Origin of the sequence: Psychrobacter sp. NG25 (genome assembly GCF_015234355.1) — a bacterium.
Lineage (GTDB): Bacteria > Pseudomonadota > Gammaproteobacteria > Pseudomonadales > Moraxellaceae > Psychrobacter.
In genome coordinates this window covers 57,672-115,342 of record NZ_JADGMV010000005.1, presented here as the reverse complement: position 1 = coordinate 115,342, position 57,671 = coordinate 57,672, and the positions used below count along the sequence as shown (strand labels likewise).

The 57,671-nt window shown below is 42.4% G+C and carries 46 protein-coding genes (2 of these 46 cut by a window edge); 18 read left to right on the top strand and 28 right to left on the bottom strand.

Going from position 1 to position 57,671, the window contains the following annotated elements:
• Together IPZ60_RS08970 and IPZ60_RS08965 are read right to left on the bottom strand one after the other, a co-directional pair.
• A protein-coding gene (locus tag IPZ60_RS08970) for a glycine betaine ABC transporter substrate-binding protein (protein ID WP_194197465.1) crosses the window boundary here: on the bottom strand, positions 1 to 1,139 show its 5' portion. It extends 817 nt beyond the left edge of the window; 1,139 of the gene's 1,956 nt are visible here — the first part of the coding sequence; the start codon lies at positions 1,137 to 1,139; its stop codon lies off the left edge, out of view.
• Positions 1,140 to 1,431: 292 nt separating this feature from the next.
• A complete protein-coding gene (locus tag IPZ60_RS08965; RefSeq protein WP_194197464.1) occupies positions 1,432 to 2,916 on the bottom strand; it encodes a coniferyl aldehyde dehydrogenase in 1,485 nt (494 codons plus the stop codon).
• Positions 2,917 to 3,332: 416 nt separating this feature from the next.
• Between IPZ60_RS08965 and lipB the strand changes: the two genes are divergently transcribed.
• The 3 genes from lipB (at position 3,333) to IPZ60_RS08950 (ending at position 5,522) form a co-directional block, all read left to right on the top strand.
• On the top strand, positions 3,333 to 4,166 hold the full coding sequence (lipB, locus tag IPZ60_RS08960) for a lipoyl(octanoyl) transferase LipB (protein WP_194197463.1): 834 nt from the start codon (positions 3,333 to 3,335) through the stop codon (positions 4,164 to 4,166).
• Between the two features lie 198 nt (positions 4,167 to 4,364).
• Positions 4,365 to 4,895: an inorganic diphosphatase gene (locus IPZ60_RS08955; RefSeq protein ID WP_110923013.1), complete on the top strand. Its 531-nt coding sequence runs from the start codon at positions 4,365 to 4,367 to the stop codon at positions 4,893 to 4,895.
• 159 nt (positions 4,896 to 5,054) lie between these two features.
• Positions 5,055 to 5,522: a hypothetical protein gene (locus tag IPZ60_RS08950; RefSeq protein ID WP_194197462.1), complete on the top strand. Its 468-nt coding sequence runs from the start codon at positions 5,055 to 5,057 to the stop codon at positions 5,520 to 5,522.
• Positions 5,523 to 5,825: 303 nt separating this feature from the next.
• Here IPZ60_RS08950 and IPZ60_RS08945 read toward each other — a convergent pair whose 3' ends face one another.
• From IPZ60_RS08945 to IPZ60_RS08935, 3 genes are all read right to left on the bottom strand, one after another.
• Positions 5,826 to 6,407 carry an Imm42 family immunity protein gene (locus tag IPZ60_RS08945; protein ID WP_194197461.1) on the bottom strand — a complete coding sequence of 194 codons (582 nt, stop codon included), beginning with the start codon at positions 6,405 to 6,407 and terminating at the stop codon, positions 5,826 to 5,828.
• Positions 6,408 to 6,531: 124 nt separating this feature from the next.
• The gene (locus IPZ60_RS08940) at positions 6,532 to 6,954 is read right to left on the bottom strand and encodes a hypothetical protein (protein ID WP_194197460.1); all 423 of its coding nucleotides are present in this window, start codon (positions 6,952 to 6,954) and stop codon (positions 6,532 to 6,534) included.
• A 216-nt stretch (positions 6,955 to 7,170) separates the two neighbouring features.
• Positions 7,171 to 7,764: a hypothetical protein gene (locus IPZ60_RS08935; RefSeq protein ID WP_194197459.1), complete on the bottom strand. Its 594-nt coding sequence runs from the start codon at positions 7,762 to 7,764 to the stop codon at positions 7,171 to 7,173.
• Positions 7,765 to 8,082: 318 nt separating this feature from the next.
• On the opposite strand from IPZ60_RS08935, the gene IPZ60_RS08930 reads away from it, so the two are divergent.
• On the top strand, positions 8,083 to 8,301 hold the full coding sequence (locus IPZ60_RS08930) for a DUF4926 domain-containing protein (RefSeq protein ID WP_194197458.1): 219 nt from the start codon (positions 8,083 to 8,085) through the stop codon (positions 8,299 to 8,301).
• Between the two features lie 111 nt (positions 8,302 to 8,412).
• Here IPZ60_RS08930 and truC read toward each other — a convergent pair whose 3' ends face one another.
• The 3 genes from truC to IPZ60_RS08915 form a co-directional block, all read right to left on the bottom strand.
• Positions 8,413 to 9,192: a tRNA pseudouridine(65) synthase TruC gene (gene truC, locus IPZ60_RS08925; RefSeq protein WP_194197609.1), complete on the bottom strand. Its 780-nt coding sequence runs from the start codon at positions 9,190 to 9,192 to the stop codon at positions 8,413 to 8,415.
• 146 nt (positions 9,193 to 9,338) lie between these two features.
• Positions 9,339 to 9,704, bottom strand: a complete 366-nt coding sequence (locus IPZ60_RS08920) for a glutaredoxin domain-containing protein (protein ID WP_194197457.1) — start codon at positions 9,702 to 9,704, stop codon at positions 9,339 to 9,341.
• Positions 9,705 to 10,097: 393 nt separating this feature from the next.
• The gene (locus IPZ60_RS08915; RefSeq protein WP_194197456.1) at positions 10,098 to 10,985 is read right to left on the bottom strand and encodes an SDR family NAD(P)-dependent oxidoreductase; all 888 of its coding nucleotides are present in this window, start codon (positions 10,983 to 10,985) and stop codon (positions 10,098 to 10,100) included.
• 186 nt (positions 10,986 to 11,171) lie between these two features.
• Here IPZ60_RS08915 and IPZ60_RS08910 point away from each other — a divergent pair, with 186 nt between their 5' ends.
• Complete coding sequence (locus IPZ60_RS08910) at positions 11,172 to 11,561, top strand: DUF1622 domain-containing protein (RefSeq protein WP_227669308.1); 390 nt, start codon at positions 11,172 to 11,174, stop codon at positions 11,559 to 11,561.
• A 52-nt stretch (positions 11,562 to 11,613) separates the two neighbouring features.
• Here the strand turns inward: IPZ60_RS08910 and dusB are convergent, their stop codons facing one another.
• From dusB to IPZ60_RS08895, 3 genes are all read right to left on the bottom strand, one after another.
• A complete protein-coding gene (gene dusB / locus IPZ60_RS08905; protein ID WP_194197455.1) occupies positions 11,614 to 12,645 on the bottom strand; it encodes a tRNA dihydrouridine synthase DusB in 1,032 nt (343 codons plus the stop codon).
• A gap of 117 nt (positions 12,646 to 12,762) precedes the next feature.
• On the bottom strand, positions 12,763 to 14,808 hold the full coding sequence (locus IPZ60_RS08900) for a BCCT family transporter (protein WP_194197454.1): 2,046 nt from the start codon (positions 14,806 to 14,808) through the stop codon (positions 12,763 to 12,765).
• A 417-nt stretch (positions 14,809 to 15,225) separates the two neighbouring features.
• A complete protein-coding gene (locus IPZ60_RS08895; protein ID WP_194197453.1) occupies positions 15,226 to 15,669 on the bottom strand; it encodes an HIT family protein in 444 nt (147 codons plus the stop codon).
• 231 nt (positions 15,670 to 15,900) lie between these two features.
• Here IPZ60_RS08895 and IPZ60_RS08890 point away from each other — a divergent pair, with 231 nt between their 5' ends.
• From IPZ60_RS08890 to IPZ60_RS08880, 3 genes are all read left to right on the top strand, one after another.
• On the top strand, positions 15,901 to 16,677 hold the full coding sequence (locus tag IPZ60_RS08890; RefSeq protein ID WP_227669307.1) for a hypothetical protein: 777 nt from the start codon (positions 15,901 to 15,903) through the stop codon (positions 16,675 to 16,677).
• Positions 16,678 to 16,857: 180 nt separating this feature from the next.
• Positions 16,858 to 18,744: a dihydroxy-acid dehydratase gene (ilvD, locus tag IPZ60_RS08885; protein WP_194197452.1), complete on the top strand. Its 1,887-nt coding sequence runs from the start codon at positions 16,858 to 16,860 to the stop codon at positions 18,742 to 18,744.
• 217 nt (positions 18,745 to 18,961) lie between these two features.
• Entirely contained in the window at positions 18,962 to 20,209 is a 1,248-nt protein-coding gene (locus IPZ60_RS08880) for a sodium:proton antiporter (protein WP_194197451.1), read from the top strand.
• A 17-nt stretch (positions 20,210 to 20,226) separates the two neighbouring features.
• Here the strand turns inward: IPZ60_RS08880 and IPZ60_RS08875 are convergent, their stop codons facing one another.
• From IPZ60_RS08875 to IPZ60_RS08860, 4 genes are all read right to left on the bottom strand, one after another.
• Positions 20,227 to 21,624 carry a serine hydrolase gene (locus IPZ60_RS08875; protein ID WP_194197450.1) on the bottom strand — a complete coding sequence of 466 codons (1,398 nt, stop codon included), beginning with the start codon at positions 21,622 to 21,624 and terminating at the stop codon, positions 20,227 to 20,229.
• Positions 21,625 to 21,789: 165 nt separating this feature from the next.
• A complete protein-coding gene (locus IPZ60_RS08870; protein WP_194197449.1) occupies positions 21,790 to 22,389 on the bottom strand; it encodes a beta-lactamase hydrolase domain-containing protein in 600 nt (199 codons plus the stop codon).
• Between the two features lie 86 nt (positions 22,390 to 22,475).
• Positions 22,476 to 23,390 carry a MaoC family dehydratase gene (locus tag IPZ60_RS08865; protein ID WP_194197448.1) on the bottom strand — a complete coding sequence of 305 codons (915 nt, stop codon included), beginning with the start codon at positions 23,388 to 23,390 and terminating at the stop codon, positions 22,476 to 22,478.
• A gap of 347 nt (positions 23,391 to 23,737) precedes the next feature.
• Positions 23,738 to 25,141, bottom strand: coding sequence for a 3-oxoacyl-ACP reductase (locus tag IPZ60_RS08860; protein ID WP_194197447.1), 1,404 nt, complete (start codon positions 25,139 to 25,141; stop codon positions 23,738 to 23,740).
• A gap of 570 nt (positions 25,142 to 25,711) precedes the next feature.
• Here IPZ60_RS08860 and IPZ60_RS08855 point away from each other — a divergent pair.
• Together IPZ60_RS08855 and ppk2 are read left to right on the top strand one after the other, a co-directional pair.
• Positions 25,712 to 27,256 carry an acetyl-CoA C-acetyltransferase gene (locus tag IPZ60_RS08855; protein WP_194197446.1) on the top strand — a complete coding sequence of 515 codons (1,545 nt, stop codon included), beginning with the start codon at positions 25,712 to 25,714 and terminating at the stop codon, positions 27,254 to 27,256.
• A gap of 184 nt (positions 27,257 to 27,440) precedes the next feature.
• Entirely contained in the window at positions 27,441 to 28,520 is a 1,080-nt protein-coding gene (gene ppk2 / locus IPZ60_RS08850; protein ID WP_265087454.1) for a polyphosphate kinase 2, read from the top strand.
• A gap of 136 nt (positions 28,521 to 28,656) precedes the next feature.
• On the opposite strand, the gene IPZ60_RS08845 is transcribed toward ppk2, so the two are convergent.
• From IPZ60_RS08845 to rsmG, 10 genes are all read right to left on the bottom strand, one after another.
• Positions 28,657 to 29,004, bottom strand: coding sequence for a PilZ domain-containing protein (locus tag IPZ60_RS08845; protein WP_110923035.1), 348 nt, complete (start codon positions 29,002 to 29,004; stop codon positions 28,657 to 28,659).
• Positions 29,005 to 29,117: 113 nt separating this feature from the next.
• Positions 29,118 to 30,251, bottom strand: a complete 1,134-nt coding sequence (locus tag IPZ60_RS08840) for a DNA polymerase III subunit delta' (RefSeq protein ID WP_194197445.1) — start codon at positions 30,249 to 30,251, stop codon at positions 29,118 to 29,120.
• A gap of 94 nt (positions 30,252 to 30,345) precedes the next feature.
• Positions 30,346 to 31,164 (bottom strand): 3-deoxy-manno-octulosonate cytidylyltransferase, encoded by an 819-nt coding sequence (gene kdsB, locus IPZ60_RS08835; RefSeq protein ID WP_194197444.1) that lies wholly within the window; start codon positions 31,162 to 31,164, stop codon positions 30,346 to 30,348.
• A 51-nt stretch (positions 31,165 to 31,215) separates the two neighbouring features.
• Positions 31,216 to 32,343, bottom strand: coding sequence for a tetraacyldisaccharide 4'-kinase (lpxK, locus tag IPZ60_RS08830; protein ID WP_194197443.1), 1,128 nt, complete (start codon positions 32,341 to 32,343; stop codon positions 31,216 to 31,218).
• A 75-nt stretch (positions 32,344 to 32,418) separates the two neighbouring features.
• Positions 32,419 to 34,206, bottom strand: coding sequence for a lipid A export permease/ATP-binding protein MsbA (gene msbA / locus IPZ60_RS08825; RefSeq protein ID WP_227669306.1), 1,788 nt, complete (start codon positions 34,204 to 34,206; stop codon positions 32,419 to 32,421).
• Between the two features lie 90 nt (positions 34,207 to 34,296).
• Positions 34,297 to 34,728: a biopolymer transporter ExbD gene (locus tag IPZ60_RS08820; RefSeq protein ID WP_110923039.1), complete on the bottom strand. Its 432-nt coding sequence runs from the start codon at positions 34,726 to 34,728 to the stop codon at positions 34,297 to 34,299.
• Positions 34,729 to 34,846: 118 nt separating this feature from the next.
• The gene (locus tag IPZ60_RS08815; protein ID WP_194197442.1) at positions 34,847 to 35,569 is read right to left on the bottom strand and encodes a MotA/TolQ/ExbB proton channel family protein; all 723 of its coding nucleotides are present in this window, start codon (positions 35,567 to 35,569) and stop codon (positions 34,847 to 34,849) included.
• A gap of 85 nt (positions 35,570 to 35,654) precedes the next feature.
• Entirely contained in the window at positions 35,655 to 36,803 is a 1,149-nt protein-coding gene (locus tag IPZ60_RS08810; protein WP_194197441.1) for a ParB/RepB/Spo0J family partition protein, read from the bottom strand.
• Positions 36,804 to 36,944: 141 nt separating this feature from the next.
• Positions 36,945 to 37,724 carry a ParA family protein gene (locus IPZ60_RS08805; protein WP_194197440.1) on the bottom strand — a complete coding sequence of 260 codons (780 nt, stop codon included), beginning with the start codon at positions 37,722 to 37,724 and terminating at the stop codon, positions 36,945 to 36,947.
• 215 nt (positions 37,725 to 37,939) lie between these two features.
• Positions 37,940 to 38,656, bottom strand: a complete 717-nt coding sequence (gene rsmG / locus IPZ60_RS08800; protein WP_194197439.1) for a 16S rRNA (guanine(527)-N(7))-methyltransferase RsmG — start codon at positions 38,654 to 38,656, stop codon at positions 37,940 to 37,942.
• Positions 38,657 to 39,032: 376 nt separating this feature from the next.
• Here rsmG and IPZ60_RS08795 point away from each other — a divergent pair, with 376 nt between their 5' ends.
• From IPZ60_RS08795 to IPZ60_RS08785, 3 genes are all read left to right on the top strand, one after another.
• The gene (locus tag IPZ60_RS08795; RefSeq protein ID WP_194197438.1) at positions 39,033 to 41,861 is read left to right on the top strand and encodes an ATP-binding protein; all 2,829 of its coding nucleotides are present in this window, start codon (positions 39,033 to 39,035) and stop codon (positions 41,859 to 41,861) included.
• Positions 41,862 to 42,028: 167 nt separating this feature from the next.
• Positions 42,029 to 43,147 (top strand): YafY family protein, encoded by a 1,119-nt coding sequence (locus IPZ60_RS08790; protein ID WP_194197437.1) that lies wholly within the window; start codon positions 42,029 to 42,031, stop codon positions 43,145 to 43,147.
• Between the two features lie 107 nt (positions 43,148 to 43,254).
• Positions 43,255 to 43,899: a TerD family protein gene (locus IPZ60_RS08785; protein ID WP_194197436.1), complete on the top strand. Its 645-nt coding sequence runs from the start codon at positions 43,255 to 43,257 to the stop codon at positions 43,897 to 43,899.
• Positions 43,900 to 44,002: 103 nt separating this feature from the next.
• Here the strand turns inward: IPZ60_RS08785 and IPZ60_RS08780 are convergent, their stop codons facing one another.
• On the bottom strand, positions 44,003 to 44,986 hold the full coding sequence (locus IPZ60_RS08780) for an ion transporter (RefSeq protein ID WP_194197435.1): 984 nt from the start codon (positions 44,984 to 44,986) through the stop codon (positions 44,003 to 44,005).
• A 714-nt stretch (positions 44,987 to 45,700) separates the two neighbouring features.
• On the opposite strand from IPZ60_RS08780, the gene IPZ60_RS08775 reads away from it, so the two are divergent.
• Positions 45,701 to 46,339, top strand: a complete 639-nt coding sequence (locus IPZ60_RS08775) for an OmpW family protein (protein ID WP_194197434.1) — start codon at positions 45,701 to 45,703, stop codon at positions 46,337 to 46,339.
• Positions 46,340 to 46,578: 239 nt separating this feature from the next.
• Here the strand turns inward: IPZ60_RS08775 and IPZ60_RS08770 are convergent, their stop codons facing one another.
• Together IPZ60_RS08770 and aceE are read right to left on the bottom strand one after the other, a co-directional pair.
• Positions 46,579 to 48,321 carry a 2-oxo acid dehydrogenase subunit E2 gene (locus IPZ60_RS08770; RefSeq protein ID WP_194197433.1) on the bottom strand — a complete coding sequence of 581 codons (1,743 nt, stop codon included), beginning with the start codon at positions 48,319 to 48,321 and terminating at the stop codon, positions 46,579 to 46,581.
• Between the two features lie 25 nt (positions 48,322 to 48,346).
• Positions 48,347 to 51,160 (bottom strand): pyruvate dehydrogenase (acetyl-transferring), homodimeric type, encoded by a 2,814-nt coding sequence (gene aceE / locus IPZ60_RS08765; protein WP_194197432.1) that lies wholly within the window; start codon positions 51,158 to 51,160, stop codon positions 48,347 to 48,349.
• Between the two features lie 614 nt (positions 51,161 to 51,774).
• Between aceE and IPZ60_RS08760 the strand changes: the two genes are divergently transcribed.
• From IPZ60_RS08760 to IPZ60_RS08745, 4 genes are all read left to right on the top strand, one after another.
• Positions 51,775 to 53,430, top strand: a complete 1,656-nt coding sequence (locus tag IPZ60_RS08760) for a hypothetical protein (protein WP_194197431.1) — start codon at positions 51,775 to 51,777, stop codon at positions 53,428 to 53,430.
• A gap of 251 nt (positions 53,431 to 53,681) precedes the next feature.
• Complete coding sequence (locus IPZ60_RS08755) at positions 53,682 to 54,146, top strand: hypothetical protein (protein WP_194197430.1); 465 nt, start codon at positions 53,682 to 53,684, stop codon at positions 54,144 to 54,146.
• A gap of 84 nt (positions 54,147 to 54,230) precedes the next feature.
• The gene (locus IPZ60_RS08750; RefSeq protein WP_194197429.1) at positions 54,231 to 56,276 is read left to right on the top strand and encodes a hypothetical protein; all 2,046 of its coding nucleotides are present in this window, start codon (positions 54,231 to 54,233) and stop codon (positions 56,274 to 56,276) included.
• Positions 56,277 to 56,424: 148 nt separating this feature from the next.
• On the top strand, positions 56,425 to 57,671 hold the 5' portion of the coding sequence (locus IPZ60_RS08745; RefSeq protein ID WP_194197428.1) for an SdrD B-like domain-containing protein. Its footprint extends 4,081 nt past the window's final position; only the first 1,247 of its 5,328 coding nucleotides appear in the window; it begins with the start codon at positions 56,425 to 56,427; its stop codon lies off the right edge, out of view.

Genomic DNA, 57,671 nt, shown 5'->3' with positions numbered 1-57,671 from the left:
TGAACAACGCTTGCCAATGTGTTATTGAGCGGTGTCTCAAGTGACCATGAGGGGAAGCTTGATGCGAGGCCGAGCTGGTTATCACTGGCAAAGTTATCATTGGCAGAGTTATTATTAACAGCCGTATTGTCGATAGCATCGCCTGTTAAGCTGATACCTAACTTCGCCGCAAGATTGGTAGCAGCCTCGTCAGATAACCATTTTTGCCAAACGTTTGGGTTTTCACGCAAAAACAGCAATGCTTGCTCCTCTCCGCTACGTTTGCTTTCACTCATCTCTAAGATAGCGCCATTGAGCTCATCAGAAGTAAACTGTATTTTTTTGAAGACATCCGCCAGCTCTGGATTAGACTCAATAAATGGTGTAGAGACTGCAATACCTAAAGGCGATACAGGGAATCCAGAGACACAATCCATAGTGCCATCTGCTAGTAACAAATCCTGCCAACAGGCATCGTTATGGGCAGGAAAACCCAATGGCGCAAAATCATACTTTGCCATCAGGCCCGTAGGCTGCCAGTAGTAAAATAAGAGTGGCTTATGCTGCTCAAAAGCCGATGAAATCTCGGCATCAAGTGCAGCCCCTGTGCCAGGATGAACGTTATTAAAAACACGGTCTAAACCTGTGGTTTTGAGCAATCGTGTATTGAATATCTCGCACGTCCAACCAGTTGGACAGTTCATAAAGCGTGATTGACTAGGATCTTCAGGATCTTTAAACAGCTCAGTGTATTTAGGCAGATCCTGATAACTGCGTAAACCTGGGTTTTCTTCTAATACATATTTAGGAACATACCAACCTTGGGTTGCACCGCCCTTGAGCGTATCACCAATGATTGCCACCTTATTCTGCTCAATGGCCTGCTCCATGATTGGTGAGCGGCCAACCCACTGCTCCCCGATGACTTGAATATCGTTCTGTGACAGCGCAGTATCAAGCGCAGGACCCGCGCCCGGTACTTCTTCGACTGTACAACCGTAACCCTTTTCAGCGATGTACTTGAGCACCCCTGAGGTAAACTGACCACTTTCCCATGTCAGCGCGCCAAATTTAATCGGCGACTCGCAAGCTGCTGACGCCGATATCGGCAGTAACAGCACGCTCATACAGAGTAAACTTAACGCAATCCATTGGCGCATGGGGTGTCCTATTGATAATTAATGCGGCATTAAATCGATGACACGATACTGCTGTCTAGACTTACTACAAAGTGTAGCGACTTATCAGACTGATGACAAATGCTTATTTTTCGGTTATTCAAAACCATTATCATTCTGCCAAACCTATCGAAAAACTGTCATTACAATTGAGTAAATCACCTTCGTCTTTAATAAAATTTTGACAAAAAAATAGCACCTACTTAAGTAGATGCTTTTTTACTATCATTAATAAATAGCCAATAGCTCTTGCAAGACTGTTGCTTTAAAAACACTATTTCAAAAACAGTGCCATGGCCTTTTTGAACAAGCCACCATAAGGTGGTAGTAATAGATTCAGACCGTTTAGTTTAGATTGTACAAACACTGGTTTCATATGGCTTAAACGCTCAAATCCTGCCTTGCCATGGTAAACACCCGTACCTGATTCACCGACACCGCCAAACGGCAAATCATGCTGAGCCACATGTATCAAAACCTCATTAATACATAGACCACCAGAAACCGTGTTGTTACGCACTTTTTCGATACCACCGTAGTTATCACCAAAAATGTATAAGGCTAATGGTCGTGGACGTGCATTCACAAACGCAATCGCATCATCAAGCGTCTCATAATGCATCAATGGTAGTATCGGTGCAAAAATTTCATTTTGCATGACCGTACTATCAGCCGCAGGCTCACTCACAATCACTGGCGGCATTAGACGCGTTTCAATATTGGCTTCAATAGCAGTAAGCGGATGTATCTCGTTACCTGACAACGAATCCAGATAGCCTTTCACTCGTTTAAACTGGTCACCATTGATGATGCGAGAATAATCTGGATTGTTTTCAATATTAGGATAGTGTTTTTCCATCCATGCTTTTGCCAAACTGATGAACTGCTCATGGTGTTGACGCTGAATCAACACATAGTCAGGTGCAATACAGGTTTGACCCGCATTCAATGTCTTGCCCATCATCACGCGATTAACCACAGACTCCAGATTGGCATCATCCAACACAATCACGGGAGACTTACCACCAAGCTCAAGTGTGACTGGTGTCAAATTAGGCGCCGCCGCTGCCATGACTTTTTTGCCCACTGCCGTTGACCCTGTATACAGCAGGTGATCAAACGGTAACGAGCTAAATGCAGCAGCGATATCGACCTCGCCTAGTACCACACAAACCATGTCTGGAGAAAAATAGCGCGCAACCGCATCCGCAAATGCTTGGGCAAATTGTGGCGCCGCTTCGCTCATCTTAATCATCACCCGATTGCCCGCCGTCAGCGCATCAATCAACGGCCCTACTGCCAAAAACAATGGGTAGTTCCAAGGCACCATAATACCGACGACACCTAATGGCTGCGGCTGAATTTCGTTATGAGCAGGCATATACAAGGCTGAAATAGAAGCTCGCTGAGTTTTCATCCATTTTTTGCCGTGTTTTTTGGCATGGCTAATACCCGTAAAGCTCGGAAACAGCTCGGCAAACTGCGTCTCTGACTCACTACGATAACCAAAATCTGCGTTGATTGCCTTAGCAAAGCTAACTTGATTATCACTGAGCATGATCTCTAAGTTGTCGAGTTGGGTCTCACGAGTTGCCCAATCGTTGATTGGCTTCGTCCGGCTTAGTGCTTGCAGATGTGCAAACTGTGCGTGCATCTCATCAATAGTATTGGCAGTACTAAGCATTTTAGGCGCTCCTTGTTTGACTAGACTGGCATCGGTTGCAGTCTGCTCGCTGGTATTCTGGTTGTTATCTGTCATTTAGCTTCCTTGTTATATGTCTTGGCGTCACTATACTATTATGTTGGGTTATAGCTTTTATATTGGGTTAAAGACTCTATATTTCTAGTCAAGGGATTGCGGCAATGGCAACCTCTAAACGATAAATAATCGTGAGCTTCCATTCATTACATTCTAATGTAGCGTATCAATTGATCAATGAACAGCAGATTAAACTGACTCCTGCGTTTGTATAGCCTGACTACTATAAAACCGCTACCTGCCTGATGATTTTTCATTATTAGTATGTATAGGCGTTACAGAGTGACGAAATAGTGACAAAATATAGTTTTGGGTGCCAATCTTAAAAACTGCTACACTTCATATCAAGAAATGACACATTCAAAATATTAATAATTTAAACTCTTAAACCAGACAACAATAAGACTGTTACCCTCATGGAAAATACCACGCAACCGCTTAATGAAACATTTATCACTAAATATCTATCAGCAGCCGACTATAATCCGACCCATGATGCGATGCTACAACGTACATTAGACCGTATTACTCTAAAAAAAGAACAAGGTCTGCGAACGCCTGATGAATTATGGATTGTCGATCATAATGACGTCTATACTTTAGGGCAGGCAGGTAAAGAAGAGCACATCTTACAACATACCAATACGCCCATCATCAAGACTGACCGCGGTGGTCAAGTCACTTGGCACGGCCATGGACAACTGGTTGTTTATTGGTTATTCGACTTGCACAGCTTGGGCTGGAGTGTGCGCAACTTGGTCTCACATGCAGAACAAGCTATCGAAGATGTGATTAATGAATGCTTACAAGAGTCGGATGCCTCGAAGAGTGAAAATATCAGCGCCCACGCACGTCGCGATGCACCCGGTGTTTACTTATATGCGGATATGCCTGAACCAGATAGCCATACCGATACGCAAACCAACGACACACCTGATGATGATAAAATCATGCTTGGAAAAATGGCCTCGCTGGGCTTTAAGATTAAACACGGCTTTAGCTACCATGGCATCGCTGTCAATTTAAATTGTGATTTGTCAGCATTCAACGCTATCAATCCTTGTGGTTATGCAGGTATGCAAATGCTGCGTCTGTCTGATTTTGTGGCCATGCAAAAAGCGCCAAGTGCACAAGATACTCAACAGATAAGCAACGCTTTAAGCTATGAGCAAGTGACTCAGAAGCTGATTGATAATATTGCCAAACGTCATGCTGGAATGATTGAGCTACGAGCACTCGCACCCAAATAAATACTTTGAGTCCATTTTTGCATAATCTTTTTTTGCATAATCTCTTGCACCCTTAGACTTAAGCAATATGAGAAAATTTGTAGCAAACTTGCTATAATCGCTGTCGGTACAATTGGTGCAGCGATGATATGACAATATCGCAGCCCAACCCTTATATATTATTCAAATATTTAAAACAAAATAGAACTGGAGCATTTTATGGCTGATTTTAATAAAATTCTAGACGCAGGCGACGTAGATGGCGGCATCATCAACGTAGTAGTAGAAATTCCAGCTGGTAGCAGTCACAAAATCGAATGGAATCGTGAGCTAGCAGTATTTGAGCTTGATCGTATTGATCCACAGATTTTTGCCAAGCCTTGTAACTATGGCTTTATCCCTCAAACACTTGACGAAGATGGTGATGAGCTAGATGTGTTATTGCTTACTGAGCAACCATTACCGACAGGCATTTTCTTAAAAGCCAAAGTAATCGGCGTCATGAAGTTCGTTGATGATGGCGAAGTGGATGACAAAATCGTTGTCGTACCTGCTGACGACCGTGACACAGGCAATGCTTACAACAGCCTAGCTGATTTACCAAAGCAGCTCATCAACCAGTTAGAGTACCACTTCAGCCATTACAAAGACCTGAAAAAACCAGGTAGCACAGTGGTTGAGTCTTGGGATGATGTTGCAGAAGCCAAAGAAGTGATCAAAAAATCTATCCAACGCTGGAAAGATCTATAATTTATCAAAGATTGGCAGAAATGCTGATAAAGATAGATATTAAAATACCGCAGTCATGATTATGATTGCGGTATTTTTTTGCTTGAATATTATGTCTATAAAGCAGCTATAATAAACGCAACACTATATTTATATTTTTACGTCGCAATAAGGACAACCATGTTTAACGCCGACCCTAGCTCAAAACCAGTCAATACAAAGCTGCCAAAAGAGATCACCATCATGATTGAAAAAAACAATCTGGTGATGGCCATCAAAACATTGGCAGCTGACGAAAATATCAGCATGGATGAAGCCAAGATACGGATTGATAATTATGAGACACAGCTAAAGGTAAAACAGCAGCAGAAGCTCAATACTATCGCAAACAAGCAAGGCATACCCAATCAGGCTATTAGCTTCGATAGAGAGCAAGAGACTGAGGATAAGTCTGATACATTGGTCAAAAATCGTCTCAAAGCCAATAAGACAGGTAAATCGTTCAAGAACCTGCAAGATGGCGTAGAGAGTCAGCTTGATGACTTGGGATATAAGAAACCACTACTGCCTTATTGGATGAAACGGTTGCTGGTTATCGCTGTCGTTATGGCAGGGTTGTTTTGGATATTATGGCAAGTGTTTGGTTAAAATTCCGTACCGAGAAGTTATAGCTAATCAGCGTGATTGTTCAAATAGTTGATGCCAGAAACCTAACGAGGTCTGTTTTAAATGGTTTCATTATACCAGTCTATTTTAAGTGGTCTGTTAATAGGTTTGAAGGGCAAAATAACTGGTTACCTTGGGGTATACCCTAATTAGGGCTATTTCTGATATGGTGAGATCATAATTACTCGCTGCGTCAGGGATTATTTCTTATCCTACTATTATTGACTGATTGCGGACTGTCAGCTCAAACAAAAAATTTTATTTTTAATGTATTAAGAGTAAAAATTAACGACCTAAAATATCAAGTCTACTTTTTTTTATAAAACTTTCTAATTGGCCAATTATAGTCTGAAATTCTCTATACGATATTTCTACACATTCTAGATCACTGTCTACTATCGTTCCGAAATTAAAGAAATCATGTTCTTTGCTTTTTATATACATTAATATTTTTACCATATCATCGTGTTTTACAGCAAATAAGTAATAACTTAGCGCATTTCCCATAGTGCAACTTTCAAGACAAATATCATATTGAGTAGTCTCTGCGATATCAAGCCATTCATCGATGTTTTCTTCCCACTCTATATCTGAATTTGCACACCAGTTAGGAAATCTTTTCTTTAATATTTCCTTTAGAATATCTAGATTATCAAGCATGTAAAGGTTTGAACATTCTATAAGCTGCGGTGCTGTCTCAATAATGTTTTCGAAATCTCTTTGTAACGAAATTAAACCTGAGTTAGTAACGAATAATCTATTCTTTAACCAAATACCACTTATGCCTTCTAGGTCATTAAATTCATTACTTCGTTCTTGGATAGTATCAACATACAAAGCGAATTCTTCAGGTTTACCAAAAATCATAGTTTATTAGACCTTTTACACAAGTACCATTTTTATTGACTTTCAACACCGAAGCTCCAACGGCTGCAAGAAGTCTAATTAATACATATATAACCTATAGTTCGATGCCTGTATAGCGCACCAATCAGGAATTGATAATAGCCAAAGCTTTTTCACTTTCAGGCTCTAATGCTAGCAGCTTAGCAGCATAATACTTCTTTTGATCTTCAGTCAGCACAATTTCAGGTGGTTCACCAAAATCTAAAATAGAATTTAATATGGAAGTATCGTTCGAATCTAGCTCATGAGCTTTGATAAAATAAAATAAAGCAGATAGTTGAGCACCGTGTATAAAAAATAAATGAGATGAACATAGTACTCCCAAGTGTTTATACCAAAGAGGAGTGTTTTTTTTCTTTGCAACTTCAGCTAAAAGAGTTACCAAATAAACCCCATAATCATCAGCATTGTATATCACGAAGGTCGTTAAACCATCTTCATCTAACGCCGAAATATAATCTAGTATTTTGTTTCGTGGCAGAAAACGTGATAATCGATAGTTTTCCATTTTAATTTCCAGTAATTCAATTACAAGCAATATCGCTTATACTGAATAAAAATAATACTCTAAAATGATCTAAAAGCTCACTACATGTATACCATGAAGTACACTGTGAATATTCTAGCGAGTTAAAACGTTGCTACCATTAGCCTACAGCCGAAGATTCAAGTCCTCACTAGGGTACCAAAATACTTAGTAATCATATCTGCTTTATTTATATATCTACTTCTCTATCGTCGTTGTAGATTGTGTTCTAATGATTTTTAATTGGCTAGTCACTGCTTCTACTGCTATCGGACAAATGTGTTGCCATTCTTCTTGCCACTTAGTTTGATTGTCACCCTTGTACTCTATGCGAGTTAATGTAGCAAATAAGATACCGTTCCAGATAAATGCGCCTGCTTCATCTGGGTCTGTTTTTGACTTCTCACAGACTTTATCATAATTAGACGTTATCGCTATTCCACTTTGATAAGCTAAATTATTGACTGAATACATATCGAAATACACACCACTGCGAGCATCAGGCGGTGCCAAATAGTACTCCCTAGTTTCGATGTCGTATTCGATATAGCTGTGCTTCCATTCATATTCAACAGTAAATGCATTAACCCTAACTTTTAGACGATTCGCTGGTCCTTTGATGACTTGATTTCCAAGTTTGACATAATGATACTGTTTTCCATTCAGCCAATTATTTTCTCGTTGTTCGTTAGGGAGCCACTTATCTTCAATCATCGCGCGGCAACGTTCCCATTTAGCATTAAATTCAACTTCCTCGCTTCGCTCTGTTAAAGGTAGATGATCAGTTGGCATAGGGCGTGTCGTATTGATCATCTCTTGACAGGCAGCAATGCGCCGCGCTTGGCGCTCCTCTGGTGTACCAGTGTCAACACAGCCAGTAAGCTTATATAAGAGTAGCGATAAAATTAGAGAAAAAAGTACCCACAGAGTAAGTTTGATTTTAGTTTTGATAGTCCTATTCCTTTACCGATACTAATTAGCACTTATTAAGTACAGGCTTGAGAAGTCTTTATACTCTTTTATTTCATATCATTGATAGGCTATGCGCAAACAACACTAAAACCTCGATTATTCCCATAACAGACGTTATTAAATATAAGGCTTAGCAGTATGTTGAATATAAACGATGTTATTAAGGTATCAAAAAATATTCAAGACAATATCAGAGCAGGTCATATGGGTACTGTAGTACATATTTTCGATCAAAATCCCCCTGTGTATGAAATTGAATTCACTGACAATGAAGGTCGTACACTCGCGACTGTACCCTTGAAACAAGAAGATATGAGCCTTTATTGGGTTGCCAGCACTGAAACATATTTCAAATAGTTAGCGGTGAATTACTCCAATCATGGAGTACGTCCAGATATAAGCCGATTCAGCATAAGAGACTGTTATTAAACTAAACATACTGGTGATAAACTCTCAACTTTACGCTGCTCAATCTTCAGTACTATTTATCCAACCAAATTCTTCCATAATACGCATCCATTGATTATCTAATCCCGCTTTTAGCAACAACGGTTCACCAGTGACCGGATGGCTAAGCGCTAAAGTCTGAGCGTGCAACAACATACGTGCGCAATCATATTGAGTACGAAAAAACCGATTATGTCTTCCGTCACCATGGCTCGTATCACCCACGATATGATGGAATAAATGTCTCATATGTCGACGCAGTTGATGCTTGCGCCCAGTCTCAGGAGTCAGGCGCATGAGACTATAGCGGGTAGTATCATGCTTTTTTGACACTGCAAACGGCAACTCAATTTGCGCCAAACTCTGCCAATGGGTCACCGCCTCTTGAGCAGGTTTGTCCAAATTGGCAAACTTATCGGCAATCGCATCGGGCTTAAAGCTCAACGCATAATCAACGCTGCCTTGCTCTGACATAAAGCCACGCACTACAGCTAAGTATTGCTTGGTCACCTTGTGTGCAGTAAACGCTTCAGTAAGGCTGCGCGCCACGGCTGGGCTCTTGGCAAACAACAACACGCCCGATGTAGGCTTATCTAACCGGTGCACCGGAAACACATGGCAACCGACCGCATCACGAGTCAGTTGCATGGCAAAGCGCGTCTCACCCTTGTCCAGCCAGCTGCGATGTACCAGTAGACCAGCCTCTTTGTTAATCGCCACCAGATGCTCATCTTCATAGATAATTTCTATTTGGTTAGCTTGGTTAGCGGTTTCTGTTTCGGTTCCGCTTTCGATATCCATGTTTTCAATGCCCATACTTTAGATGTTATTACCTTAGATACTGTTGTTTTAGAAACCACTATCTTAGAGGCTATTGTTTTAGAGATTATTGTTTTAGAAGCTACAACTATATATCTGCTACACAGCCCTAATCTATCAAATAAATGCTAGCCAAAACGCTGTTGCAAATAAGCATTGATATCATTAGATTCATACATCCATTGGACATCGTCGTTTTCTTGAATACGTAAACAAGGCACTTTTATCCGCCCACCATTTTCAGCAAGCTCATTGCGAAATTGCTCATTGTTTTTTGCATCTCGAAGCTCAATAGGCACATTCAATTTATGAATTTGGCGACGTACTTTTACGCAAAAAGGACAAGATTGAAATTGATACAATGATAGATCTGCACCAGCCTTATTAACGAGAGCTTGTTCTTCTTCAGTGCGTTTCATAGCATTACCTTGAGTCATAACACTTATACCAGCAATAATTCGTCCTAGACCTTCTCGTAGCAATTTAACTAACATTCTTACCTCTTCAAATTATCTTATGTGGATTTTTTAACACTCAGAGAATGAGTGCTTAGTGTGTATCTATGTGGCTGTTAAGATTTTTCGATATGCAAAGCTTAATCAATAATCTCGTTGAGCATGAAAGTCGTGATGATTAGACCATGCATGGCAAGTTCATTCTACTATAATCCCAGCCGCCTTGGTTAGCATCGTAAACGAGGCATTTATTCTGAGGTAATAAAAGTAAAACCCTAAAGCATCTAATAGTCTCGCGTTTCTAGTCATCAGATAGCTAAAAATCACCGCTGCTCTACCCGTTTATATAAGTATTAACACCTCTCAAGGTACTAAAAAAGGATACTGCAGTATCCTCTTTGATCTTATGTCAGAGCCAATAAACCTACTATTTTAGTGATACTCACCAGGAAGGATTCTGGCAAAAGCACGCTGAGCAAGGTTTAACTTCTTATCGGTAGTCAGTCCAGCGCGGGTGCTTGGGAAAATACGATAGCCTATCGATTGAATGCCAACGTTGATCGCTGGTGCCAATGAATAAGTAGCTGACGCGAATTTCCCCATATTACTGGCAATGCTATTTGGCTTATCGACGATAGCTCTTGCGACCATCAACGCGGCTTCATCAGGCATTAATGCAGGCATGTAGCGGTATAGCTTGGTTGGGGCAATCATAGGTGTACGAACCAATGGCATAAAGATATTGGTAATCGTCACATTGTCCCCTTTTACTTCGGCAGCTAAGCAGCGACTAAAAGCATCTAATGCCGACTTGGATGCGACATAAGCGGCAAAGCGCGGACTGTTTGCCAGTACACCAATCGAGGATATATTAACAATTTGACCCGTCTGACGTTCAATCATCGTCGGCAAAAATCCAAGAACTATTTTGACAGCACCAAAGTAATTGATATCCATAGTACGCTCAAAGTCATGGAAACGATCGACCGATTCATGAACTGAACGACGAATCGAGCGACCAGCGTTATTGACCAAGACATCAACATGGCCAAAATCTATCAAAATTTGCTCACTAACTTTTTCAATAGCATCCATATCAGTCAAATCGCAAGGGTAATAATTGGCCTTGCCGCCTAACTCTTCGATACTTTCTTTAACGGCTTTCAGTTTGTCTTCAGTGCGTGCTAATAGGATAACATGAGCACCGCATTCGCTAAGCAAAAAAGCAGTACGTTCGCCAATACCACTTGAAGCCCCTGTAATAATAATATTCTTACCTGTTACTGCTTTGGTTATCGCTTGTTTCGAGGGATTGGCCATAAAAAGTCCTTTTTGTTTGTCCTATGCCTATGATCATCTCAATTATAGAATAGCAAGAAAGCATAGACTAAAGTGAATAAAACAGCCATCGCATCCAGATAATTTGACGACTTTGGGAGTTCAAAAACTTATAATAGCGTGATTACTGCATTTGCGATTTCACTGAACATTCATAAGGAATATATTTTGATTGCAACTCTAGCACATTACATTGATGTGATTGCCAAGATAGTAGAAATCATTGGCGTACTTATTATGTTTTTTGGACTGTTTTTTGCTTTTTATCGAGGCGTTCGCCGAACAGGCAGCTTCAATCATGATACTTATGTCGAAATCAGGCAGACCGTTGGCAAATCTATTCTATTAGGGCTAGAGGTTCTGATTGCGGCCGATATTATGGCCACTGTCGTCACAGAGCCTACGCTACGCAGCGTTTTAGTATTGGGGTTTATCGTGCTTATTCGAACCTTTCTGAGTTTGTCACTACAAGTCGAATTAGAAGGCCGATTTCCTTGGCAAAAAGATCAGTCAGCGACTAAACAAACATCAAAGACAGAATCACTTGATAAGCCCTAAGGCTTATTTAATAACCCAATATTCCTTTGGCAGTAAACGCTTGTATTACCTATCACTCATGGGCTTTTAAAAAACTCTCAACAACGCGAAACTGACCAGCAGTACTCTCTTCACCATACATCGCTTGCCTAAAGGCATTAGAGTTTGGAATACCCGTCGTATACCAAGCGATATGCTTGCGCGCGATACGGCAGCCAGAATACTCACCATAAAAGCCATATAACTCTTGCAAGTGCGCCAGTACGATCTCTTTGATTTCACTGACACTAGGTGCTTCCAGAGTCTCACCAGTCCGTAAGAAATGCCCAATATCACGAAATATCCATGGCTGACCTTGAGCAGCACGTCCTATCATCACGGCATCACAACCTGTCAACTCATACACGCGTTGGGCTTTTTGCGCGCTATCAATATCACCGTTGGCGATGACTGGAATACTGATGCTTTCTTTGACTTCACGTATCAGCTCATAGCGTGCTTCGCCCGTATACATATCCTCACGCGTACGCCCGTGAATGGCAATCGCGGCAATGCCTGCTTGCTCTGCCCGCTTGGCCACTCGCAAGATATTTTCGCGGCCATTTTCATAACCCAGTCGCGTTTTTAGCGTTACGGGTGCATCGACCGCGTTGACAGCAGCATCTAGCAAGCGCGCAACCAAATCTTCATCTTGTAGCAACGCAGATCCTGCCAGCTTACGGCAGACTTTTTTGGCAGGGCAGCCCATATTGATATCGATAATCTGTGCCCCATTATCAATTTGATAACGAGCAGCCTCAGCCAACTTGTCGGGTTCAGCCCCTGCTATCTGCGCAGAAATAGGTGCAATTTCATTATCGAAATTGGCACGATACAAAGATTTTTTGCGTGCATAAAGCGCAGTATCAGCGATAATCATCTCGCTGACTGCGTGACCTGCGCCAAATGACTTACACAGTCGGCGAAAAGGATTGTCTGTCACACCCGCCATAGGAGCCACCATCAGACGATTTTCAATCGTCAGACCACCGATAGTTAACGGCTGCAATAATGGATGCTCAGACACTGGCAAAGACGAGGGTAAAACAGGAGAATCTATAGACATAAAAAAACGGCTTGATCTGCAGAGAAAACAAGCCGTTATTCTAAGGAATCCTACACTTATTGCAAGCTATTAACGTGAATAACTTGCATCAGTAAACACTAATTCCCATCCATCCGATTATTTATCAAACACACTACCCTGCTCTAGTGTGATGTCTTCATCATGCTCTTGCATACGCCATGGTAGGCTATCTGGAGACACGTTTAAGAAGTGCAGATATTTTTCGAACTGATCGATGATATCGTTGATGACAGAGTCTGACTTATAGCCGTACAAATCATAAGTTTGACCGCCGCGGCGCAGATATACTTCTGCACGGTGATGATGCTCTTGTGGCAAATCACTAACCATCTTTTCAGTGTAGTAATCAGGAGCGTCATGCTCTGACAAGCGCACCTCATACCAGAACTCGACATCGTCACCGCGCTGTAGCTCAAGTACCGCACGATTATTGACGGCATCATAATTCACAGAGGGCTTCCAACCTGTTTCAGCGAACTTCTCTGAAACCTCAGTCATCGATGGCATCACCACGTTTTTGATATAACTTAAGACTTTGTCTCGTGTAGGCTGATCGGTGATGTAATCAATACGATCGCGCCATGCTGATGAATTGAGCAGATGCGGTGGTAGCTTGCTGTTGTTGTCCAAGCTTTGGTTACGATGGCCTTCGATACGTAACGCACGCCACATCCCAAACATCGCAATCAACATAATAATGGCAAACGGCAACGCACTCACAATAGCAGCTGTTTGCAAGGCTTCTAGTCCACCAGCCAGTAGCAGTGCTGAAGCGACCGCACCTTCCGTCACGACCCAAAATGTCCGCTGCCACCATGGTGTATCACTACGGCCACCAGCTGCTAGCGCATCAATGACCAATGAGCCAGAATCCGATGACGTCACAAAAAAGGTAATAATCAATAGAACCGTTAGTGAAGAGACAAACTGAGTAAATGGCAGGTTCTCTAATAGTTTAAACAAGGCAATTGCTTGATTGTTTTGCACATCACCAATTAATGAGTTATAGCCATCAATCATAATCATATTTAGCGCGGTGTCACCGAATACCGCAAACCAGAAAAAGGTGAAGAAAGTCGGTACTAACATCACCCCTAACACGAACTCACGAATCGTACGACCACGGCTAATTTTGGCGATAAACAAGCCGACAAATGGTGCCCACGCAATCGTCCATGCAAAGATAAATAGCGTCCAGTTACCAATCCAGTCATTGTGCTCATAAGCCTGCAAGCTAAAGGTACGCTCAACGATATTACCCAAGTAGCTACCCGTATTTTCCATAAAGGCATTGAGGATGAATATTGTTGGTCCCACGATAAATACAAAAAGCATCAAGGCGGTTGCCAGTAGCATGTTTAAGATAGACAGTCGCTTTACGCCTTTATCCATACCTGCCAGCACTGATACCAGTGCAGCAGCGGTAATCACTGCAATAGCAATGACCTGAACGCCCGTACTGACAGGCACCAAATCTGGCATGAGATAATTCAGACCTGCGTTGATTTGTGATACCGATAGACCCAAACTGGTTGCGATACCAAACATGGTACCAACAATCGCAAACACATCGACTGCATGACCGATAGGGCCATGTATCTTGTCACCAATCAGAGGATATAAGGTGGAGCGCATCGATAGCGGCAAGCCATGGCGAAAGGAAAAATATGCCAGCGATAGCCCAACTACAGCATAAATCGCCCAAATGTGAAAACCCCAATGGAAGTAAGCAATTTGCATCGCTTCTTTTGCAGCGGCAATCGTCTCTGGTGCAGACATAGGCGGACTGGCAAAATGCATGACAGGCTCTGCAACACCAAAGAAGAGCAACGCAATCCCGTAACCTGCCGAAAACAGCATGGCAAACCATTCAAGAAACTTATATTCAGCCTCTGCATGATCGGGGCCAAGCTTAATCCCACCATAAGGTGAAAAGGCCAGTGCGATAATAAATAATAAAAACAATGCCACTGCCAGCATATAAAACCACCCAAACGTTTCGGTGGTAAAATTCAGCACGTCACTGAACAGTGCTCCCGCAGCATCAGGGTTGATAGCCGTACCAACCACTAATAACAGCATAATAATGGCTGCTGGCACAAACACTGGCAATAAAATAGTCGAACGAGGTAATTTACTCATAAAAAATAATATCCTCAAAATGAATCAAACGAACGTAGATAGATATGATTTTTATCACACTCCTTGCATAAACCCTAGGTAAGTACTGGATTCGTAACATTACTTCAAAGATTGTTACATGACTATTACCAAGCAAATAAAAAAGGCAGCTTGTTAGCTACCTTTTTATTGATATGGACCTATTCGAGATTTATAACTGATATCTCAAGCAAGATTAATGTTTCTAGGGCGTGCCCTCATTTCAGAAATGGTGATAAAAATAAGATAAATTGCAGTCAAACAAGGAAAATAGCGCAGATAATATCGAGATATTAGTCAGCTATTTGACGCTGTTTGGCAAGATTTAGCCATTTTTAACCCATTTAGATGACTATCGATTGGATTGAGGACACGCCCCAATCTCTGATTATATTTTATTTATTCAGCATCAATCACAGTAGCAAGTTGACTGGCAATTGCTGCTAGTTTCTCCTGATCAGCCATCGCAGCAGCGTGACGACCCAGCTCATGAATGCTCGATGGGATTAGATGCACATGGTAATGAAAAACGGTTTGCCCAGCTTGTGCGCCGTTTAACTGCATCTGAATAATGCCCTCACGTTCGAACACTTGACGCTGGGCTTGCATGACTTTCTTAGACGTCATCAAAACAGCCGCAGCATATTCAGGCTCAAGATCGGCTAAATCAACGGCCTTCTGTTTCGGTATGACCAATACATGGCCTTCGGCTTGCGGCATGATATCCATAAAGGCAAGCGTTTTATCATCTTCATATACTTTATGATAGGGAATATCACCGTCTAGCATTTTGGCAAAAATGTTATTGTCATCATAAGTAGTTTGTTGATTCAATTCAGTCATTATTTTTCCTTTGAGAGTTTTATTATTAGTCAATTACTTGCTTCATAGTTATCTAAAATAGATAAAAGCATCTGTCATATAGTGGACGAAATATAAGTTGAGTACAAGGTGTTATCAAGTGTTTAATCAGAATCTATAGTTCATACATTAAGTACCATAACTCACCAATTTATTAGCGAGCCATGCCCTTAAAATGTTATATTGACCCTCTATTTTAATAACATGATGTTTATGAACTCGCCTACCTTGACGACTCAATCAGATAACAATCACGCTCATTCTACAATTAATGACATGCCATCAATCTCTGTATCCGATGACACAGTATCTGTGAACGACGCGGAGCAAGCAAACGCTAGTAATAGCCCGCAAACCCTTGCGCCGAACACCATTATTCTGGCAGATGCATTAACTGATAAAACAATCGCTTGGCGGATTCATAACTGTAAAATCAGCAAAAAGACAGTCACTCAAGACCTTCCGCTGCCCTTTCTATATCATTACGACAGTTTAGATGATGTGATTAAACAGACACATCCACTCACACCTGCGCTACTGGCTAAATTCAATATACCCATGACAGCTCATGAAGCCGCTCAACTCATTGGTATTAGTGAAGCATTATTGGCTAGCCCGTGGCATGTCAAAGTCATCGGCTCATTGGTTGTCTTTAGTGAGACTCTGCAATTAGCAGTACGTCTACATTGGACAAATACAGGCAAAGAGACGCAGCAAATCTATACCAAAAATGCTGCTGACGCGCTCGCCGCTTCATTTAAAGACTGGCAGTTTTTTGGCCGTGTGGATGTGCTCTATAAAAACACTCAGCAGGCACTGGTCAGTATCGACGAACAAGCACCAACCAACGATCAGATTATGAACATCGATGTGAGTAGCGACTATCAGCTTTTGCCATCGACTCATGCGTTAGGGATTATCGCCAAACTGGATGCGGATAAAGTTGAGCTGCCGTGGTTTGAGACAGCGATATTGGAGCGTCTTGAATAGCACTTTTTTGATCCATCATTTATCATAAGCAACGAATTGTTTTTAGGTATTCATATCTAATGGTATGGTAACAACCTAGAATTATTCACTAGTCCTCACGCATCATAAAAAGCACACTATCAATATCACAGCTGAGGCTGAACATTTTAATAAACCTCGCCTATTTGTAAGGAATATCACATGGATTATCGCTCAAAAACCTCTACTGGTGGTCGTAATATGGCAGGCGCTCGCGCACTATGGCGTGCAACTGGCATGACTGACGGCGACTTTGGCAAACCGATCATTGCCATTGCCAACTCATTTACTCAGTTTGTACCTGGTCACGTGCATCTAAAAGATCTTGGACAACTGGTCGCACGTGAAATTGAACAAGCCGGTGGTGTTGCAAAAGAGTTTAATACTATTGCGGTCGATGATGGTATTGCGATGGGTCATAGCGGTATGTTGTACTCGCTACCAAGTCGCGACCTAATTGCCGACTCTGTCGAATATATGGTCAACGCTCACTGTGCGGATGCGCTAGTGTGTATTTCTAACTGCGATAAAATCACACCGGGTATGTTGATGGCCGCTATGCGCCTTAATATCCCAGTAGTGTTTATTTCAGGGGGCCCAATGGAAGCGGGCAAGATTTTAGCCAGTACGGTTGGTAAGAGTCACAATACTGATAGTAGTGACAGCAGTGCGGTTCGTAAACTCGACCTCGTCGATGCAATGATGGATGCCGCTGATGACAGCATTAGTGATGAAGATGTGGCCGCTATCGAAGCCTCAGCTTGCCCAACTTGCGGTTCGTGCTCTGGTATGTTTACCGCCAACTCGATGAACTGCTTGACCGAAGCTTTAGGCTTGGCATTACCGGGTAATGGTTCGCTACTAGCCACTCATTCACTGCGTCGCGAGCTATTCTTAGAAGCGGGTCGTACCATTGTTTCATTGGCCAAACGCCGTTATGAGCAAGATGATGATTCAGTATTACCGCGCTCAATCGCTAGCAAGGCTGCGTTTGAAAACGCGATGACCTTGGATATCGCCATGGGCGGTTCGACCAATACTATTTTGCATCTGTTAGCTGCTGCTAATGAAGCCGAAGTTGACTTTAAAATGTCAGATATCGATCGTCTAAGCCGCGGTGTGCCGTGCCTTGCAAAAGTTGCCCCTGCTTCACAAAAATATCATATGGAAGACGTGCATCGTGCTGGTGGTGTTTTTGCCTTATTGGCTGAGCTCGATCGTGCCGGTCTATTAAGTACTGATGTACCGACCATTCATAGTCCAACGATGAAAGCTGCGATTGATAAGTGGGATATCATGAACGCTGATAACCTTGAGGCACGCGCACGCTTCCTTGCAGCACCGGGTGGCGTACGTACCACTGAAGCATTTTCACAATCAAAAGAATGGTCAAACCTCGATGTCAACCGCGAGTCTGGTTGTATTCGCAGTGCCCAACATGCCTATTCTACAGATGGCGGCTTGGCCGTACTGTATGGCAACATCGCCGAGCGCGGCTGTGTGGTCAAAACCGCAGGTGTGGACGAAAGCATCTTAGTCTTTACTGGTCGCGCGCGCCTATTTGAGTCACAAGATGATGCCGTCGCTGCGGTATTGGCTGATGATATCATTGCCGGTGATGTAGTCATTATCCGTTATGAAGGCCCTAAAGGCGGCCCGGGTATGCAAGAAATGCTTTACCCAACGACTTACCTAAAGTCAAAAGGCTTGGGTAAAGAGTGCGCCCTACTCACTGATGGTCGTTTCTCTGGTGGTACCTCAGGCCTATCAATCGGTCACGCCAGCCCTGAAGCAGCGGAAGGTGGTGCCATCGGTCTGGTTGAAGAAGGCGATACCATCCATATCGACATCCCAAATCGTACCATCAACATGCAAGTCAGTGATGCCGACTTGGCCGCTCGACGTGATGCGATGGAAGCACGCGGGCGCGATGCATGGAAACCTGTGAGCCGTGATCGTCATGTAACCCCTGCGCTACGTGCCTATGCTGCCATGACGACCAGTGCCGATACTGGTGCTGTCCGTGATGTGAGCCAAGTAGAACGCTAAAACGTACAAACTGTGTTTTAAGGTAAATAAGCTATCTTAAAACACATCAATCTAAAGACCCATGAAAAGCCTGCATATCTTATGCAGGCTTTTTTTCACCAAAAAACAACGCAGCAGACGTTTTAATAACGATTTTTTGCGGTAATTAATATTTTTAAACGTCATGATAAGGGTTATCAAAACTGTCCCCTTAAAAATCACGACGTGCCTACTCCTTATGATCGAAAACTATAATTTATTCTTATTAATCTGCGGTGTCGCTTTCTTACTAGGAGCATTGTTTCCTATTATGTTTAAACGCACGCCCGTCTCCTTACCTATGCTACAGGTCAGCTTTGGTCTAATCATGGGCTATTGGTGGACGAGCTTATCATTTTTAGATCCGATGGATAACGGTTTAATTATTGAAAAACTAACCGAAATCGTGGTGCTCGTGTCATTGGTAGGTGCTGGTATCAAGATTGATACCAAGCTGTCTTGGCGATTGTGGAGGCCGACAGTACGCCTATTACTGATTACCATGCCGATTGGTATCTTTGCGATGGCCATTTTGGGGTATTATGCGTTTGGTTTGAGCCTTGGAGCAGCTATTTTGTTAGGGGCTGTGCTAGCCCCAACCGATCCGGTATTGGCATCTAGCATTCAGGTAGGACCGCCTAATACGGGCGGCGAAGATACACCGAGATTTACCCTCACCTCAGAGGCAGGGCTTAACGACGGACTGGCGTTTCCCTTCGTTTATTTAGCAATAAAAATAGCGGAAGCATTTAGTGAAGGCAATCGTTTCACCAGTGAAATGCTCTGGTCATGGTTCACCCATGATGTACTGTGGAAAATTGGCGCAGGTTTGGTGGTGGGTATTGTCGTGGGTAAAGTCATGGCAAAGCTGGTATTTTCGAAATATAGCCAAGACACTACTATTTCTCAAGGCTATGTGGTCATCGCCCTGACACTTGTAGCATATGGATTAGCAGAGTTTGTACATAGTTATGGTTTTATCGCTGTCTTTATTGCGGCATTTGCCTTCCGGCGTTCAGAGCATGAGCACAGCTACCATCACAAACTCCATGATTTCGCAGAGCAATCCGAAGGTTTGCTTATGTCGCTCGTACTGGTTATGTTTGGCATTTTTCTAGGTCAAGGATTACAGTCAGGTGTGGAGCTGACGTGGCGTGTTTACATCGTCAGCTTCACTTTCCTGTTATTGATACGTCCTATTGGTGGGTTTATCGCTTTATCAGGGCTAAATCTTCCTCGCACTGAAAAATACGCTATCTCAGCATTAGGTATCCGTGGTATTGGTACGTTGTATTATTTATCTTATGCGCTAAACCAAGGGTTCTTCGGTGATGAAGATGCACTCAAGTTATGGATTGTCTGCTCAATTGTGATTCTAGCCTCAATCTTCATTCATGGCTTGAGTGCAACTAGGCTACTTAAAATGACACCGAATAAGCCTCATTGAACTTATCAATAAGGTTTTTAAAGCGCTGCATCAATCATACTCAACACAGATTCCGTTAGCGCAAACTGACGGATATCATTGAGCATCGTTGCATCAAAATTATGGACAAAGGCAAATGACAACTGGCGCTCAGGGTCACACCAAGCCACTGAACCGTTGTAGCCCATGTGTCCAAATCCTTGCTTGCTTACATCGGCTGTTTCATTGGCTTCGCTTTGACAAATATCCAACCGGCGGTGATAGCCCAAGCGCCAATGCATTGCTGCTGGCATGACAGCATCTAGTCCTGAGACTTGTGGTGTGGATAGCTGCTCAAAGGTTGTACTATCAATAAGCGTCTGTCCTTGCCACTCGCCGCCACTGGCAAGCATGGCATAAATGGTTGCCAAGGCCTGAGCTGAGGCGACACCATTGGCGGCTGGAATCACGGCCTGTAGCGTTTCACGACTATGATAATCGATCGCTTGTTTTCCAACTGGTATGAGCGCTGCCTTATAATTTTTTAGATTGAGCTTGCTTGTGTCAAAGTACAAACGATTAATATAGGCCGTATCCAACACAGGTAAGCTAGTTTGCTCATCAGCTTGACCAATATCTGCTGATTTTATATTCGCTAAGGCTTGCAGCTGCCAACATGCGTAACTAGGCAGGTTTTCGTAAGCACGTAAGACACTTTGCGAATCTACTTTTAAGGTTGGTTTTTGACGTTTACTACGCAGTTGTGAGTTATCTTCATTTGATGACTCAAAATCTTTGGCCAGCTTTGCCACTTGGTTAACTTTGCTTGCTGGTACGCCAAAATAACAGCTATCAGCAATACCTAAAGGCTCAGTGAGATAACGGCGCAGCGCCTCAGCCAAAGACAGTTCAGTAACGGCTTCTATGACACCGCCCAATACCCAACCATAGACTAAAGCACTATAAGCACTGTCATATAGCTCGGCATGGTCTGGTGCAGTGATCGGCATGACAGCAACCGTCTTGAGCATGTATTCCCAATCAAGCAAGGCTTCACTATCTACCTCGATACTTTGAATGGAAAATAAATTGGCTTGGTGTGACATCACATTGCGTAGCGTAATTTCACCTTTACCTTGTGCCGCAAATGCTGGCCAATAGTGTGCAATAGGCGTGTCATAATCAAGCATCTGCTGCGAAACCAATACATGCACCAGTGTCGCCAATATACCTTTACCTGTCGAAAAGTTTATCGCTAAAGTGTCAGGCTGCCATGACATGTCCAAACGTGCCAACCCCATACTTGCCTGAGCAATACACTTGCCAGCCTGATAGACAACCACCGCACCACCTGCTGGCGCATCATCAAGCTGTAAGTCGGTGAGCAGTTGCTGTAGGTGCTGCTGAAGCTGTGTATTAATCTGATTATTATGATTGGTTTTATTATTATCGGTCATAGTTTTCCTGCTCTGTTTTGTAGAATAGCTAAGTATGAAAAACCTTAGCGCTTAATATGATACCAATCCCAAAAAGTACGATTAGCGGTGTCAAACTTGTTTTTATTTACTCAAAAAAAAGGCCACCTATCGGTCGCCTTTTTACTCGTCAAACGTGCTTATACTTTAACGTGGTACCAATAGACGATTATGAACTTCTTCGGCAAGCTTAGTCAAACCATGACTGCGCCCACGTTCCATAGCAGTATCCATCTTACGCCCACGCAACCAACCTGCACGCAGGGCAATTGCCGCGCCAACTCTGTTACCAGTTCCGCAATGTACGGCTATTTTTTTGCCATGATTTTGGCGTAATATGTTGTCAAACGCCAATATTTTTAGCTGTTTTAAATCCGCCGCGCCGCTAATAGGCAGATGCTCATAGTGCATACCTGCCTGCTCGACCGCTGATGATTCATCAAAGCTTAATTCGTTATCAGGCTGCAAATTAATCACTAGCTCGACACCCGCTTGCGCTAAAGCTACTACCTTTTCGTCATCGAGTGCACCGCATACAATGGTGTTATCATCAGGACGAAAATAAGGCTCAAAAATGGCAGCTAGATCGACACCATTATCAGGAGCCTCTTGGTCAGGTGTGACGTTTGTAGTCTCAGCCTCATTGTTAACAACGTCGTTATTAGCAACGTCGTTGTTAGCGACATCGTCATTGGCAGCTGAATTATCAAGTTGTTCTGGGCTTGTTGCTTCCGTATGTGCAGTCATAAGTATAAAGTTGTTCGTTAAGTTTGCTATTGAAATAGTTGTTAGTTAAACGGCAGTCATGTTACTGACTGTTATGCTAGCTTTGATTAACTATCACTTTGTAATGTAACCGTGCCTGCCAAATGCGGCTTGTCATTCTTAGAGCTATATAAGCCAAACTCACAAGTGCCATCTGCGCTCTCAAGCTGTGCTACCGGATCAGCAATGAGTTCGACTTCTGCTGGCAAAAAGATAGGCAGTTTAAATGACACATCAACAGTACAAGCGTCTGGCAACTCATCCATCATGGCAAGACACTTAGCCTTTGACCACATACCATGAGCGATGGCTTTAGGGAAGCCAAAAGCGCGCGCAGATAATGGATGTAAGTGGATAAGGTTAAAATCGCCTGATACAAAGGCATAACGACGACCGATATCTTCTGGTACTTCAAAGATACTGTGTACGCCTTTTGGATTGACTGAGGGTTTGACCACGACTGGACGCGGTGTGCTTTTTTTGTCTTTGCTACGGCTTGGTTGTTTGCTACGTGACAGATAAGTCGACGTACCTTCCCAAATCACCTTGTCTTCTGATTTTACCGTTGTCACAAAATCAAACTGCTGACCTTGAGCATGGTCACGCAAGTTGTCAAAGGTGACAGACATAGCGACCGTTTCACGCTCACCAATTGGACGATACTGGGTCACACTGTTATCGACGTGTACCAATCCCAGCATAGCAAATGGGAACGGCTCTTTGACCATCATGTTCATTTGCAGCGTTTGAGACAGCACCGAAAAGTACGTAATCGGGATATTGCCATTATCAGCAAAGCCACAAATTTTACGATAATCGTTTAAGTTACCCTGATCGATGTGCAGATCGTCCACATAATAGGTCGATTGCGGCAATTGATCTCTACTAACTTTACCATTATTGACGATAGGCAATAAACTTTTGACGATATTGGCGTAGGTCGTATGCGCTTTTGGCAGCGCATCATAATGCTTGTCTGACATAATAAATCCTAAGTGGGGCTTGAGCAAATTTTCTTGGTGCATACAGAGATGCTATAAAGTCGTTCGTTAAGGCTTACCAGTAAACAGTATCTTAAGCGCTATACTCAATCCAAAGTATAAGTAATCTACGTGATTTTTAATACAGGTTACAAGCACTTATTATAACGAAACATGATTTGGCTGATGGTTTCTGTGTTTTTATCATAAAAAAGCCACCCTCGGGCAGCTTTATTACGATTTATCAGCAATTTTTTCGTAAGCATATGTGAGGTAAATAATAAATAATGCACTATATTATATATTTACTATAGGCTTAATCATTACTTCTGTCTACTTAGAAATAGGTGTTAGGCCCCTAGTAAGCTCTGACCACAAACACGAACCACGTTACCGTTCAAGCCACCAGAAGCAGGTGATGCAAACCATGCGATGGTCTCAGCAACATCTACTGGCAAGCCGCCTTGGCTCATTGAGTTCATGCGACGACCGGCTTCACGAATAGCAAATGGAATCGCTTCCGTCATTTGAGTTTCGATAAACCCTGGTGCCACTGCATTGATGGTCATGCCTTTAGCATTGTCTTCTAGTTGCTTAGCAGTCGCATCAACCAGACCGATAACACCTGCTTTCGAGGTGGCATAGTTGGTTTGACCCATGTTGCCTGCAATACCTGAGATAGATGATACACATACGATACGTGCATTTTCTTTTAGCACGTCATTGTCTAGTAAGTAACAATTTAGCCTAGCAATACTGCTTAAGTTGATATCGATCACCATGTCCCATTTTTTCTCGTCCATGTTTGCCAATGTCTTATCACGTGTGACACCAGCATTATGAATAATCGAATCCAGACCGCCACGCTTTTGTGCTGCTTCTGCGATTTCTTTGCCTGCGTCTTCACTAGTAATGTCCACGGTCACGACAGAACCGCTGATTTCACTCGCGACTTTTTGTAGATCAGCTTGCTGCTGCGGTACATCGAGACAAATAACGTGAGCGCCTTCACGAGCCAACACACGAGCGATTGCTTCGCCGATACCGCGACTTGCTCCAGTCACTAGCATGGTTTTGCCACCTAGAGGCTGCGTCCAATCTACTTCAACTGACTCACCTTTGCTAACGCGGACAACTTGTCCTGAGACATACGCTGAACGAGCTGAGGTGAAGAAGCGTAATGTCGAATCCAGATTTTGCTCTGCGCCTTCTTCAACGTAGATAAGCTGTGCAGTAACACCGCGCTTAAATTCTTTACCAACAGACTTTACAAAGCCTTCAAGTGAGCGCTGAGCCATTGCTGCTTCGATATTATCAGTGATACTCTCTGGCGTACGACCAACAATAATGACTCGACCAGACTTGTCGACACGGCGAGCAACAGCATGGAAGAATTCATACACTTCTTTGAGCTGCTCGGCATTGACGATATTACTGGCATCAAACAATAGAACTTTGAATTTGTCATCACCACCGGTATTGGCTTTTGCTTCGATGCTCGCATCAGCCAATTCATCTTTGATATCGTCGCTACTATTTACATAAACATCAGCATGTACGTCTGACAAAATACGTGAGATCGATGCGCTAACGCTTTTATCCTCGCCCTTAGCACGACCAACCAACACACTACCGCGTACTAAATTCTCACCACTCTCGAAACGATCAAGAGTCACTGGTAATGGCAAACCCAAATTTTTGGCCACTTTTTTGCCAAGAGAAGACTGAACAAAATCACCGTAACGGTCTGACATAATATAATCCTTATAAAAATGATTAAAATAAAAAATGCAATGTGCCTATCATATAGACTCGGCAACATTATAATTATTGATATTTAGTAAGTGCGTACAAAACTGGCCTAACTATACACTGCCATCATAAACAAGTCCAAAAACTGACAATGTCCACAAAAATCTGTAAACAAGCAAGTACACAAGACGGCCGCTTTTTCTAGATTTAAAAACCACAACATTATGCTAAAATCAGACCTATAAGTTATGGTAAATAGAATTATCGATAACAATATATTATCAAAACAGCTTTTATGCAATGTTAATAGTCAATACCAGCCAGTCTAAGAAAGTTATATTATTAACTGTTTTCAAAGCCAGTATCAACCTTATATATAAGTGTCACATAGTTTGCTAAAGATATACAGTAAGGTCGTAAAAACGCTTTATCCTAAACAGCCATAACGCACAATAAATGATAATATTTACCTCTTATCTATTTTGAATCTCTTAACTGTATTTTTTTAATTCGATTGAATTTTTTATTATTACCCTCTTTTTCTTCTACCCATATTTTTTAAGGATAATATTATGAGTAATAAAAACAACCACTCTGATAGCCCTGTTATCGAAAGCACTGTCGTAAAAACCAGTGATACAAAAAACGAAAACTTACAAGCAACCTCTACTGACAGTATTAAAAAAGAAACACCTGTTAAAAAAACCGTAAGTGCTTCGACTAAAGAAGCTGAAACGGTTGAGGACAAAAAAGCAAATGAGGATAAAACAGCAACGACTGCTGTCAAAACCTCTTCCGCTGCTGCTAAAAAGACTAGCAAAGCGAAGCCTGCCTCAAATCTAAACCGAGTGGCTATTTTAGGGGGCAACCGTATCCCGTTCGCTCGCTCAAACGGCTCATACGCTGATGTCAGCAACACCGACATGCTAACAGCTGCTTTAGATGGTTTGGTTGAACGCTATAACCTACAAGGCGAAATCGTAGGTGAAGTAGTGGCTGGCGCTGTGATGAAGCTAAGCCGCGATATCAACTTAACTCGTGAGGCTGCGCTAAACACCGCATTGAACCCACATACCCCAACTTATGACATCTCACAAGCTTGTGGTACTGGCTTGCAAGCGACCTTTGCTTCTGCCAACAAAATCGCACTGGGTCTTATCGATTCAGCCATTACTGGCGGTGTTGATACCACCTCTGACGCGCCTATCGCAGTTGGTGATGGCCTACGTAAAGTACTTATCAAGTTGGGTGCCGCAAAAGATAACAAGCAACGCCTAAAAGCATTGATGGGTCTAAATCCAAAAGACCTAATCGATTCACCACAAAACGGTGAGCCACGCACTGGTCTGTCAATGGGCGATCATCAAGCGATCACAGCACTTGAGTGGAATATCAGCCGTGAAGCGCAAGATGAGCTGGCTTTTAATAGCCATCAAAATCTAGCACGTGCTTATGATGAAGGCTTCTTTGACGACTTAATCACGCCGTATAAAGGTCTGACTCGTGATAATAACCTGCGCCCAGACACAACCTTAGAAAAACTGGCTAAACTCAGACCTGTATTTGGCAAAAAGAATGCCAATCCAACGATGACAGCAGCCAACTCTACTCCATTAACTGATGGTGCCTCTTGTGTACTATTGGGTACTGATGAATGGGCAAAAGAGCATGGTCTTAAGCCATTGGCTTATATCGTCCATCAAGAAACCGCTGCTGTTGACTTCATTGGCAAATCAGGCACGACTGAAGGTCTGCTAATGGCACCTGCGTATGCCGTACCGCGTATGCTGGAACGTGCTGGCCTAACCTTACAAGATTTTGATTTTTATGAAATCCATGAAGCCTTTGCGTCACAAGTATTATCAACATTGGCCGCTTGGGAAGATGAAAGCTTCTGTTCAGAGCGTTTAGGACTTGATGCGCCGCTAGGCTCTATCGACCGTACTAAGCTAAATGTTAACGGCTCATCATTAGCGGCAGGTCATCCGTTTGCTGCCACTGGTGGTCGTATCTTAGCAACTGCTGCTAAATTGCTAGATCAGAAAGGCTCAGGCCGTGCACTTATCTCTATCTGCGCAGCAGGTGGTCAAGGTGTTACTTGTATTCTAGAAAAATAATCTGGATTGCATTTAGTTTAAAAAAAGAGATATGCTGATCTATTATTTTAATCAGCATCTGTCTGTAAAAAATGCCCTTTAAGTTAATTAAAGGGCATTTTTTATTGCCTATAGTTTGTTATTATAAAAGTGAACCAGGAGTAGTATCTTACAAAATCCAATATGCCAACCAAAGGTAATATTTATGGGTAAGACAAAATATTTATTAGAAAAGCTAAGGGAAGTCATTTTTGGTTCTGAAAAATTTGTGATGTCAGAACCACGTATAACGACTGATTTCGAATCTTTAGCAACTAAAAAGCAGGTAGATCAATACAATCGAGAACAAGCTATTCTTTCAGAGCGTATCGAAAAAGAAGTTCTGGATGATGAGTTACGTCGAAAAATGCATCAAGATTTAATCGATACTTATGATGAAGAGCTAGAAAATGAAATAGATGACTGTGCACGTGATTTTCGTTTTGATGGCCGCGAGATGAGTGAGCAGGAAAAGCTAGACCGACGAACATACTTTCATGAATTGGTCCGGCTACAACGCGAGCTTATAAAGCTACAAGATTGGGTCGTTGATCGCGGTGAGCGCATCGTTGTTATCTTTGAGGGGCGTGATTCTGCTGGTAAAGGTGGGGCCATTAAGCGTATCACTCAGCGTTTGAACCCTAGAGTGTGCCGTGTTGCCGCATTACCCGCTCCGACAGAACGCGAGCAGACGCAGTGGTATTTTCAGCGCTATGTCGCTCATTTACCAGCAGCTGGCGAGATTGTATTATTTGACCGTAGTTGGTATAACCGCGGTGGTGTTGAGCACGTGATGGGCTTCTGTACAGATGCACAGTATGAAGAGTTTTTTCAATCAGTACCTGAGTTTGAGCGCATGCTTGTACGCTCAGGTATTCGCCTAGTAAAATACTGGTTTTCTATTACCGATGATGAGCAACATGCGCGATTTATGAGCCGAATATATGATCCGCTTAAGCAGTGGAAACTCTCACCGATGGACTTACAGTCGCGCCGACGCTGGGAAGATTACACCAAAGCCAAAGAAACCATGTTTGAGCGCACTCACATTCCTGAAGCGCCATGGTGGGTAGTAGAAGGTAACAATAAAAAACGTGCTAGGCTAAACTGCATTGCCCATTTACTCGAACAAATTCCTTATAAAGAAATACCTCGTGATGAGGTCGAATTGCCGAGTCGTAAGCGCGATGATGAATATTACCGTGAACCTATCCCAAATGATATGTATGTGCCGCCGCGCTATTAGAACGCTCTCACATTCGCCAATTTTTTATACTTTTGCTAAAAAGCAGCCTTATATCGAGTATAAGGCTGCTTTTTTATAGCGGCATTTGTTCAAAACTAATTATCGTAATGGATGAAGAGATGGATAGTTATACAGACTACATCGTATAAGTCGCCTGCAAACCATCTACTTTACCAGCCAATAGTCGCTCAACTTCGTTTTTGATTCGCTGACCAGAAATATCTGTCCCAATTTGTACAGCAAAACCTGCTGGACGTCCACCTTGTGTTTTAGAGTTTATCCAAACCACCTTACCGTTCATAGGTAAACGCTCGCTAGAATTCGGTAAAGTAACTGCGATAAATACTTCATCACCTAGCTGTTGGTCTTGAGTCGAAGGTACAAACAGTGCCCCATTACTCACAAAGGATAAGTAACTGGCGTATAGCATTTCGATATTTTCAATATGGCAGGTTAATACCCCACCGCGTCCTGGCATCGCCATAGTTAGCTTCCTTTATTAATTGGATTAAATGTGTTTTTATGAGTGGCTAACGGTATGTAGAGCAAAGCATTAAAACCATTGCCAAACGATAATCAAATGCCATAAAAATTGCTTTATAAGTATGCCAGTTCTTGCATTAGCTTATCATAGGCAAATTTTTCTTGCACATTTTGTTGTAGTGCAACTTTGGTTTGCTGCAAGCTATTAGCGAATGCTTCCAACCCACTATCAGTCAGTTGATAAGTATCTAACAATGCTGATAAGTTGACGTCTTTTTGTAGCTCATCCAGTCCTAGACAAACACGGCGCATATCGAGCAGCATCAGCTCAGACAGTTGGATAAACTCTACGATGTTAAGCTGATTTTGCCAATAATCACTGGCTGCTACGCTACTACGTTTACCACTACGTAATGCTTGCCACGTCGTCAACCACAGTGAACGCTTACTATACCAAGGCGCTTGTGCCAGTGCTATCGCTGCTAAAGGCGCGCCATTGGCCAGCTGAATAAGTTGATGAATGGCAGCGGTACTGACTGCTTCACGATTGATGGTATGCCCCAGCTCACCTGTTACATAGTCAACAGCTATTGCAGGTTCAATCGTTTGTAATGCTAGCTGTTGTACGCGACTTTTAATAGTTGGCAGCAACTGGGCAGGCGTATCACTGATCAAAAACAGATGAACTTGTGCTTGTGGCTCCTCTAAGGTTTTTAGTAGGGCATTGGCTGCAGCAATCGTCATTTTCTCTGCATGATCTAACACGCAAATCCGCATTCCTTGTCCACCTTGATAAATGAAAGGTTGTAAGGCACGGATATCATCAATTTTAGTCTTGAGAGCACTATTGCTAGCAGTTTTACTGGATTTTTTGTCTTTAGCAGTGTTGCTTGATTTTTCTTTATTATCAGCATGCTCTGCACTGATAGGCATACTGACCAGTGGCAATACTTGCAAGCTCGGATGGGTGCCTGATCTCAACCATTGACAGCTCTCACACGTGCCACAAGCACCTGTTGGATGACTGTCACGGCTGCGACATAGCAACCAAGCGACCAGTCGCCATACAAAAGCACGCTTGCCCATACCTTGCATACCTGCTGCTAGTAGCGCATGAGGTAAAGACTGCTGCTGCAATACTCGCTCTGTCAGTTGCGACCATAACGACTGCTGCCATGGCAATAGGGGCGCAAAATAAATGCCATCGTTAATATCTGCTGCACCCGTACTTCCTGTCCCGTCACTCATAGCTGTCGCCCTATAACATTGCTCGATTATTCAGGATATAGCGCGTTAATGACGCTTTAAATAGAAGGTATAAAATTTGAATTGGATTATTAACCTATAGACTACCAATAGGATTTAAAAAGTCAGCTAGGCTCATGCCATTTAAACGATCTAAATCTTCTTGCGTATCGACGCCTGCCGGTAAATGACAAGCAGCGGCGGCAATAGCAATATGTCCACCATTTTCTAACACACGTAACTGCTCTAAGCTTTCTAGCATTTCGAGCGGTGTCTGTGGCCAATGTACAAACTGCTGTAGTAGACGCACACGATAAGCATATAAGCCCAAGTGACGATACGCATTTTTCGGTGGTTGTCTTTGATTATCCTCAGCCAACACGACATCACGATCGCAAGGAATGGGCGCACGACTAAAATAAAGCGCACGCTGTAGATCATTGGATTGTTGACTGACAACCTTGACCACGGATGGGCGCATAAAAGTCTCATAGTCATCGATAGGCTCACATAGAGTGGCCATCACACTCTCATCATCTGCGACTAGAAGTGCTTTTACCTGCTCTAATAATAGCGGCGGTACCAAGGGCTCATCGCCTTGCATATTGACCACGATATCATGGTCAGCCCAACCTTTTATAGCAGCCACTTCTGCTAAACGGTCTGTGCCTGAGGCATGATCAGGGCTAGTCATCACGACATCAAATCCTGCATCCGTGCATACCTTCGCGATATCTTCATCATCAGTCGCAATGCACATATCATCTGCAAAGTGTGCTGTCTGAGCCTTTTCAGCCACCCAAAGAATCATCGGCTTACCATGTATCTGTAGCAATGGTTTGCCAGGTAGTCGTGTGCTTTTAAAGCGAGCAGGAATGACAATATGAGTTTTGGCAGGTGTGGCGACTGATGACATGGTTTGTTCCTATAAAATTTTGCGGCAATGTAAAATATTAGCGGTTATCTATCACGTAGTTTTTATACTGATATCAGGATCAGACTGAATACCTAGTGTCTTAAGTTGCTCGTCTAGATTGTCATAACAACTATCAGAAAGTACGGCTGTCACTGGTAACACCCATAGTCTATTTGCCAGCTCCTCATACTCATCACTCAGTGCTTGCTTACTTGTATATTCGACTAGCAATGCTCTAATTTTCACTGCATCTTTGCTAGTGATAACAATGGGATAATCGCGATACTGCAGGAGCTCAGCCAAGCTAAAATCATAATGGTCAGGATAAGGATGACTAATTACCTCAAAGCCAATAGAATCCAAGGTATCGAAGAAACGCTGCGGATAACCGATCCCGCTGACGGCGTGTACCTGACTACCCCGTTCAGGTGTATTAATATTTACCTTAGAATCAGTTGGTTTAGGTTGCCACAGGTACTGCAACTTGTCAGGCGCTAAGTGCATAGTCAAGCGATTGGCTAGAGGTAGCATATCATTGTCTTTATTATTAAAAATTGCTCCTGTCTCTAACCTTTCATGATAAATGACATTTGCGCCTTCTAATCGTGACATTGGCTCACGTAAAAAGCCAGTGGGTAGTAGTTGCTTGTTGCCAAAACCTCTTGCCGAATCGACGACAATCCACTCAATATCACGTTGCAATGCATAATGCTGCAAACCGTCATCTGCAATAATTAACTGTAAATCTGGATAAGCATCTAATAAGGTGGTCACTGCTTGCTGACGATTGGGGCAAACTGCCATCGCGGCACCTGTCATGCTGACGATTAAACATGGCTCATCGCCAACTACATTAGGTAAGCTATCCACATTAACCAATGCTGGCATCTGGCTGGCATCACCACCATAACCACGACTAATGACACCTACCTTGATGCCTTGATCTTGCAAATAATTAACTAAAGCAATAATCAATGGTGTCTTACCGCTACCACCGACACTGATATTTCCGATTACCATGATGGGAATGGGCGCACGATAACTTGATAGCAAACCAATTTTATAAGCTTGACGGCGGAGCATGGTAATGAGTCCGTATAACCAGCTAATGGGTAGTAATAGCCACAACCAAAGAGCCTGGCGTTGCCATGCACGTGTCACTGTCGTTTCAATGCTCATGTTTATTGACCACTTATTCTATAAATTCAGTGCCGCTTTATCATAAAATGTATATTAAAACCGAATCATATGACTCTATTCGAAATCACGATCATACATTTGTGCATAATGGCCTTGTAACTGCATTAACTCTGTATGCGTGCCTAACTCGACAATCTGCCCTGCATCCAACACAGCGATACGATCAGCAGACTCAATGGTCGTCAATCGATGTGCAATCACCAATGTCGTGCGATTTTTCATCACATTATCTAGCGCTTGCTGAATATAATGCTCTGACTCATTGTCTAGCGCACTGGTTGCTTCATCTAAAATGAGAATTGGCGCGTCTTTTAATAGTGCACGCGCGATAGACAAGCGCTGACGCTGCCCACCTGACAATTGCAAACCTTCGGCACCGATTTCGCTTTGGTAGCCATTTGGCATCTTCATTATGAAGTCATGAGCAAAGGCATCTTTTGCGGCGCGCTCTACGTCGGACTGACTTTTATTGGCTAAGCTACCATAAGCAATGTTGTTAAATACCGTCGTATTAAACAGAACCACTTGCTGATTGACCATCGCAATTTGAGCACGTAGGCTCTCTAGTTTGATATCTTCGATTGGTATACCATCTAAAGTAATTTGCCCTGCAGAAGTTGATAAGGTGCGTGTCAATAGATTTACTAAAGATGATTTACCAGCACCACTACGCCCTACCAGTGCAACGGTTTCTCCTGCACGTATATCTAACGTAAAATCGCGCAGTGCCACTGTCGAATCCGGATAGATTAAACTGACATTATCGAGTTTCATCTCACCCGTTAGGGCTGAGCTGATCACACCAGTGTCTTTTTCTTCTGGCTCATCTAGTAGAGCAAAAATTGACTCACCAGCCGCGATACCTTTTTGCAGTTTCTGATTAATATCCGTCAGTGAACGCACTGGTTTACTTAGTAGACCAGCCGCAGCGATATAGGAGATGAACTCACCAGCTGAAATATTATCAATCACCGATGGACGCAGTGCGAGCCACACCACAACTGACATAGCTATTGCCATCAGTAGCTGTACTGCTGGCGTATTGATACTATTGGTAACGACTACCTTCATACCTTGGAGCAAGTTCTTTTTTGATGTTTTGTCAAAACGTTCGGCTTCGTATGCTTGTCCGCCATAGTTTTTAACCACCTGATAGCCACCAATAACTTCGTTGGTAATATGACTAACATCACCCATCGTCTCTTGAATACCCTTAGACAATTTCAGGTAACGCTTAGATGCTATGCGAATGAGCCATAATATTGGTGGCAGTACGAGGAATAAAATTAAAGTTAAGCGCCAATTGCTGTAGAGCAAAAATCCAATTAATGCCAATACCGTCAACCCATCACGCAGCAAGGTCTTCATTGACTCTGTACTGGCTGCTGTGACCTGTTCAACGTCAAATATCAACTTTGATGAGATAGTACCTGCTGGATTGGCAAGATAAAATGAGCTTGGCAAACGCAGTAATTTATTGAAGACTTCTACTCGCAACTCATATACTAAGTTACGTGAAACTAAAGCAGAATAGTAATTACCCAAAAAGCTACCCAAACCACGCACAAAAAACAACGTGATAATAAGCAGTGGAAACAAATTCTGCTTACTTTGATCACCTTGATTGATAGCGTCAGTGATGTACTGTAGAAGTTTGGCCACCCATATCTCTGTTCCAGCATTGATAGCAAAACCTAAAACCACTAGTGCTAACGCCCACCAATATGGCTTAAGATAGCGTAACAGGCGCAATAATGTCTTACGCTTAGGTATATTTGATGGCTCTGCTGACAACTTTTTAGCAGATTTTTTTGTAGAGTCGGATTGATATGTTTGGCTCATAAAAGCCTCAATTTGGGTATCATGATATGAATAAACTGCACTCAAAGCACAGTTTTATAGGAGTATTTATGACACTAATATAGCCATATATTATTGCGGTAATGGTTGACCAAGTGGCACAACCGTACTGATATTGAGGTTCAAAAACCCTAGTTTTCCTGCGACATCCATCACCCGTACCACAGATTGATGAGTAGCGTTAGCATCAGCAGCAATCACAAACAGCATATCACGATTACTACCCGCCTCTTGCTGTAGCATGCTGATCAATTCAGCCTCATTGCTACTGCCAAGGGTGATACCATTTACCAAATAGCTGCCGTCTTCTTGTACTGCCACTTCAATGCTGTTGTTTTGTTCTGTCAGTGCGACACCTTCAGCTTCAGGAAGAATAATATTCAAGCGACTAAAATGATTAAATGAGGTCGCAAGCAGCAAAAATACAATTAAAAATAATAAGCAATCAATCATTGGTGTTAGATTGATTTCAAGTGGTTCAACGGTTGGTTTTCTAAAGCGCATATCACTCTCTTTAATATTTTTACTATGCTTAAGGCGTGTTTAAAATGCAAATAGGATGACTAGATAATTCATCTGACCCTTAGTACTAAAAATAATACTAATAGTATTAAAAATAGTACTAAGAAGTCACTGTGACTCCGTCGCTTAAACTTACCGAATCATTACCTATCGTGCCATGTAATGAAGCATCAGGATTAAGCGTATCAAAACCAGAAGTATGCACATTTCCCAGCAACTGGTAGTCATACAACTCTTGAATCATCAATCCTGCTTGAGTTTCAAACTGGGCATTGATATCAATGATCCGGCGCTGAAAATAACGATAGCCAACCAATGCAGGAATCGCAACAATCATACCAGCAGCAGTTGTAATCAATGCCTGTGATACGCCAGCGGCAAGCATCGTTGGGTCTTGCATCGCGCCATCAGTAATCGCTAAAAACGAAGAGATAATACCCAATACCGTGCCCAACAAACCAAGCAACGGTGCAATCGCACCTATAGTACCAAGCATATTGATATTTTTTTCTAACTGATGAACTTGTACGCTAGCACGGTTTTGCATATGCATCGTCATCGACTCTAAACCATACTGACGATAAAGCAAACCCGTTGCCAAAATATCACCCAAAGGTGTTTTTTCTTTCACGTTCATTAATTGTGTACGACCGATGCCGCCGTTTTCGCGTAGGCGCGTTATCAATTGTTCGCGCAATCTATTAGGTACAATTTTGTTAAATTGTAAAGTATGGCTACGCTCAATGATGATAACCAATGCCAGTATTGAGCACACCACGATAGGCGTCATCAACCAACCACCCGCTTTTACCAACTCCCACATACTCGCTCTCTTTTATATTTTTATAAAAATAGTGGTAACCAAGATAGTTTAGACTTGTGCAGTCATTACAAACTGGATGAATACCTTAAGCCTGTGCCTCTATATGCTTAATCAAGGCGGCCAACTGGTCCTGATTTTGGAAAAATATCTCAACACTACCCTGCCCGTCTTTTTTATGCTTAAGTTTTACTTCAGCCCCAAGCATATCCGTCAGTCTTTGTGTCAAACGTTCCGCGTCATGAGACTGTGCTTGTTCAGTACGATTGGCTTTGGGAGCTGGCTGCAAAATTGACTTCACGAGCTTTTCAGCTTCGCGTACGGTCATGCCACCATCGATGATTTTTTGTGCAATAATTGGCTGCTGCTCAGAGGATAATGCCAAAAGCGTGCGCGCATGACCCATATCTAGCGCACTGGTTGCTAAATGGTCTTTTACGGTATCGTGCAGCTGATTCAAGCGCAGTAGATTCGATACCGTCGTACGTGCCTTACCCACAACCTCTGCAATCATCGCGTGACTCATACCAAACTCAGTATGAAAGCGTTGTAATGCTGCTGCCTGCTCAATCACGGACAAGTCTTCGCGTTGAATATTCTCAATTAGTGCCAGTGCAATAGCCAACTCATCTGACAATGCGCGCTCAATCGCAGGTATTACTGCTTTACCTGCCATTTTTGCAGCACGCCAGCGGCGCTCGCCAGCGATGATTTCATGAGTGACAAATGCTTCACTCTTGTCTTCATTTGCCAATAATGGACGGATAACGATAGGTTGCATGACACCATGCTGCTCAATCGAAGAGGCCAATTCAGCAAGCGCAGTTTCACTCATATCACGACGCGGCTGATACTTGCCTGCTTGTAATCGTGTCACATCAATTTGAACCAAGCTGATTTGATCTTCAGAGGCACTGGTATCTGTTCCGCTAACCCGATTTTTATTAGGGGCACTCTTATTCATTGTACGTGGCGCACGTGCTTTACGATTACTAGAATCAGCAGCCTCTAGAACTGCTGGATTTGCAGTCGATTTTTCGTTGTCTTTTGCACGACTTGTTTGAGCGGTTGTGCTTGCGTTTGTTATGTCAGTCTCTGGCGTTACAGCTGGCAAAGTATTATCACGCGCTGCCATATCATCTTGTAAGGCAGACGCAGTGATTTGCTTTTCTTTTTTGATTGATCCCAACAAGGCATCTAAGCCTCGATTGGCAGCCAATCCTCTTTTCTTCGCCATGATTACCTATCCTATAACGCTAAAATAAAAGCCAAATGATTGTGAATACGGCTTACTCATTACTCATAAATACGATATTTCGTGCTTTGTTATTTAATCTGGTTGATACTTTTATCACCAAACTTTTATCTACGGCCAAAACTAGCTGCTTTGCTTCATCACTTCAGCGGCTAGTTTTTGATAGGCACGTGCCCCTTTTGACCATCTCTCATATGCGATAACTGGCAAACCATGCGCAGGTGCTTCTGCCAAACGAATATTTCTTGGAATATGAGTCTTATACATGATATCGCCAAAATGTGCTTCCAGTTCAGCTGACACATCGCGAGCCAAGGTATTGCGTGCATCAAATAGCGTTCTCACCACACCGCGAATATAGAGCTTCGGATTCAGCTCCGTGAGTCGCTCAATCGTCTGCGACAAATCTGCTAGGCCTTCTAGTGCATAGTACTCACATTGCATCGGGATAATGACGCTGTCTGTGGCAACCAATGCATTGATCGTCAATAAATTCAAGCTGGGCGCACAGTCTATCACGACATAATCGTAAGCAGGTTTTTTAGCCGCTATCTGATCGTTAACCAAAGCCACCATCGCTGTTTTAAACAATTCATGGCTATTGGTCTTGTTCATCAAGGTGATGTCCATCCCAGCCAAATCGCGATTGGCACCGATGACATCGAACCCTGCTGGACTGGTAACAATAGCATCCGACAGTGATACACCATCGAGTAAAACATCAGCGATGGTCAGCGCGAGTTCATTTTTATCCACGCCCGTACCGCTGGTCGCATTGCCTTGTGGGTCTAAGTCAATCAGTAGTACATGCTTACGCTTTGCAGCCAAGCTAGCGGTCAAATTTACCGCCGTCGTGGTTTTGCCCACGCCGCCTTTTTGATTCGCAATCGCTATGATTTCCATACACTCACTCAGTTTAATTAGAATTTATTACTGTTATTTTTTTAGCTATACATTTAAAAAGCGAGACATATTCAGTCATTCGTTATACAAATAACTCGCTCTGTCTCGACATCATTTAAATATTATGTCATTTAATTAAAGACGTAAACTATGTTTCACAATCAAACAGTCACTGTTTCATATTTGCAATTTCATGACTGAAAGTTGCTCATAGCTTAGACATTTTTGCGAGACAATTCAATTAAATGACGACTATCATGCAAACGTGGCACTTTTAGCTTGATTGTTTTTATGTGCCAATCACTATCCAATGCTTGTAGCTCCTCTTCACTCGGCGCCTTACCCTTCATAGCACATAAGTTACCATTATCTGCTAGCCTTGGCTGTGCCACATCGACGAAATCTATCAAGCTGGCAAACGCTCTAGAGGTAACCACCTCATAACTTGCTTCATGTGCTTCGATACGAGAAGCAATCGGCTGCATATTACTCAAACCAAGTTCACTACTGATTTGCTTAATAAAACGTATTTTTTTCTGGTTACTATCAAGTGCCGTGCATTGGCGCTCAGGCTGGCAAATAGCAATAATCACGGCAGGCAATCCTGCACCTGTACCGATATCAAGCAATGACCCTGATGGCAAATGCGTTATAATAGCTAAGCAATCAATCACATGCTTGATTAAAGCTTCTTCAGGATCAGTAATAGCGGTCAGATTATACGCTTTATTCCACAACAAAAGCTGGTCTAAGTACAATAATAGTGTGCGCTGCTGCGTCTCACTTAAGGATAGACCGAGCTCATGAACTGCTTTCGTCAGAGTGTTGGCCAGCACTGGCAATTGTGATCCGAGCTTTACAAAGCCAGTAGGATCAATATGGATAGTACCTGTACTAGCAGATGATGACGTGACTTTATCGGAAGCTGACATACAACGAGTTATCCAGTTTTGACATGTGAACCGTCTATTTTATCATGCACTCTGCCTATTGAATAGTTGCAGATTGCACCAATGTGAGACATCTTATACTATCTAGGCCTGTATTGAGGTGTTATTCTCCTTTGACGGCAATAAACTCACTGTTAATTTGTCTCTCATTTATTCATCATACACACTGGTATATCTCATAATGATACAAAACAGCGTTTAATGATTTAGCTAAAACGTTGCCGTATCTTGTAAAATACCTTGGTTAACTATTCAATATAAAGTATAAAAAGTTCAGCATGAATATGAATACCTGATAGCATAAAACCAATCACAGAAATCAACACTCCACCTTTTTAAAAAGATATGTCCTACGCCTATGACCGAACAGCCACACGCCCCTATCTCTACAGTATCAAGAGACGCTAATAAAAAAGACGCTAAAAATATGGCAACACCCATCACTGAATTGACAGACACATTGACGAATGACAAAAAAGTAAAAGCACCGCACCCACTCTTTATTGAGGTAAAGCAGCGCTGCCTTATTAGCGCTGAGCAATTAAAGCGTTATAGCGAACTAAGTGAGCTGCCGACAGACACACGTACGGCACCAGATTTAGATGTTGGCTTTGGTCAGGAGCGAGCGCTCAAAGCCTTACACACAGCTTTGGACATCAAGGCTAGTGGCTACCATGTGTTTGCAGCAGGTGAAAATGGCTTAGGTAAACGCACCGTGATCAGTCGTTTGCTGACACGCATTGCGGCCGATGCGCCGACACCTGATGATTGGGTCTATGTACACAACTTTACCGATCCACGCACTCCTCTGGCACTACGCCTGCCTGCAGGTCAAACTTCACTATTGCAGCAGCAAGTTAACAACTTATGGCAACAAGCCAAAAAGCGACTGAGTCAACGCTTTCGTAGTGATCAATACCAAAGCAAAATCGAAGCCATCAAAAACGACACGCATCAAAAAGAGAGTCAGGCTTATGAAGTGCTCAATGCTGAAGGTAAACAGTACGACTTAGCACTGACGTTCCGCTCTTTCGATAACAAAGCCATGTTTGTGCATCCTAGTAAGCTATCTACAGAAAATAGCGATGCTGATGTCAAACATGAAAAACCCTCTAACAATGATGAAGCTCCCTCGACGATAGAGGACAATAGCACCGTTGATACTTCTAATATCAATACTAGTATTGATAACAGTAACGATGACAGCACTAACGAATATGGCAACAGTGAATACGAAGCTGAGCTGAATAACTTTGTCCAAAAAAACCATATGCAAAAACGATTGAGTCAGCTGACCATCGCCTTAGAGCAGTTAGAGGACGAAGCCAATGACGCGATAGAAGCACTGCATCGAAATATTGCACGCCGGGCGCTACAGCCTTTATTTACGCCTGTTTATGAACAATTTGCCAATCACCCGCTGGTTATTGACTATCTAAAAGCGATATTTGCTGACATGGTCACTCATGTAGAGCGTATCGTTAATGGCGATGATGAAGAGTTTGTGACGGCCGTTCTGACCACAACGCCCAGTCGTTATGCTGTCAATGTCATTGTCAGTCACGCAGCTGATAGTGGCGCACCCGTCGTTTTTGAAGATTTGCCGACGCATTTAAATTTGTTGGGGCATGTCGAGCAAATCACGCAACTGGGTACCGTCACCACTGACGTCAGTATGATTCGAGCAGGCGCCTTACACCGTGCCAATGGCGGTTACCTATTATTGGAAGCCAGTCACTTATTAGAGCACCCCTATGCTTGGCAGGGTCTCAAGCGAGCATTACAATCCCGTAAAATCAAACTCTCAAGTCTTGAGCAGATGCTCACACTCACAGGAAGCTTATCGCTAGCGCCTGCCCCTATCGACCTTGATATTAAAGTGATTTTACTTGGCGAAGCAGATTTATATTATGAGCTGTTAGAGCTTGAGCCTGAATTTGATGCGGTATTCAAAGTTCGTGCTGATTTCCACGATGATGTGGTTCGCACCAGTGAACACGAGCTTGCATTGGTCGCAAAAATGGCTGACATCATTGATTATGCCAACCTCTATCCGTTCGATCGCAGTGCACAAGCCACCCTACTTGAGCATTTGAGCTTACAAGCAGAAGACCAAGATCGACTTAGCTTGCACAGTGATTTATTGATTAAGCTGTTGCATGAGTCGAACCGCCATGCACGTTTGAGCGGTAAAAATATCGTCGATGCCAATCATGTCACCCAAGCTATCGAAGATATGGATGAGCGCTCAGGATATCTACGTGACCTGTATTGGGATGAGCTCAAAAATGGTCAGCAACTTATTCAGACACAAGGCAATGCCGTTGGACAAGTCAATGCGCTAACGGTGGTCAGCTATGCCGATAGTGAATTTGGCATGCCAGCACGTCTTACGGCTGTTATTCAGCCAAATATCGGTACGGGTGAGATTCTGGATATCGAGCGCGACGTAGACTTGGGTGGTAGTTTACACGCTAAAGGTATGTTAATTATGACCAGCTACTTGCGTGCGCTACTTAGTCAACACCATGCCTTAAACTTTAGCGCTTCACTCGCTTTTGAGCAGAGCTATGCCCATATCGATGGTGATAGCGCCACCGTTAGTGAAGGTTGTGCGCTGTTATCCGCCTTAGCAAATGTACCGATTGATCAGTCCTTTGCGATTACTGGCTCTATGAACCAGTTGGGTGAAGTGCAAGCAGTAGGCGGTATCAACTCTAAAATTGCAGGGTTCTTCGATGCCTGCCGAGAGCAAGAGCTAACAGGTCAGCAAGGTGTTGTCATTCCGATGGCAAACGTCAAACAGCTTATGCTACGCGACGATATTATTGCTGCCGTCAATGCCGATGAATTTCATATCTATGGTGTCCATACCTTGAGTGAAGCACTGACGCTGATGACTGGCCTGCCTATCGATACCATGAACAAAAAAAGTCGTTATCGCAAAGACACATTGTTTGGCAAAGTGTTAAGCCGTCTGATGCTATGGGATGAGAACCAAAATAGCGATGATGATATTGATGATAAAAAATCAAAAAAGAAAGACAAAAAGCAGAAAAAAGCCAAACGTCAAAAGAAAGCAGATAAGAGAAAAAAAGAAAAACGTAGAGAGGATGACAGTACTATAATCATTGATAGCGAAGCAGATACCCATAACGAACCAAGTACTCAGAATAGTGATATTTAACGAGTTATTAACGCTATATAAGTTCATATACAGCAGAATCATTGAATAATCTCCGTTGCTAGACGCTACGGGGATTTTCTGCGATGATATAGGGTCACTGACCCACCACTAGCATATAAAATTGCCCTATAAAAACTGACTCGATACTTCATAAAGGCTACTTCCTAATGACTGTACATCCGACTGACGCCGATCACATTCAAACTCAGACAGACGCTAACGAGCAAACCAAAGCGCTAGCGGCTGAGAGCAGTAGTATCTCGGAAGTGAGCAACGATAATCGACATGGGGCAGCGACGACTGCTCGCCAATGGCAAGTACTATCGCAACTACAGCGCAATCGTTGGGTAGGCACCACACATATCTACGAGCAACTGATGATGGCAGGTTTTGATATCAGTCTACGCACGGTACAACGTGATTTAAATGCGCTGGCAAAACGTTTCCCTATCGAAAAAAACAATGCCAATCCACAAGGCTGGCGCTGGTGCGATGATGCTCCCCTGCAAAGCTTACCGCATATGAATTTATCACAAGCGGTGGCCTTTAACATGGTGGAGGCCAACCTCACTCAATTACTGCCTCCTGTTATTTTGGATGAACTGTTTCCTTGGTTTGACTTAGCACGGCGCCAACTTAAAAACAGTAAAGTCACCCATTCATGGATCGATAGAGTACGCATTGAACCTGCCACACAGCCATTGATTGCCCCGCATATCGACTTAGATAGCAAAGACAATATTTATCACTCGCTATTTTATCAATTACAAATTAAAGCCTGTTATACGCGCAGTAATAAGTCGCAATCTAGTGAATATATCCTAAACCCTATTGCCATCATTCAACGTGGTGTCATTATTTACCTACTGGCAACTCGTACCGACGACCCAGAAGTTGTCATCCGCACCTTTGCGCTACATCGCTTTGCCAGTGTTGAGATACTCGAAAGCGCAGCAAAAACGCCTGACAATTTTCAACTCGATACGTACTTAGATGCAGGTGGCATGGGCTTTAGTCATCCATTATTTAGTGAACTGCCTGACCATGGTAAAAATACAGCTATCGAGCTACAATTCACTACACAAGCAGGCAAAAGCCTCACTGAAAGTAAGCTCAGCGACGATCAAACAGTCACGTTAGATGACGACAAACTGACTATACAGGCAACGGTCAATCTAACCTCACAACTGGTCTGGTGGTTGCGCGGTTTTGGCAGTGGTCTACTAGATGCAAAACCTCAGCTGCTATATCAAGCGGTATTAGACAAGTCTTTAGATGATAAATAGCAGCTGGATGAATAGCGTCTGATAGCTATGGCGCTCAAAGTTAGCCGTATCCAAGCTTCTAAACTAAATATACCTCTATTAAAATTTAAGAACGAATAAGGAACACTATGTCGATCACTGCCCCATCACCGTTACTGTCAGACAGTTTGAAAGGACTGGGCTTAGATGCAGGAACCTTATTTTTTTCGCTAAACTATGAGTTTACTAAGATTGAACCAAAAGGGTTGTTCAAGCGCTTTAAGAAAAATCAAAGCGCGATTGATATTGATTTGGCCTGTGTGCTGTATGACAAAAACTGTACGATCAGTGACATCGTTTGGTTCAAACAATTGCGTGACAAAGCTGAATCGGTTAAGCATCAGGGTGATAGCTTAAACGGTAAAGATCGCGGTGAGCAAGCGATGTATTTGGCTCCCCTAGATCAAGAGCAAATCAGACTATACTTAGATAAAATTCCAACACATATCACTCATATTGCTATGATTGCCAACTCTTACCATGGTCATCCGTTTTCTAGAGTGAAAACAGGTGAGATTCACTTAAGTGATGATGAGGGTAACCATTGTTTTGAAGTCAATCTCAAAAAGTTACCACGTGACTGTACGACGCTTTGGGTCGCTCATTTACGTCGAGAAATAGATGACTGGCATCTAACATTGCAAAACTTACCGCTTCCTGCCGAAGATTTGGCAAGTGCCGCGCAAGAGGTGGCTCACGAATTGGCACGTGCACTCCCTCTACAAGGGATATAGTATTCGTACGATACTCACCAAGTAATAGTGTATAAAAAGGGTGCGACGTTATAAAACGCCGCACCCTTTTTTGAATAAAATTCATAGTAAAAAAAGCACTTTTCTACAATCGCTCACCACAATGTGAGCAAAAATTCTTCTGCCTTATTTCTACCTCTTTTTCACGGCGCTCAAGCTCTTGTTCACGCAGTACTTGCAGTACAATATTTTGCGCCTGCTCTTTATCTAATCCTAACTCGCGGCGAATCTTATCGATCATCATCTGATTCTGTACTAAATCAAAATCACTATCGATCAGTTGCTCTCGAAAGTGCTGCTCAAGCCCTTCACGACGCTGAGCAAGCTCATTGGCCAAGCCTGTCGCGAGGATACCTGCAGGTAATGCTGCCAGCCCCACACCCAATATCGTAATTACTGCACCCAATATTTTACCCGCATTGGTAATCGGCGTGACATCACCATAACCCACTGTCGTGAGTGTAACCACAGCCCACCACATCGCTTTAGGAATAGACTCAAACTCTTCTGGCTGTGCATGATTCTCAACCAAATAAATCCCACTAGAGGCCGTTACAATCATAATAATCAAGATAAAGATAACCGCTTGGAACGATCCTTTTTCTTTACTGATGACCACTAGCAGAATACGCATCGAAGCAAAATAGCGTGTAAGTTTGAGGATGCGAAATAAACGTAGGATACGTAAAAAACGCAAATCGATAGAGACAAAGAAGTTCAAGAATGCAGGGATAATAGCAATCAGATCAATCAATGCAGACGGGCTTTTTAGCCAGTTCCAACGCTGTCGCCAAGTAGTACCATCTGGTTTTACTTCAGCCACGCACCATAACCGTAGCATGTATTCGATAGAAAATACCACAATAGAGAAGTTTTCAAACCACGTAAAATAATCTTGGTAAGGGTAATACCAACTATCGACTGACTCTGCAATCACCGCAGCCACATTCGTCATGATCAAAAATATTAAGAAATAGTCGATATAACGACTGAAGAGCGTGTCATGCTCATCATTTTGTAGAATATTATAAACAAAAATACGCAGGCGCCGTATAGATTGGAATAGCATACCGTCCCTATGCGGTGAAACACCGATCTTATATTAGTAGATACTTAACAGTATAGTACTATAAGCGTGCTGCCAATCGCGAAAATAGAAATTTATGAGAAATCACGGTAATGTACTATAAAAATAGTAAATATAGACTACCGTAAATAACGTACAGATAATCACCATAATAGAAAATCTTAGGAACTGCTCGTCAGCATATAGTTGCTGACTAACATCCTGAGCAGGCAGGAGAAATAGACTGCATTCAGGACAACAGGAATCCATCCGATTCAATATCTTTATAGAATAAGCATTGTCACAGCGCAAAGGAGAATTACTACAATAACCAAGCATAATATATTACGCCTATTTTTAGACCATAGTCATTCATTTGATGAATGAGATACTAAATATCTTAGAACCTCAGAAGCAATAATTACCAAAGTACTCATCACTTTTTCGTATCATCATAAGAGCTATAATACCATCTTACAATAGTTGATTATTTTAAGTAAACACTAAATATATTAGTACAAATGACTTTATATTGTAAATTGTGAGATAAAAATCTTTAATATGCGTTTAAAACCTTACAGATAAAACGGTTTTGTACTATAATGGAGTCATAATGTTACAGTTTAATCAACAATCATAACATTGTGTATCAGTAACTAATGCTATCCCTTATTAGAAACTGGCCCATAATCATCTATCACATTGAGGAACTAAACGATGAAACTACAATCCCTAGTTTTAGCCGCTGCTACTGCACTTACTATGACGACTGCTTTTGCAGTACCTGCTGGTACTTGGTCAGTTGCTGCCGGTGCACATTATGTTGACCCTAAGAGTGATAACGGTACGCTTAATGCAGGCGGCACAGACTACTCTGTAGATGTTGGTGGCGATGCGCGTCCAACACTTACTGGCGAATACTTCGTTGCTAATAACGTTGGTATTGAATTGCTAGCAGCGATTCCATTCAACCATGACATCACATTGACTGATGCTGCTGGTAACGAAATTAAGGGTGAAACTCAACATTTACCACCTACTTTATCTGTCCAGTATCACTTTGATGGTTACAACATCCCTCTAAACATCAAGCCTTTCATTGGTGTTGGTGTGAACTACACGACGTTCTTTAAAGAAAAACTATACACTGGCGGTTCAGCTAACTTAGATATCGACGATAGTGTTGGCGTTGCTGGCCATGTCGGTGTTGATTTCCCATTCACTCCAACGGATGCTTTCCGTATTGATGCACGCTATATCGACATCAAATCAGACGTAAGCCTAAATGGCGATGATCTTGGTGAAGTAGATATCAGCCCTTGGGTATATGGTGTTGCTTACGTAAAAAGCTTCTAATTAGAAGTCTATTTTATTAAGTTGTACTTATATTAATAAAAAAGCCGGTATCTGCCGGCTTTTTTGTGTCAGTTGTTTATCGACAATCTAAGCAGTCGCTGTCCGAGTGTATTGCAAATGCGCTAATAGCACCTGTTTGTGCATACTCGATATATCTTAATTACGCTCAAACTTTAACGCATAAAAAAGACCGTCCGTAGACAGTCTTTTTTCAAACCAACACTATTATATATTTAGATTTATAGCAAAATGCGGCGTGGATCAGCCAGTAGCGTTGCAATATAACGGGTGAATACTGCAGCGTCCGCCCCATTAATCACACGATGATCATAAGACAATGATAGCGGTAGCATCAGGCGTGGCTCAAAGCTTTGTTTTTTGGCATCCCAACGTGGCTGCATACTTGCCTCAGACACACCTAAGATACCGACTTGTGGCCAATTCACCAGTGGTGTAAACGCTGTACCGCCTAAGTTACCTTGGCTTGAGATAGTGAAGCTAGCTCCCTGCAAATCTTTGGTGCTGAGCTTCTTATCACGTGCTTTAACGGCAAGCTCACCGATTTCGATAGCAATCTGCTTCAGACCTTTATCTTGCACGTTTTTGATAACTGGTACGATGAGGCCATCATCAGTTGCCACTGCGATACCCATATTGACACTTTTACGCAAGATAACTTGAGTATTGTCATCGCTTAAATGACTATTAAAGCGTGGATGCTGCGTCAAGGCATAGGCAGTCGCTTTGACTACAAAGGCTAAGATAGTGAAGCCAATACCTTCTGCCTTCATACCACCTTTTAGCTCGCCACGTAGTTTTTCTGTCTCAGTGATATCTGATAAGTCAAACTGCGTCACTTGCGGTAGCAATGTATTGTAGTTCAGCTGTGGTATCGATACTTTCTGTAGACGGCTAAGGTCTAATGTCGATGTTTCACCCCAAATTTCAGTATTACTCATGTCAGGTAAGCTCGGTAAACCTGAGCTCACCACACCACTGCTAGCAGGTGCTGCTTTTTGAGTGGTCAGACTCTCTTTGACATGCGCAAACAAGTCTTCTTTTAAAATACGATCATTCAGTGCCGAACCGGTCACTTGTGTAATATCTACACCCAATTGACGTGCAAGCTTACGTACGGCTGGGCCTGCATAAACATCGACCAGCTTTTCATTTATTTGCGTTTCTGTCAGCTTGTCAGCTTTCTTACTGGCGGCTACATTAGGCGTTGTAGGTTTTTCTGCCTGTTTTGGCTCACCAGTTGTTTTAGCAGCAACTTTCTCTTCTGATTTGGCTGGTGCTGACTCTTTCGACTCAGAACTGTCTGATGCAGACTCACTCTCATCAGCAGCGTCTGTACCACTGCTAATGATAACGATAAAGTCTTGACCATTGGCGACCATGTCACCTGTCTGGACTAAGATTTTTTCAATCTTGCCGGATTCTGGTGCTGGTACTTCAACAGATGCTTTGTCAGATTCAATCAATAAAATCGACTGATCCGCAGTCACTGTATCGCCAACACTAACCATAATTTCAGAAACTTGCGCTTCATCAACACCTAAATCAGGTAGTGCATGAGTCGTTGACTTACTAGCATTCGCAGCTGGCTTGATACTAGACTCTGATGACTTTGACTTTGATTTTGACTCAGTCTCAGCTGGCTCAGCTTTTGCTTCTGGCTCGGCAGCAGTGGCTTTTGTATCATTCGCTTCTTGATTGTCATCAGCAGCGCTATCATCACTTTCCGCGCTGTCTTCTGCACTTTCAAGCTCAATTAGTACCATACCTTCGCTAACTTGATCACCGATAGCAACACTAATCTTAGTCACTTTACCAGCAGCAGAGCTTGGGACTTCAACTGAGGCTTTGTCAGATTCTAATAACACGATGTTGTCATCTTTTGCGATGACATCACCGATTTCTACCATAATCTCGCTGACTTCGGCGCTATCAACACCCAAATCGGGGGCTTTAATGTCCATGATTTATCTCCTAGTCTTATGGTTATTATTCTTTGACATCACCATCATTGAGTACATTAGCATCTGCTTGATCTTCAGCACGACCTTCACTACTGATTTCTTCGTCGTCTTCAGCGATAAACTCAGGAACAGGATTTGGATTTACGTTACCTGGTGCTGGTGCATCTGGAGACTGATCATAGTAAGACTGCTGTTGCCATGCAGGTGGATGATCCACATCAATGCCTAGGCTTGAAATAGCGTCTTTAACCAAACGCATCTCAACTTCACCTTCATCCGCAAGACGTTTAAGCGTTGCAACAACGATATGCGCGGCATCAACGTTAAAGAAACTGCGTAAGTTTTCACGAGTATCGGAGCGGCCATAACCATCAGTACCCAACGTGGTATAAGGACGGTTGTCTGGTAACCAAGCACGAATCTGCTCTGAGTAATTGCGCATATAATCTGTCGCTGCGACCACAATACCTTCGTGCGGTGCCAACTGCTCAGTAACCCAAGGCACTTTCTCTTCATCCATTGGATGCAGACGGTTGTAGTCGTCACAAACCATACCATCACGAGTCAATTCGTTGAAGCTGGTCACGCTCCAGACGTTAGAGGTAATATTAAACTCATCTTTTAGGATCTGTGATGCTTTTTGCACTTCACGTAAGATAACACCTGAGCCCAATAGCTGCACTTGTGCTGAGCCATTGTCCTCGAGCAGATACATACCACGTTTGATACCTTCCTCGGCACCTTCTGGCATTTCAGGTTGTTCGTAGTTCTCATTCATTAGCGTTAGGTAATAATAGACACGCTCGCCTTCACCATACATGCGGCGTAAACCATCATGCATGACCACTGCTAATTCATAACCAAAGCATGGATCATAAGTCACACAGTTAGGCACGACATTGAACAAGATTTGTGAATGTCCATCTTGATGTTGCAAGCCTTCGCCGTTAAGCGTCGTACGGCCAGCCGTTGCACCTAATAAGAAGCCCTGTGCTTGACAGTCACCTGCCGCCCAAGCCAAATCACCCACACGTTGGAAACCAAACATCGAGTAGTAGATATACATTGGAATCATCGGCAATGCGTTCACAGAATAGCTGGTTGCCAAAGCAATCCACGTACTCATTGCGCCTGCTTCGTTGATACCTTCTTCTAACATGTGACCATCGATAGCTTCTTTATAGCCCATCAATGCTTCACTGTCTTCTGGCGTGTATTTTTGACCAACAGCTGAGTAGATACCCAATTGACGGAACATACCTTCTAGACCGAAAGTACGTGCTTCATCAGGTACGATTGGTACGACACGATCTTGGATGTCTTTGTTTTTAAGCATCGCTGATAGTAAGCGTACGAATACCATGGTCGTAGATTGCTCTTTACCATTACTGCCTTTTAATACCCGATCAAACATCGATAATTCAGGGATATTCAGTGGAATATGACCACTACGACGGTTTGGCAGATGACCACCTAACGACTCACGACGACCTTTAAGATACTTCATCTCCGCTGAACCTTCTTCAGGGCGGTAGAATGGTAGAGTCTCTAACTGTGCGTCAGTAAACGGTAAATCAAAACGATCACGGAAATACATTAAGGCTTCTTGATCAAGTTTTTTCACCTGATGCGATTTATTGACTGCTTGCGTTTGGGCAGATAAACCATAACCTTTAACAGTTTTGACCAAAATAACAGTCGGCTGACCTTTGGTTTTCATGGCTTCACTGAATGCGGCATAAACTTTAACTGGATCATGACCACCACGGTTTAAGCGCGAGATCTCTTCGTCAGTCAAGGCATCTGCCATTTCTTCTAGCTCTGGATATTTACCGAAGAATTCTTTTCGAGTAAATTCAGGCGTACGCGCTTCATATAGCTGATACTCGCCATCCACCACTTCTTCCATACGCTGCTTAAGCACACCTGTATGGTCTTTACCGAGCAACGAATCCCAGTTGCCACCCCAAATGACTTTGATGACTCGCCAGCCTGCGCCGCGGAATACTGACTCTAGCTCTTGAATGATTTTGCCGTTACCACGGACTGGACCATCCAGACGCTGCAAGTTACAGTTGACTACCCATATTAGGTTGTCCAGCTTCTCACGACCAGCGAGAGAAATAGCACCTAAGCTTTCTGGCTCATCCGTTTCACCATCACCTAAGAACGTCCAAATCTTACGACCTTCTTTTTCTAGCAGTCCACGGTTTTCCATATAGCGATGTACATGGGCATGATAGATAGACATGATTGGACCAAGTCCCATCGATACCGTTGGGAACTGCCAGTAATCCGGCATTAGATATGGATGCGGATAGCTTGATAGACCTTTGCCGCCTACTTCACGACGGAAGTTGTCAAGCTGATCTTCAGTCAAACGACCTTCTAAATAAGAACGGGCATAGATACCTGGCGCTGAGTGACCTTGATAATAAATCATGTCACCACCGAAGTGATCGCTAGCCGCGCGGAAGAAATGGTTAAAACCCGTTTCATAAAGCGTCGCACTAGAGGCGAATGTCGCTAAGTGACCACCCAAATCATCGTCGTTTTTATTGGCACGCATGACCATGGCAAGTGCGTTATAGCGAATCAAAGCACGTATTTTACGCTCCATGCCTAGATCGCCTGGGTACATTGGCTCATCTTCGACGGCAATACTGTTAACGTAAGCGGTGTCTAATCGATTGAACGGCAATCCTTCTTGAACTGCCATGTTGTACAAAGCTTTTAGCAAAAACTGAGCACGATCTTTGTCTGCATGTTTGAGTACAGACGCAAAAGCTTGCAGCCATTCCTGTGTTTCGGTGCTATCAGCATCCTTATAATAATTCATCTTTGTTGTCCTTGTTTGTCAGTCAATCCTACTCAATAGCAGGAAGTTATAAAATCAAAGTATTACTTAATACTGTCTTACATACATGATGTGCTCAATGACTTCCTTGTTAATTTTAAGAAGTTACGTTTCATATTGAAACGTGTATGACTGTACTTCACCGCTCCACAATGTCGAACCGTTCAATATAGTGATTCTAAAAGTAGCAGTACTATCCATTACATATGAATGGAATAGTTAGGTAGTCAGGACAAAGTCATCACTCAACGCCTACAGCCAATTATCAAACGATAATAACTCTCTATTATAGGCGCTTATGACCTAGATGTTTATAGCTGTAGAGAAATGAAGATATGACAAGTATTTTTAAAATAAATAATGATTAGTTTTTTTAAAAATGACAACAGATACAGCCTACTTCTTTACGTAAGAGATAGTTATGTGTAACTCCCTCTGCAACTAAAATATACTTCCTGTCGTACTAAATCGACCACTGGTAACTTTATACTGGATATAAGATAAATTGCTTATTAGTATCTCATACTGATATGTTTGTATAGATATGGTTAACTCGCCATATCGATTAGGCAAACTTGAGTCTTGGGAATAGTGATATGCATAAAGCTAAAAAAATCTTAAATATACTGAATGTTTTATCATTCAACAAATATCGATCTCAAATCTTGAGCTCGTTAGGCTTTATCTTATTTTCATTTATGAACACCTCATCGTTTGCACTTGTGCCAAACCCTGGAGCAGTTTGTTCCACTAACTTTTCTCAAGGCAGCTTAACGAATGCTGATTATACTAACCTAGTATCTGCTGTTAATACTAATAACTATGTCAGTATCGCAGGTAATGCTTCAGGCAGTATTCCATTGCAGATAAAAATGACTACAACAGAGTCTAACACTTCAACTGTAAGATCAAACTTCGGTGTCATTACGGCTTCAGGCGTAAACGCCATTAATGTCAGAAGAACGTTTCCCACTACATCGGACTTCACTGATATTACTCTTGATTTTCGTAATAGCACAACAGCGCAACCCATCTACTTGACTAATGTTGCTCTTAGTGCATTCGATATCGACTATGCAAATAGTAATGGCAATACCTTTGACGATTTTATACAAATTACTGGTGTCAACGAATCAGGCGCTACCATTGTGGGAGCTTTTCAGTCAGTAACTGGCTCAAATATTGTTTTTAGTCAAAACCTGCAAGGTCTATTTACCAGAACTGCCAATGATCCTAACTGTCCCGCTAAAGATTTGGGAACACAGTGTCAAGGATCTGTGCAGTTTTCTCAGCCAGTATCATCAGTAAAGGTTCGTTATACTAACACCGGCTTTCTTTCAACTGCTACTAACCAAGAAATTGACTTCCGTGTAGATAATTACTGCTACGTTCCTCAGTATATATTCTCGGGAACAGTGTTTGATGATAACGGTGGTATTCCTACAGCAAGTGCTAATAAAGACAATGCCGACATTACTTCTGCTAATAGTGTATATACCAATAAACCTAACTACTTTAATGGTAAATATGATCCTACCGCGCCTGAAACAGGAATTACAGGTAGCACAGTGAGACTTGCAAACTGTAATACTCTTTCTACGACTTATACCACACAATCTGTCATTAGATCTGGTGCTCCAACTGGTGAATATCAGATTAGTATTCCCCGAACAACATTAGGTAGCAATACTAATCTTTGTTTGGTAGAGAGTCGGACCGGTACCACCTATCCTATTCGCACTAGTAGTGAGAGCAGAAACGTTGGTTTCTCAGCAACTATCTATAATTATCCTAACAATGACTTCGGTAGAGTCATTCCTGCAAACGCGGCATTGGTACTTAGAAAAGCACAATATGTTAATAATTGCCCTCCAACACTTAACTACTCTGCTTCTAATATAAATACTTCAGGAAACACAGATCCTAGAACGGGCTTTAGTGAAAGTGGTATTAATGGAAGTAATCTTGTTCCTGGCCAGTGTATCGCTTATCGCATTACAGCGACCAATCGTGCTAACAGCCCTATTACCAATTTTGTAATGCAGGATAAATTGCAACTAAGAGGAGACGGTGACGCTTTGGTCACCTCGGTATTAGCTAGTCCTATAGCTAATACAACTGACTATGCCACCGATAGTGTAGCTATTGGGCAAAACGGTTTAGTAAAAACCAACTCTTTTACTTTAAATCAAAGATCGAATCGTGATTTCTATTTCAATACTAAATATGGTACTACTGTGAACACTCAGTAGCTATTTTTCCTTGCAATTCCACGCCTTTATTGACTTTATTTCTAACTAAAAAAAGCCCTATCTGTTTAGATAAGGCTTTGACCGTTTGAACGTCTCGAAATACCATTTGTCGTTTTTGTAGTGAATATTTGTACTATTTACGTGAAAATACAATAAAGAATAGGGCTTCTCTATCCATATAACAAAAGACTATACCGCAACTTATAGAATTAGCACCTCATTAGTGGCGATAGCTTAAGAAAGGATTTTATATGAAACGTTTTAATCTCTTACATACTACCTTGTTAGTAACTTTAGCTTCTACCTGCTTATTCGGTACAGCTTATGCTGACAATGCCCTAAAAATGGAACTAACGGCTGATCAAGTTATCAAAAACTCAGAGGGCAAGATTACTTACTCGCCAGTACGTACCGCACCAGCAGGTACTATTATCAGGTACAAAGCAACTTATACCAATACTGTTAATAAAGACATTAATGATTTGATGGTGACCTTACCCATCCCTGCAAATATGGTATTTACTGGTGAGGCAATACCTGCAAGCGCACAAGCCAGCACCGACGGTAAAAACTATGCTGATATACCTCTAATGCGAAAAATAGACGGCAAGTTAGTTAAAACACCTTTATCTGAGTATCGTACTCTGCGCTGGAATATCAAACTATTGCCTGCTAATAAATCAGCGGCTGTGGCTATGAACACCACTGTTAACTGATTTGATAAATATTAGGTCTTAGTTTGGCTGTTTTAACGTTTCAATTTTCCATCTGAATTTTTCATATCATTTTTGGGGTACTACATGAAATCAAATACTTTTAAATGCAGTTTATTGGCAGTCGGCATAGCTGCTGCATTAGGTATCAGCTCGACTGCTAACGCAGATCCAGCGCAATCGGGTTCAACAACAACAAGCGTAGACATTACTAACCAAGCTAGCGCAACCTATAAAGTTAGTAATGAAGCTCAACCTGAAGTTAAGTCCAATACAGTCAAAATCACAGTATCAGAGCAAGTATCCTTCTCATTGAGCGCTGATAATGATGATACAGCAGTAGGTGGTACACAATTCGATGCTTCTAACGTTAACGCAGAAGTTTCTCCTGATGGATTTGTTTTGTTTAGGCATACGTTGAAAAACACTGGTAACCGTACCGATACTTATGCCATTACAACCCCAACTGCTCCTCCAAATTATAATACAGCGGATTCTACTGTTTCATACAAGATATATAATGCTGACGGAGTCGAAGATACGACTCGTACCGTAAATGATGCGGCTTATGGTGCTTCTAGTGGGAAAGTATTTCCTTTAGAAAAAGGTCATTATATTAGTTTTGTTATTAAAGCCAAAACGACAGGCAATAAAGGTGGTACTACTCAAGCTCTACCAATATCTGCTGTCAGTACACTGTTAACTGCAAGTAAAACGCTTAATAATACTAATACTTCATTTACAAAGCTTCCTACCTTTAATATCGTAAAAACAATTACCAACGCTTTGGATCTGAACGACTCTAACGATACTGCCACCTATCAGGTTGTGGTAACAAACGATGGTAATACTACGTTTAGTACTGATGCCACAGATATTGCGATTGAAGACCTTCTGCCACCTGGTCTAGTAATGGCCACCAAGCTAGCCTCTACTAATATCAAAGTCAGTGGCAATGCCACACGAGGCACTATCGCTACCGGCAATGAAGGAAGTAGCGGTTTTAAAATTACTGGTGTCAACATTCCAGTAGGACAAAATGTAACTATTACCTTTGATGTCAAAAAAGGTGGAGCAGGTACACTTGTTCCCGCAACCGCTATCAACCATGTGACAGTGACTGATGATTTGGATAATAACCCATCAACTGCAAATACGCTTATCGATAGTACAGACATAGGGAAAGAACAAAACGTTAGTAATTTCTATACTGGAACTCAAAACAATTTTATTAATGGCCAGACTCCTGTGAATCCAGGTGACGACTCAACGTTGCCACTGTTAACCATCAAGCGCACTCTAACCCTAACCAACCCTACTATCAAAGAGATCGCCCCTACCTCAGGTACCAGTGGGCAGGTAACTCATCAAACCGTCATTACCAACACTGGTAAAGACATCGAGGGTAGTAAAGCTGGTGAATTGACCTTCACTATCACTGATAATGACGGCAACACGCCAGATGCGATTAACATAGTCCCTGCTAGCGTTACTATTGTCTATGATCCAAAAGACGGTACTGGCGCTCAATCACCAAAAACTATTACAGCTGTTAATGGGGTATACGATATCTTTACTGCTTTACCTGGCGGCATAGCTACTAATGGCACAGTCACTATCAACTATAATGTGTCATCACTCAATGCCTCGCTTTTCACACCTTTAAACTCTACTGACTCTACATTTGAAAACACCATTGTTACCTTGATTCCAAAACTAGAAGGTGCCCCTGCACAAATAACTGTGACAGACACTACCACTGTTCGTGGTTTGACATTACTTAAAACTCAAGCGATAGATGCCAATTGTGATGGTACTAACGTCGGTACGTTCGTTACTACAGAGATTACAGGTGCTTCGCCTGGTCAATGTATTATTTACAAAATCCAAGCTAAAAACACTTCTACTACTGGCTTAGGCTTCAATATAACTGATGTCGTGATTTCAGATGAATTGGCTAAATTTTCAGCCAACGCTGACTATGTAAGTGGTAGCGCAAAAGCCACTGCTAGTGCTGGCGGTACCTATACAGCCTCTAATAATGGAACTGCTATTACAACTACTGTCGCCACGTTAGCTCCTCAAGGAACTGCAACCATGGAGTTTAAAGTCAAAATTAAAACTAACAGTTAAATTATAGTTATATACAGTCCATGCAATCAAAAAAACAACACTTGAAAATCTATAAGTATCTACGGGTACTTATAGACCTTTCTAAATTAAACTCAACCCGTCTAAAACACTTTAAATTAACTATTTTGTTTTATTGGATAAGCGACATATGACTCTATCTATGATGACACCGTCTGATCGTACCGCATTGTGTGCAGCGAAGATCTCTGCGCTGTCATTAGCAATGTTGCTTATGCAATCAAATAGCGCATTTGCTGCGCCTGATTCACTGGTACAGTTAATTAATAATACCGCTCAAGCCAGCTATAATACCAACAATAAAGCTGACACGATAACTAGTACTGCGTCAAACGAAGTACAAGTCAAAGCCTCTGCCCTCCCTCAATACGGTATCAACTTAACTCAGCAAGCATTACGCACTGTCGCGCCTAACGCGTCAGTGCGCTGGATTAATACCCTTAGTAATACCAGTTATAGCAGTCAGACTGTTGAGCTAACGCTCAATATATCGCCGACTCTATCAAATTTAAAAGTTTATCAAGATCTCAATAAAAATGGCATTGTCGATAATGGCGATAGACAGCTTGTTCTTGATAATATGAGTGCACAGATCAAAATTGGTCAGAATGAAAGTATTCAATTCATCGTACAAGCTTTATCAGATGCAAAGGGTAAGAGTGGCGATACTGCTGAGATTAAGATTGGTGCGGTTGTATTAGAAGATCCATCAGTAACGAGTGTTAGTGCAACCGACAGCCTAGTTATCGTTGAATCTGGTATCAAATTCACTAATTCTGAGTTCAATGAAAATAAAACCACTTCACAAATCGATGAAAATATCTATATAAATGCTAGCTATGCGCAATGTAATGTTCAAACTGACAAGCCAGATCAAGTATGGATTACTATCAAGTCTCCGACCACAGGTGATACTTATTCACTCAAAGGAATAGAAACCGGTAATAATACTGGTAAATATCAGCTGTCAGCCGCAACTCAAAATAATGCCAATGCTATTAACGACAAACTCATTCAAACTTTGAACAACGATACCTTAACTGCCAGTTTAGATGCTTGTATCGACCCTTCTGTGGGTACAGGTACTGATCAGTTACCAACTGCTGGCGACTTTACTGTCCGTATCGATGATCTAAATACGCAAATCAATATCATTGATGACAATGCAAGCTTAGTCGTGACCAAAGAAAGTGACGTCAAAAGCGCTGATCTTGGAGATTATGTCAGCTATACCATCAATGTTACGAATAACGGTAATGCTACGGCTTACGATGTACAGCTAAAAGATGCCCTACCACATGGTTTTGATTACGTTGATAACAGTGTGCGTGTCAGTCCAACGACCAATGTAGATATCAATCAAGCACAGACCACTGA

Bases quoted from the DNA above. Each gene is read 5' to 3' on its own strand.
- IPZ60_RS08965 (WP_194197464.1), bottom strand. From the start codon at position 2,916: ATGACAGATAACAACCAGAATACCAGCGAGCAGACTGCAACCGATGCC.
- lipB (WP_194197463.1), top strand. From the start codon at position 3,333: ATGGAAAATACCACGCAACCGCTTAATGAAACATTTATCACTAAATAT.
- IPZ60_RS08955 (WP_110923013.1), top strand. From the start codon at position 4,365: ATGGCTGATTTTAATAAAATTCTAGACGCAGGCGACGTAGATGGCGGC.
- IPZ60_RS08950 (WP_194197462.1), top strand. From the start codon at position 5,055: ATGTTTAACGCCGACCCTAGCTCAAAACCAGTCAATACAAAGCTGCCA.
- IPZ60_RS08945 (WP_194197461.1), bottom strand. From the start codon at position 6,407: ATGATTTTTGGTAAACCTGAAGAATTCGCTTTGTATGTTGATACTATC.
- IPZ60_RS08940 (WP_194197460.1), bottom strand. From the start codon at position 6,954: ATGGAAAACTATCGATTATCACGTTTTCTGCCACGAAACAAAATACTA.
- IPZ60_RS08935 (WP_194197459.1), bottom strand. From the start codon at position 7,764: ATGCCAACTGATCATCTACCTTTAACAGAGCGAAGCGAGGAAGTTGAA.
- IPZ60_RS08930 (WP_194197458.1), top strand. From the start codon at position 8,083: ATGTTGAATATAAACGATGTTATTAAGGTATCAAAAAATATTCAAGAC.
- truC (WP_194197609.1), bottom strand. From the start codon at position 9,192: ATGGATATCGAAAGCGGAACCGAAACAGAAACCGCTAACCAAGCTAAC.
- IPZ60_RS08920 (WP_194197457.1), bottom strand. From the start codon at position 9,704: ATGTTAGTTAAATTGCTACGAGAAGGTCTAGGACGAATTATTGCTGGT.
- IPZ60_RS08915 (WP_194197456.1), bottom strand. From the start codon at position 10,985: ATGGCCAATCCCTCGAAACAAGCGATAACCAAAGCAGTAACAGGTAAG.
- dusB (WP_194197455.1), bottom strand. From the start codon at position 12,645: ATGTCTATAGATTCTCCTGTTTTACCCTCGTCTTTGCCAGTGTCTGAG.
- IPZ60_RS08900 (WP_194197454.1), bottom strand. From the start codon at position 14,808: ATGAGTAAATTACCTCGTTCGACTATTTTATTGCCAGTGTTTGTGCCA.
- IPZ60_RS08895 (WP_194197453.1), bottom strand. From the start codon at position 15,669: ATGACTGAATTGAATCAACAAACTACTTATGATGACAATAACATTTTT.
- IPZ60_RS08890 (WP_227669307.1), top strand. From the start codon at position 15,901: ATGAACTCGCCTACCTTGACGACTCAATCAGATAACAATCACGCTCAT.
- ilvD (WP_194197452.1), top strand. From the start codon at position 16,858: ATGGATTATCGCTCAAAAACCTCTACTGGTGGTCGTAATATGGCAGGC.
- IPZ60_RS08880 (WP_194197451.1), top strand. From the start codon at position 18,962: ATGATCGAAAACTATAATTTATTCTTATTAATCTGCGGTGTCGCTTTC.
- IPZ60_RS08875 (WP_194197450.1), bottom strand. From the start codon at position 21,624: ATGACCGATAATAATAAAACCAATCATAATAATCAGATTAATACACAG.
- IPZ60_RS08870 (WP_194197449.1), bottom strand. From the start codon at position 22,389: ATGACTGCACATACGGAAGCAACAAGCCCAGAACAACTTGATAATTCA.
- IPZ60_RS08865 (WP_194197448.1), bottom strand. From the start codon at position 23,390: ATGTCAGACAAGCATTATGATGCGCTGCCAAAAGCGCATACGACCTAC.
- IPZ60_RS08860 (WP_194197447.1), bottom strand. From the start codon at position 25,141: ATGTCAGACCGTTACGGTGATTTTGTTCAGTCTTCTCTTGGCAAAAAA.
- IPZ60_RS08855 (WP_194197446.1), top strand. From the start codon at position 25,712: ATGAGTAATAAAAACAACCACTCTGATAGCCCTGTTATCGAAAGCACT.
- ppk2 (WP_265087454.1), top strand. From the start codon at position 27,441: ATGGGTAAGACAAAATATTTATTAGAAAAGCTAAGGGAAGTCATTTTT.
- IPZ60_RS08845 (WP_110923035.1), bottom strand. From the start codon at position 29,004: ATGGCGATGCCAGGACGCGGTGGGGTATTAACCTGCCATATTGAAAAT.
- IPZ60_RS08840 (WP_194197445.1), bottom strand. From the start codon at position 30,251: ATGAGTGACGGGACAGGAAGTACGGGTGCAGCAGATATTAACGATGGC.
- kdsB (WP_194197444.1), bottom strand. From the start codon at position 31,164: ATGTCATCAGTCGCCACACCTGCCAAAACTCATATTGTCATTCCTGCT.
- lpxK (WP_194197443.1), bottom strand. From the start codon at position 32,343: ATGAGCATTGAAACGACAGTGACACGTGCATGGCAACGCCAGGCTCTT.
- msbA (WP_227669306.1), bottom strand. From the start codon at position 34,206: ATGAGCCAAACATATCAATCCGACTCTACAAAAAAATCTGCTAAAAAG.
- IPZ60_RS08820 (WP_110923039.1), bottom strand. From the start codon at position 34,728: ATGCGCTTTAGAAAACCAACCGTTGAACCACTTGAAATCAATCTAACA.
- IPZ60_RS08815 (WP_194197442.1), bottom strand. From the start codon at position 35,569: ATGTGGGAGTTGGTAAAAGCGGGTGGTTGGTTGATGACGCCTATCGTG.
- IPZ60_RS08810 (WP_194197441.1), bottom strand. From the start codon at position 36,803: ATGGCGAAGAAAAGAGGATTGGCTGCCAATCGAGGCTTAGATGCCTTG.
- IPZ60_RS08805 (WP_194197440.1), bottom strand. From the start codon at position 37,724: ATGGAAATCATAGCGATTGCGAATCAAAAAGGCGGCGTGGGCAAAACC.
- rsmG (WP_194197439.1), bottom strand. From the start codon at position 38,656: ATGTCAGCTTCCGATAAAGTCACGTCATCATCTGCTAGTACAGGTACT.
- IPZ60_RS08795 (WP_194197438.1), top strand. From the start codon at position 39,033: ATGACCGAACAGCCACACGCCCCTATCTCTACAGTATCAAGAGACGCT.
- IPZ60_RS08790 (WP_194197437.1), top strand. From the start codon at position 42,029: ATGACTGTACATCCGACTGACGCCGATCACATTCAAACTCAGACAGAC.
- IPZ60_RS08785 (WP_194197436.1), top strand. From the start codon at position 43,255: ATGTCGATCACTGCCCCATCACCGTTACTGTCAGACAGTTTGAAAGGA.
- IPZ60_RS08780 (WP_194197435.1), bottom strand. From the start codon at position 44,986: ATGCTATTCCAATCTATACGGCGCCTGCGTATTTTTGTTTATAATATT.
- IPZ60_RS08775 (WP_194197434.1), top strand. From the start codon at position 45,701: ATGAAACTACAATCCCTAGTTTTAGCCGCTGCTACTGCACTTACTATG.
- IPZ60_RS08770 (WP_194197433.1), bottom strand. From the start codon at position 48,321: ATGGACATTAAAGCCCCCGATTTGGGTGTTGATAGCGCCGAAGTCAGC.
- aceE (WP_194197432.1), bottom strand. From the start codon at position 51,160: ATGAATTATTATAAGGATGCTGATAGCACCGAAACACAGGAATGGCTG.
- IPZ60_RS08760 (WP_194197431.1), top strand. From the start codon at position 51,775: ATGCATAAAGCTAAAAAAATCTTAAATATACTGAATGTTTTATCATTC.
- IPZ60_RS08755 (WP_194197430.1), top strand. From the start codon at position 53,682: ATGAAACGTTTTAATCTCTTACATACTACCTTGTTAGTAACTTTAGCT.
- IPZ60_RS08750 (WP_194197429.1), top strand. From the start codon at position 54,231: ATGAAATCAAATACTTTTAAATGCAGTTTATTGGCAGTCGGCATAGCT.